This is a genomic window from Pseudomonas sp. GL93, from assembly GCF_003408955.1.
GTDB classification, from domain to species: domain Bacteria; phylum Pseudomonadota; class Gammaproteobacteria; order Pseudomonadales; family Pseudomonadaceae; genus Aquipseudomonas; species Aquipseudomonas paracarnis.
On sequence record NZ_NKRF01000099.1, the window covers coordinates 1 to 56936 of the forward strand.

The 56936-nt window shown below is 60.1% G+C and carries 54 protein-coding genes and 1 pseudogene; 32 read left to right on the top strand and 23 right to left on the bottom strand.

The genetic code is table 11. The annotated features are described in order from the left end of the window. Positions 1-278: 278 nt before the first annotated feature. Together CER19_RS22990 and CER19_RS22995 are read right to left on the bottom strand one after the other, a co-directional pair. Complete coding sequence (locus CER19_RS22990) at positions 279-1499, bottom strand: CaiB/BaiF CoA-transferase family protein (protein WP_116668108.1); 1221 nt, start codon at positions 1497-1499, stop codon at positions 279-281. Between the two features lie 13 nt (positions 1500-1512). Next, the gene (locus CER19_RS22995; RefSeq protein WP_003187423.1) at positions 1513-2694 is read right to left on the bottom strand and encodes an acyl-CoA dehydrogenase; all 1182 of its coding nucleotides are present in this window, start codon (positions 2692-2694) and stop codon (positions 1513-1515) included. 157 nt (positions 2695-2851) lie between these two features. On the opposite strand from CER19_RS22995, the gene CER19_RS23000 reads away from it, so the two are divergent. The 19 genes from CER19_RS23000 to lptE all read left to right on the top strand — a co-directional run bounded on the left by CER19_RS23000 (position 2852) and on the right by lptE (position 23280). Next, positions 2852-3751: a LysR family transcriptional regulator gene (locus tag CER19_RS23000; RefSeq protein WP_165861665.1), complete on the top strand. Its 900-nt coding sequence runs from the start codon at positions 2852-2854 to the stop codon at positions 3749-3751. Between the two features lie 452 nt (positions 3752-4203). Then, positions 4204-5325 carry a Re/Si-specific NAD(P)(+) transhydrogenase subunit alpha gene (locus CER19_RS23005; RefSeq protein WP_116668110.1) on the top strand — a complete coding sequence of 374 codons (1122 nt, stop codon included), beginning with the start codon at positions 4204-4206 and terminating at the stop codon, positions 5323-5325. A gap of 15 nt (positions 5326-5340) precedes the next feature. Next, the gene (locus tag CER19_RS23010) at positions 5341-5661 is read left to right on the top strand and encodes an NAD(P) transhydrogenase subunit alpha (protein WP_003187417.1); all 321 of its coding nucleotides are present in this window, start codon (positions 5341-5343) and stop codon (positions 5659-5661) included. Next, positions 5661-7097: an NAD(P)(+) transhydrogenase (Re/Si-specific) subunit beta gene (locus tag CER19_RS23015; RefSeq protein ID WP_116668111.1), complete on the top strand. Its 1437-nt coding sequence runs from the start codon at positions 5661-5663 to the stop codon at positions 7095-7097. Before CER19_RS23010 ends, CER19_RS23015 begins: the two co-directional genes overlap by 1 nt. Before the next feature lie 236 nt (positions 7098-7333). Continuing rightward, positions 7334-8827, top strand: coding sequence for an acetyl-CoA hydrolase/transferase family protein (locus CER19_RS23020; protein WP_116668112.1), 1494 nt, complete (start codon positions 7334-7336; stop codon positions 8825-8827). Positions 8828-9145: 318 nt separating this feature from the next. After that, entirely contained in the window at positions 9146-9361 is a 216-nt protein-coding gene (locus tag CER19_RS23025) for a DUF1127 domain-containing protein (RefSeq protein ID WP_116668113.1), read from the top strand. Between the two features lie 331 nt (positions 9362-9692). Continuing rightward, positions 9693-10013, top strand: coding sequence for a DUF2388 domain-containing protein (locus tag CER19_RS23030; protein ID WP_034136006.1), 321 nt, complete (start codon positions 9693-9695; stop codon positions 10011-10013). 106 nt (positions 10014-10119) lie between these two features. Next, positions 10120-10428 carry a DUF2388 domain-containing protein gene (locus CER19_RS23035; protein WP_116668114.1) on the top strand — a complete coding sequence of 103 codons (309 nt, stop codon included), beginning with the start codon at positions 10120-10122 and terminating at the stop codon, positions 10426-10428. Positions 10429-10467: 39 nt separating this feature from the next. After that, positions 10468-10788 carry a DUF2388 domain-containing protein gene (locus CER19_RS23040; protein ID WP_116668115.1) on the top strand — a complete coding sequence of 107 codons (321 nt, stop codon included), beginning with the start codon at positions 10468-10470 and terminating at the stop codon, positions 10786-10788. Continuing rightward, positions 10785-12746, top strand: coding sequence for a DUF4105 domain-containing protein (locus CER19_RS23045; RefSeq protein ID WP_116668116.1), 1962 nt, complete (start codon positions 10785-10787; stop codon positions 12744-12746). The genes CER19_RS23040 and CER19_RS23045 overlap by 4 nt, the downstream gene beginning before the upstream one ends. A 368-nt stretch (positions 12747-13114) precedes the next feature. Then, positions 13115-14422, top strand: coding sequence for a CitMHS family transporter (locus tag CER19_RS23055; RefSeq protein ID WP_003187405.1), 1308 nt, complete (start codon positions 13115-13117; stop codon positions 14420-14422). 67 nt (positions 14423-14489) lie between these two features. Continuing rightward, positions 14490-15257, top strand: a complete 768-nt coding sequence (locus tag CER19_RS23060; protein ID WP_003187403.1) for a TerC family protein — start codon at positions 14490-14492, stop codon at positions 15255-15257. A gap of 272 nt (positions 15258-15529) precedes the next feature. Next, the gene (locus tag CER19_RS23070; RefSeq protein ID WP_116668117.1) at positions 15530-17188 is read left to right on the top strand and encodes a Na/Pi cotransporter family protein; all 1659 of its coding nucleotides are present in this window, start codon (positions 15530-15532) and stop codon (positions 17186-17188) included. Positions 17189-17246: 58 nt separating this feature from the next. After that, on the top strand, positions 17247-18629 hold the full coding sequence (locus tag CER19_RS23075) for a pitrilysin family protein (protein ID WP_116668118.1): 1383 nt from the start codon (positions 17247-17249) through the stop codon (positions 18627-18629). 68 nt (positions 18630-18697) lie between these two features. After that, positions 18698-19729 carry a DUF5924 family protein gene (locus CER19_RS23080; RefSeq protein WP_003187399.1) on the top strand — a complete coding sequence of 344 codons (1032 nt, stop codon included), beginning with the start codon at positions 18698-18700 and terminating at the stop codon, positions 19727-19729. 54 nt (positions 19730-19783) lie between these two features. Continuing rightward, complete coding sequence (locus tag CER19_RS23085) at positions 19784-20932, top strand: ABC transporter permease (RefSeq protein ID WP_116668119.1); 1149 nt, start codon at positions 19784-19786, stop codon at positions 20930-20932. After that, on the top strand, positions 20929-21732 hold the full coding sequence (locus CER19_RS23090) for an ABC transporter ATP-binding protein (protein ID WP_116668120.1): 804 nt from the start codon (positions 20929-20931) through the stop codon (positions 21730-21732). The genes CER19_RS23085 and CER19_RS23090 overlap by 4 nt, the downstream gene beginning before the upstream one ends. Before the next feature lies 1 nt (position 21733). Then, positions 21734-22672, top strand: a complete 939-nt coding sequence (locus tag CER19_RS23095; RefSeq protein WP_003187394.1) for an MlaD family protein — start codon at positions 21734-21736, stop codon at positions 22670-22672. Then, positions 22669-23280 (top strand): LPS assembly lipoprotein LptE, encoded by a 612-nt coding sequence (lptE, locus tag CER19_RS23100; protein ID WP_116668121.1) that lies wholly within the window; start codon positions 22669-22671, stop codon positions 23278-23280. The genes CER19_RS23095 and lptE overlap by 4 nt, the downstream gene beginning before the upstream one ends. A 126-nt stretch (positions 23281-23406) precedes the next feature. Here lptE and CER19_RS23110 read toward each other — a convergent pair whose 3' ends face one another. The 5 genes from CER19_RS23110 to CER19_RS23130 all read right to left on the bottom strand — a co-directional run bounded on the left by CER19_RS23110 (position 23407) and on the right by CER19_RS23130 (position 27774). Further along, on the bottom strand, positions 23407-24636 hold the full coding sequence (locus CER19_RS23110; RefSeq protein ID WP_116668122.1) for a nucleoside recognition domain-containing protein: 1230 nt from the start codon (positions 24634-24636) through the stop codon (positions 23407-23409). Positions 24637-24733: 97 nt separating this feature from the next. Then, positions 24734-26065 carry a glutamate/aspartate:proton symporter GltP gene (gene gltP, locus CER19_RS23115; protein WP_116668123.1) on the bottom strand — a complete coding sequence of 444 codons (1332 nt, stop codon included), beginning with the start codon at positions 26063-26065 and terminating at the stop codon, positions 24734-24736. Positions 26066-26777: 712 nt separating this feature from the next. Continuing rightward, the gene (locus CER19_RS23120; RefSeq protein ID WP_116668124.1) at positions 26778-27245 is read right to left on the bottom strand and encodes an inhibitor of vertebrate lysozyme family protein; all 468 of its coding nucleotides are present in this window, start codon (positions 27243-27245) and stop codon (positions 26778-26780) included. A gap of 2 nt (positions 27246-27247) precedes the next feature. Then, on the bottom strand, positions 27248-27412 hold the full coding sequence (locus tag CER19_RS23125) for a DUF1328 domain-containing protein (protein WP_003187386.1): 165 nt from the start codon (positions 27410-27412) through the stop codon (positions 27248-27250). A 77-nt stretch (positions 27413-27489) separates the two neighbouring features. Continuing rightward, on the bottom strand, positions 27490-27774 hold the full coding sequence (locus CER19_RS23130) for a hypothetical protein (RefSeq protein WP_020301400.1): 285 nt from the start codon (positions 27772-27774) through the stop codon (positions 27490-27492). Between the two features lie 389 nt (positions 27775-28163). Between CER19_RS23130 and algB the strand changes: the two genes are divergently transcribed. Further along, positions 28164-29510: a sigma-54-dependent response regulator transcription factor AlgB gene (algB, locus tag CER19_RS23135; RefSeq protein ID WP_014716346.1), complete on the top strand. Its 1347-nt coding sequence runs from the start codon at positions 28164-28166 to the stop codon at positions 29508-29510. Between the two features lie 10 nt (positions 29511-29520). Beyond that, the gene (locus tag CER19_RS23140) at positions 29521-31308 is read left to right on the top strand and encodes a KinB sensor domain-containing domain (RefSeq protein WP_116668125.1); all 1788 of its coding nucleotides are present in this window, start codon (positions 29521-29523) and stop codon (positions 31306-31308) included. A 137-nt stretch (positions 31309-31445) separates the two neighbouring features. Here the strand turns inward: CER19_RS23140 and CER19_RS23145 are convergent, their stop codons facing one another. The 6 genes and pseudogenes from CER19_RS23145 to CER19_RS29215 all read right to left on the bottom strand — a co-directional run bounded on the left by CER19_RS23145 (position 31446) and on the right by CER19_RS29215 (position 36928). Next, positions 31446-32222: an N-acetylmuramoyl-L-alanine amidase gene (locus CER19_RS23145; protein ID WP_116668126.1), complete on the bottom strand. Its 777-nt coding sequence runs from the start codon at positions 32220-32222 to the stop codon at positions 31446-31448. Positions 32223-32311: 89 nt separating this feature from the next. Next, positions 32312-34372 (bottom strand): diguanylate cyclase, encoded by a 2061-nt coding sequence (locus tag CER19_RS23150; RefSeq protein ID WP_116668127.1) that lies wholly within the window; start codon positions 34370-34372, stop codon positions 32312-32314. Then, positions 34369-35247 (bottom strand): endonuclease/exonuclease/phosphatase family protein, encoded by an 879-nt coding sequence (locus CER19_RS23155; RefSeq protein WP_003187377.1) that lies wholly within the window; start codon positions 35245-35247, stop codon positions 34369-34371. The genes CER19_RS23150 and CER19_RS23155 overlap by 4 nt, the downstream gene beginning before the upstream one ends. A gap of 10 nt (positions 35248-35257) precedes the next feature. Further along, positions 35258-35893: a thiol:disulfide interchange protein DsbA gene (gene dsbA, locus CER19_RS23160; RefSeq protein ID WP_003187375.1), complete on the bottom strand. Its 636-nt coding sequence runs from the start codon at positions 35891-35893 to the stop codon at positions 35258-35260. Positions 35894-36060: 167 nt separating this feature from the next. Beyond that, positions 36061-36687, bottom strand: a complete 627-nt coding sequence (locus CER19_RS23165) for a cytochrome c4 (RefSeq protein WP_014716340.1) — start codon at positions 36685-36687, stop codon at positions 36061-36063. A 33-nt stretch (positions 36688-36720) separates the two neighbouring features. Continuing rightward, a pseudogene (locus CER19_RS29215) lies at positions 36721-36928 on the bottom strand (cytochrome). A gap of 192 nt (positions 36929-37120) precedes the next feature. Here CER19_RS29215 and yihA point away from each other — a divergent pair. Next, positions 37121-37762, top strand: a complete 642-nt coding sequence (gene yihA, locus CER19_RS23175; protein WP_116668128.1) for a ribosome biogenesis GTP-binding protein YihA/YsxC — start codon at positions 37121-37123, stop codon at positions 37760-37762. 271 nt (positions 37763-38033) lie between these two features. On the opposite strand, the gene polA is transcribed toward yihA, so the two are convergent. Then, positions 38034-40829, bottom strand: a complete 2796-nt coding sequence (gene polA, locus CER19_RS23180; RefSeq protein ID WP_116668129.1) for a DNA polymerase I — start codon at positions 40827-40829, stop codon at positions 38034-38036. A 74-nt stretch (positions 40830-40903) separates the two neighbouring features. On the opposite strand from polA, the gene CER19_RS23185 reads away from it, so the two are divergent. Together CER19_RS23185 and CER19_RS23190 are read left to right on the top strand one after the other, a co-directional pair. After that, complete coding sequence (locus tag CER19_RS23185; RefSeq protein ID WP_003187366.1) at positions 40904-41194, top strand: DUF2782 domain-containing protein; 291 nt, start codon at positions 40904-40906, stop codon at positions 41192-41194. Between the two features lie 56 nt (positions 41195-41250). Continuing rightward, a complete protein-coding gene (locus CER19_RS23190) occupies positions 41251-42204 on the top strand; it encodes a homoserine kinase (protein ID WP_116668130.1) in 954 nt (317 codons plus the stop codon). A 107-nt stretch (positions 42205-42311) separates the two neighbouring features. Here the strand turns inward: CER19_RS23190 and CER19_RS23195 are convergent, their stop codons facing one another. After that, the gene (locus tag CER19_RS23195) at positions 42312-43241 is read right to left on the bottom strand and encodes a zinc ABC transporter substrate-binding protein ZnuA (protein ID WP_116668131.1); all 930 of its coding nucleotides are present in this window, start codon (positions 43239-43241) and stop codon (positions 42312-42314) included. A 58-nt stretch (positions 43242-43299) separates the two neighbouring features. Between CER19_RS23195 and zur the strand changes: the two genes are divergently transcribed. The 4 genes from zur to CER19_RS23215 are packed head-to-tail and all read left to right on the top strand — an operon-like array spanning position 43300 to position 46090. Then, the gene (zur, locus tag CER19_RS23200; protein WP_014716336.1) at positions 43300-43782 is read left to right on the top strand and encodes a zinc uptake transcriptional repressor Zur; all 483 of its coding nucleotides are present in this window, start codon (positions 43300-43302) and stop codon (positions 43780-43782) included. Next, positions 43782-44552: a zinc ABC transporter ATP-binding protein ZnuC gene (gene znuC / locus CER19_RS23205; RefSeq protein WP_003187361.1), complete on the top strand. Its 771-nt coding sequence runs from the start codon at positions 43782-43784 to the stop codon at positions 44550-44552. The genes zur and znuC overlap by 1 nt, the downstream gene beginning before the upstream one ends. Continuing rightward, complete coding sequence (gene znuB, locus CER19_RS23210; RefSeq protein WP_003187359.1) at positions 44545-45333, top strand: zinc ABC transporter permease subunit ZnuB; 789 nt, start codon at positions 44545-44547, stop codon at positions 45331-45333. The genes znuC and znuB overlap by 8 nt, the downstream gene beginning before the upstream one ends. A gap of 37 nt (positions 45334-45370) precedes the next feature. Next, positions 45371-46090: a PA5502 family lipoprotein gene (locus CER19_RS23215; protein WP_014716334.1), complete on the top strand. Its 720-nt coding sequence runs from the start codon at positions 45371-45373 to the stop codon at positions 46088-46090. A gap of 86 nt (positions 46091-46176) precedes the next feature. On the opposite strand, the gene katE is transcribed toward CER19_RS23215, so the two are convergent. After that, complete coding sequence (gene katE / locus CER19_RS23220) at positions 46177-48318, bottom strand: catalase HPII (RefSeq protein ID WP_116668132.1); 2142 nt, start codon at positions 48316-48318, stop codon at positions 46177-46179. Positions 48319-48583: 265 nt separating this feature from the next. Here katE and CER19_RS23225 point away from each other — a divergent pair, with 265 nt between their 5' ends. Genes CER19_RS23225 through CER19_RS23235 form a run of 3 tightly spaced genes read left to right on the top strand, consistent with a single transcriptional unit; the run spans position 48584 to position 51087 of the window. Then, positions 48584-49591, top strand: a complete 1008-nt coding sequence (locus CER19_RS23225) for a methionine ABC transporter ATP-binding protein (RefSeq protein WP_116668133.1) — start codon at positions 48584-48586, stop codon at positions 49589-49591. Then, the gene (locus tag CER19_RS23230) at positions 49591-50265 is read left to right on the top strand and encodes a methionine ABC transporter permease (protein WP_003187354.1); all 675 of its coding nucleotides are present in this window, start codon (positions 49591-49593) and stop codon (positions 50263-50265) included. The genes CER19_RS23225 and CER19_RS23230 overlap by 1 nt, the downstream gene beginning before the upstream one ends. 51 nt (positions 50266-50316) lie before the next feature. Continuing rightward, positions 50317-51087 carry a MetQ/NlpA family ABC transporter substrate-binding protein gene (locus CER19_RS23235; protein WP_003187353.1) on the top strand — a complete coding sequence of 257 codons (771 nt, stop codon included), beginning with the start codon at positions 50317-50319 and terminating at the stop codon, positions 51085-51087. Positions 51088-51239: 152 nt separating this feature from the next. Here the strand turns inward: CER19_RS23235 and CER19_RS23240 are convergent, their stop codons facing one another. The 5 genes from CER19_RS23240 to CER19_RS23260 are packed head-to-tail and all read right to left on the bottom strand — an operon-like array spanning position 51240 to position 55163. Beyond that, a complete protein-coding gene (locus CER19_RS23240) occupies positions 51240-51875 on the bottom strand; it encodes an SCO family protein (protein ID WP_116668134.1) in 636 nt (211 codons plus the stop codon). After that, on the bottom strand, positions 51872-52771 hold the full coding sequence (cyoE, locus tag CER19_RS23245) for a heme o synthase (protein WP_116668135.1): 900 nt from the start codon (positions 52769-52771) through the stop codon (positions 51872-51874). Before cyoE ends, CER19_RS23240 begins: the two co-directional genes overlap by 4 nt. Next, positions 52759-53838: a heme A synthase gene (locus CER19_RS23250; protein WP_096142994.1), complete on the bottom strand. Its 1080-nt coding sequence runs from the start codon at positions 53836-53838 to the stop codon at positions 52759-52761. The genes cyoE and CER19_RS23250 overlap by 13 nt, the downstream gene beginning before the upstream one ends. A 10-nt stretch (positions 53839-53848) precedes the next feature. Next, positions 53849-54433, bottom strand: a complete 585-nt coding sequence (locus tag CER19_RS23255) for a hypothetical protein (RefSeq protein ID WP_116668136.1) — start codon at positions 54431-54433, stop codon at positions 53849-53851. Further along, positions 54399-55163, bottom strand: coding sequence for an SURF1 family protein (locus CER19_RS23260; protein WP_116668137.1), 765 nt, complete (start codon positions 55161-55163; stop codon positions 54399-54401). Before CER19_RS23260 ends, CER19_RS23255 begins: the two co-directional genes overlap by 35 nt. A 32-nt stretch (positions 55164-55195) precedes the next feature. Here CER19_RS23260 and CER19_RS23265 point away from each other — a divergent pair, with 32 nt between their 5' ends. Then, the gene (locus CER19_RS23265) at positions 55196-55399 is read left to right on the top strand and encodes a twin transmembrane helix small protein (RefSeq protein ID WP_032878566.1); all 204 of its coding nucleotides are present in this window, start codon (positions 55196-55198) and stop codon (positions 55397-55399) included. Positions 55400-55405: 6 nt separating this feature from the next. Here the strand turns inward: CER19_RS23265 and CER19_RS23270 are convergent, their stop codons facing one another. Further along, positions 55406-56293 carry a cytochrome c oxidase subunit 3 gene (locus CER19_RS23270; RefSeq protein ID WP_116668138.1) on the bottom strand — a complete coding sequence of 296 codons (888 nt, stop codon included), beginning with the start codon at positions 56291-56293 and terminating at the stop codon, positions 55406-55408. A 35-nt stretch (positions 56294-56328) separates the two neighbouring features. Continuing rightward, positions 56329-56880, bottom strand: a complete 552-nt coding sequence (locus CER19_RS23275; protein WP_003187340.1) for a cytochrome c oxidase assembly protein — start codon at positions 56878-56880, stop codon at positions 56329-56331. Positions 56881-56936 lie beyond the last annotated feature (56 nt).

Sequence of the window (56936 nt, forward strand, 5' to 3'; positions counted from 1 at the left end):
CTCGTAAGCGGGAGGCGAATTCTACAGCGTTACACGCTGCTGTCAACACCTCTTTTTCAACTTCCTTTTGGCTTCGATGAACTGAAGCAACTTGCTGCCAGAAACTTCGCAACTCATTGTTTACCAAGGAGTTTTCCGTTTCGACTGCGCCGGAAGTGGGGCGAATTATAGACAGATATAATTCGCCGTCAACTCTTAATTTTGCTTTTCTATCAATAAGTTAGCTTCGGTTAAAAAACAACCAACTCCCCACTGCGCCTCTATATAGAAGGAAAAGCTCAAATAACACCCGCCTCCTTCAACGCAGCCACATGAGCAGCTCCCAGCCCCAGAACCCCCTGCAGCACCTCAAGCGTATGCTCCCCCAATAGAGGAGGCGCACTCCGGTACTCCACAGGCGTCTTGGATAGGCGTATCGGGCTCGCAACCTGAGGCACCACGCCCGCCAATGCGTGAGGTAACTCAACCGCCAAGCCACGCGCAATGACCTGAGGATCAGAAAACACCTGCGCCAGATCATTGATCGGCCCACACGGCACGCCCACTCGCTCCAGCTGCGACACCCACTCAGCGGTCGTCTTGAAGACCGTCGCCTGGCGAATCAAGGGAATCAGCTCCGCGCGATTAGCCACCCGCGCGCGATTGGTGGCGAAACGCACGTCATCCGCCCATTGTGGCTGCCCAGCGACTTCAGCGAATTTACGGAACTGCCCGTCATTGCCTACGGTGAGAATGAAATCTCCATCGGCAGTGGGGAAATCCTGATAGGGCACAATATTAGGGTGAGCGTTCCCCAAGCGCTTCGGCGGCGTCCCGGTGGTCAGGTAATTCATCGCCTGATTCGCCAGGCAAGCCACCTGCACATCCAGCAACGCCATGTCGATATGTTGCCCACCGCCATCGTGATCGCGATGCGCTAGCGCAGCCAGGATCGCCACGGTCGAATAAAGCCCGGTCAAGATATCGGTCAAGGCTACGCCAACCTTTACCGGCCCAGCGCCGTCATCCCCTTCAGGCCGCCCGGTCAGGCTCATGAGCCCGCCCAACCCCTGGATCATGAAATCGTACCCCGCGCGCATCGCATAGGGGCCCGTCTGACCAAACCCCGTGATGGAGCAGTAAATCAGCTCGGGGTTAACCTCTTTGAGGGATTCATAGTCCAGCCCATACGCCGCAAGACCACCCACCTTGAAGTTTTCTATGAGGATGTCCGACTTGGCAGCCAGGTCGCGCACCAGCTTCTGGCCTTCTGGTCGCGTAAAGTCGATGGTCACCGACTCTTTATTACGGTTGGCCGACAGATAATATGCTGCCTCACTGGTGTTCTCGCCATCCGCATCCTTAAGGAAGGGTGGCCCCCAAGCGCGCGTGTCATCGCCGCTGCCCGGCCTTTCGACCTTGATCACCTCGGCCCCAAGGTCTGCAAGAATCTGCCCGGACCAAGGGCCCGCGAGTACTCGCGACAAATCCAGCACTCGCAGATGCGAAAGCGCGCCCATGCCCATGCTCCTATTAATAGAACGCTTGAAGACCGGTTTGCGCGCGCCCCAGGATCAAGGCATGCACGTCATGGGTCCCTTCATAGGTGTTGACCACTTCCAGGTTCACCAGGTGGCGCGCCACCCCGAATTCGTCGGAGATGCCGTTGCCGCCGAGCATGTCTCGGGCCATGCGCGCGATGTCCAATGACTTGCCACACGAGTTACGCTTCATGATCGAAGTGATCTCAACCGCCGCCGTACCCTCATCCTTCATCCGCCCCAGGCGCAGGCAACCTTGCAGGGCCAAGGTAATCTCGGTCTGCATGTCGGCCAGCTTCTTCTGGATCAGTTGAGTAGCAGCCAACGGGCGACCAAACTGCTGGCGATCGAGCGTGTACTGGCGCGCGGTATGCCAGCAAAACTCAGCAGCCCCCAGCGCCCCCCAGGAAATCCCGTACCGTGCCGAGTTGAGGCAGGTAAACGGACCTTTCAAGCCACGGACATCCGGGAAGATATTTTCTTCCGGCACAAATACGTTATCCATAACGATTTCACCGGTGATGGAGGCCCGCAGACCCACCTTGCCGTGGATAGCCGGAGCGCTCAGACCTTTCCAGCCTTTTTCCAGGACAAAGCCACGGATGTCCCCAGCATCGTCTTTGCCCCACACCACAAACACATCCGCAATCGGACTGTTGGTAATCCACATCTTCGCGCCGGTCAGGCTGTAGCCGCCATCCACTTTGCGTGCACGAGTAATCATCGCACCTGGGTCGGAACCATGGTTGGGCTCGGTCAGCCCGAAGCAACCGATCCATTCACCAGAGGCCAGTTTGGGCAAGTACTTCTGTTTTTGCGCCTCGGTACCAAACTCATTGATCGGCACCATGACGAGGGAAGACTGCACACTCATCATCGAGCGATAGCCGGAGTCGACACGCTCGACCTCCCGAGCAATCAAACCGTAGCTGACGTAGTTCAAGCCACTACCACCGTACTGCTCGGGGATCATCGCCCCCAGCAAACCGGTCTCGCCCATCTCGCGGAAAATAGCAGGGTCTGTCTTTTCGTGGCGAAAGGCTTCGAGCACGCGGGGAGCCAGCTTGTCCTGAGCAAATTGCTCGGCGCTGTCACGCACCATGCGCTCTTCTTCGGTGAGCTGTTGATCCAGCAGCAGTGGATCGATCCAGTTGAAGCTTGCCTTGCCAGCCATGAATAAGTCCTCGCGGAAAAAATCAGAAGTCGTGGACCCAGACTAGGCGCGGTCAGCGCAGAGGGCAAACGAGGAATTCGCATAGGCTTGTGCTAATTTCTCACTTCGTAACACTCAAAAAGCCCATAAATGCGCTTTATCTGTGAGGACAACGTACATGCGCAGAAAAATTCCCAGTACCACCGCCCTTATCAGCTTTGAGGCAGCAGCCCGCCACGAGAGCTTCACCAAGGCAGCACTGGAGCTTTCCATCACCCAAGGCGCGATTTGCCGACAGATCGCCAGCCTGGAAGAGTTTTTGAGTGTCGAGCTGTTTCGCCGCTCACGCCGCGGAGTGAAGCTGTCGGAGGCGGGGCTGTCTTATAGCCGTAGGGTTGCAATGCAGCTGGACGCCGTGGAGCGCGACACCTTGTCGGTGATGGGCCAGCAAGGCGCCAATGTGATCGAACTGGCGGTGGTGCCCACCTTCGGCACGCAGTGGCTGATCCCACGCCTGAAAGACTTTCAACATCAGCACCCGGAAGTCACGGTGAACCTGACGAACCGCACACGCCCCTTCCTGTTCGCCGATACCGAGTTCGATGCGGCTATCTACTTCGGAGATGCCGATTGGTCGGGTACGCAATCCCACAGGTTAATGGGCGAAAACCCAGTACCGGTATGCAGCCCGCGCTTACTCGGCGACCGCACGCACTTCACCCCTCAACAGATCGCCGAGCTGCCCCTGCTGCAGCAGACCACACGCCCCTACGCCTGGCGCCAATGGTTCAACGCCCAACAACTGAACATCCCTCGCGACATGACAGGCCCTCGATACGAGCTATTCTCGATGCTGTCCCAGGCGGCCATGCATGACATGGGCATCGCACTGATTCCTCCCTTCCTCATACAGCGGGAGCTGAAGGAGCAACAACTGGTAATCGCCAGCACCGAAGCACTGACTAGCGAAAAGGCTTATTACCTGATGATTCCTGACAAAAAGGTCGAATCCGCCTCTCTGCATGCATTCAGGGACTGGCTGCTCGATCAGTCAAGACGCTACGACCCATGTAAATAAAGGACAAAGCGAAATTACTGACTTTGTAGTCAGATAAATCCAGAGCCTACAGATGTACGTATATGTCGCATTTAAACAGACTGTACTTATCAGCCAAAAATAAGGCTAAAAGCCATGTATCTCATGGCTCGCAGCGACTCTTACCGGCCAATGCACGACTATTCACACTGGCAATGGAAAAACGGACCGAAAACGCCTGAACGCCTTTAAAGACCTGTATTTAAAGAGGTTATTTCAGCTTGTTGCGACAATCAGTCACAGGGTGACTTGTAGTTAATTTTTCGTCACCCGTCATAATCCCTTGATGGCCGTAAAGTTCGCCTGCAAAATGCCGCGCCCCGCTGTCATTTCAGCGGGATCGTGCTGATCGGCCGCCCCAGTTGCGCCACTCGCGGTGCACTGGCCTTTTTACAAAAAGATCAAAAGCAAAAAGATCATGCAGGAGATTTGACGTGCACATTGGTGTTCCTCTCGAAACCCAGACCGGTGAAACGCGGGTGGCTGCCACCCCGGAAACCATCAAGAAGCTGATCGGCCAGGGCCATAAGGTCACTGTACAAAGCGGCGCAGGCATCAATGCCAGCATCGTCGACAGTGCCTATGAAACGGCAGGCGCCACCATTGGCAGTGCCAACGACGCGTTTGGCGCCGAGCTGATTCTCAAAGTGGTTGCCCCCAGCGACAGCGAACTTGCGCTGATCAAAAGTGGCACCGTGTTGGTGGGCATGCTCAATCCGTTCAGCAACGAAACCATCGCCAAGCTCGCCGAGCGCGGCATCACCGCCTTCGCCCTGGAAGCCGCGCCGCGCACTTCACGCGCTCAAAGCCTTGATGTGCTGTCTTCGCAAGCCAACATCGCCGGTTACAAGGCCGTGTTGCTGGCCGCTCATCACTACCCGCGCTTCATGCCGATGCTGATGACTGCTGCCGGCACTGTAAAAGCCGCGCGCGTGCTGGTCCTCGGCGCCGGTGTGGCAGGCCTGCAAGCCATCGCCACGGCCAAGCGCCTGGGCGCGGTGATCGAAGCGTCCGACGTACGCCCGGCGGTAAAGGAGCAGATCGAATCCCTGGGCGCCAAGTTTGTCGACGTCCCCTACGAAACCGATGAAGAGCGTGAATGCGCCGTCGGTGTCGGTGGCTACGCACGCCCGATGCCCACCAGTTGGATGCAACGCCAGGCCCTGGCCGTGCACGAACGCGCCAAACAGGCCGATATCGTCATCACCACCGCCCTGATCCCGGGCCGCAAGGCTCCGACCCTGCTCAGCGCCGATACCGTGGCGCAGATGAAACCCGGCTCGGTGGTCATCGACCTCGCTGCAGCCCAAGGTGGCAACTGCCCGCTGACCGTGGCCGACCAGGTAGTGGTGGAAAACGGCGTGATCATCTGCGGCCCGACCAACCTGGCGGGTGCTGTCGCCGCCGACGCCTCGGCCTTGTATGCGCGCAACCTGCTGGACTTCCTGAAGCTGGTCTTCACCAAGGAAGGGCAGTTTGAAATCAACCTCGAAGACGACATCGTCGCCGCGTGCCTGGTGTGCCGCGACGGCCAAGTCATCCGCAAAAACGCCTAAGCAGGGATTCAGACGATGGAAGAGCTTATCTCCCCCGGTATCTACAACCTGATCATCTTTGTGCTGGCGATTTATGTCGGTTATCACGTGGTCTGGAACGTAACACCCGCATTGCACACGCCGCTGATGGCCGTGACCAACGCCATCTCCGCGATTGTCATCGTCGGCGCCATGCTAGCTGCCGCGCTGACCGTTACCCCGCTGGGCAAGACTATGGGCACACTGGCCGTGGCCCTGGCGGCGGTGAATGTCTTCGGCGGCTTCCTGGTCACCCGCAGGATGCTTGAGATGTTCAAGAAGAAAGCCCCGAAAGTAAAAGAAGAGGCGCCCAAGTAATGAGCATGAATCTCGTGACGACGCTCTACCTGATCGCGTCGATCTGTTTCATCCAGGCCCTCAAAGGCCTCTCGCACCCGACCACTTCGCGGCGCGGCAACCTGTTCGGCATGCTCGGCATGGCGCTGGCGGTACTCACCACCGTCGGCCTCATCTATAAGCTGGGGGCTGAACTGGCGACTGCCGGTATCGGCTACGTCATCGTTGGCCTACTGGTTGGCGGTACCGCCGGCTCGATCATGGCCAAGCGTGTTGAAATGACCAAGATGCCAGAGCTGGTCGCGTTCATGCACAGCATGATCGGCCTGGCAGCGGTGTTCATCGCCATTGCCGCCGTGGTCGAGCCGCAGTCCCTGGGCATCGTCAAGCACTTGGGCGATTCGATACCGGCCGGTAATCGCCTGGAACTGTTCCTCGGTGCCGCTATCGGTGCAATCACCTTCTCCGGCTCGGTGATCGCATTCGGCAAGCTGTCGGGCAAGTACAAGTTCCGCCTGTTCCAGGGCGCACCGGTACAGTTCGGCGGCCAACACAAACTGAATCTGGTGCTCGGCCTCGCAACCCTGGGCCTGGGCCTGGCGTTCATGTTTACCGGCAACCTCACTGCGTTCGCGCTGATGCTGGCCTTGGCCTTTGTACTGGGTGTGCTGATCATCATCCCGATTGGCGGCGCCGACATGCCCGTGGTGGTGTCGATGCTCAACAGCTATTCCGGCTGGGCAGCGGCGGGCATCGGTTTCTCGCTGAACAACTCGATGCTGATCATCGCTGGTTCCCTGGTGGGCTCCAGCGGCGCGATCCTGTCGTACATCATGTGCAAGGCGATGAACCGCTCCTTCTTTAATGTGCTGTTGGGCGGTTTCGGCAATGCGCCGGATGCTGGCGCCGCGGCGGGCTCCAAAGAAGCACGCCCGGTGAAGTCCGGCTCCGCGGATGACGCCACCTTCCTACTGACCAACGCGGATACCGTGATTATCGTCCCAGGCTACGGCCTTGCGGTCGCGCGGGCACAACACGCGCTCAAGGAGCTGACCGAGAAGCTGACCCACCGCGGCGTCACCGTGAAGTACGCGATCCACCCGGTGGCGGGCCGTATGCCGGGGCACATGAACGTATTGCTGGCCGAGGCCGAAGGGCCCTACGACCGGGGGTTCGGGATGGAAGACATCAACTCCGAGTTCGGCCAGGCCGACGTGGTGCTGGTGCTGGGCGCGAACGACGTGGTCAACCCGGCCGCCAAGAACGACCCGAACTCCCCCATCGCCGGCATGCCGATTCTCGAGGCGTTCAAGGCCAAGACCATCATCGTCAACAAGCGCTCGATGGCCAGCGGCTACGCCGGCCTGGATAACGAGTTGTTCTACCTGGACAAGACCATGATGGTCTTCGGTGATGCCAAAAAGGTCATCGAAGACATGGTCAAAGCCGTCGAATAACACTGCGCCAGCGCAATACCCGAAACCCTGGCCTCACGTAGGCTGGGGTTTTTTTATGGTTCCCGCGCTCTGCGTGGGAACGCATCCAGGGATGCTCTGCGTCCCGCTTTACACACACATGAAACCCGACCAAAGGCTCTAAATCGCGACCTGGCATTCGACCATGGTAGCGGGCCGAAACTTTTTGAAATCACTACACTGCCCACCTTGCTTTCCGTAGCCAGAGATAACAATTCATGTACCGTGATCGTATCCGCTTGCCTTCGTTGTTGAACAAGGTCATGAGCGCGGCAGACGCCGCTGCACTGATCGAGGACGGCATGACCGTCGGCATGAGCGGCTTCACCCGTGCCGGTGAAGCCAAGGCCGTCCCCCACGCCCTGGCCGAACGCGCCAAGACTTCGCCGCTCAAAATCACGCTGATGACCGGCGCGAGCCTGGGCAATGACCTGGACAAGCAGTTGACCGAAGCCGGCGTACTGTCACGACGCATGCCCTTTCAAGTCGACAGCACCCTGCGCAAGGCGATCAATGCCGGCGAGGTGATGTTTATCGACCAGCACCTGTCGGAAACCGTCGAGCAACTGCGCAACAATCAGCTCAAATTGCCCGACATCGCCGTGATCGAAGCCGTCGCGATCACTGAGCAAGGGCATATCGTGCCCACCACCTCCGTAGGCAACTCGGCCAGCTTCGCGATTTTTGCCAAACAGGTGATCGTCGAGATCAACCTGGCGCACAACCCGAACCTGGAAGGGCTGCACGACATCTACATCCCGACCTACCGGCCGACGCGCACGCCGATCCCGCTGGTGAAAGTCGACGACCGCATTGGCAGCACCGCGATTCCGATCCCACCCGAGAAAATCGTCGCCATCGTCATCACCAACCAGGCGGACTCCGCCTCCACGGTAACGCCGCCTGACAGCGACACCCAAGGCATCGCCAATCACCTGATCAACTTCCTCAAGCAAGAAGTCGATGCCGGGCGCATGACCAACAAGCTCGGCCCGCTGCAAGCCGGCATCGGTAATATTGCCAACGCGGTGATGTGCGGGCTGATCGAATCGCCGTTCGAAGACCTGACCATGTACTCGGAAGTGTTGCAGGATTCGACCTTTGACCTGATCGATGCCGGCAAGCTGAGCTTTGCCTCCGGCAGTTCGATTACCTTGTCGGAGCGGCGTAATGCCGATGTGTTCGGCAACCTGGAGCACTACAAAGACAAATTGGTGCTGCGCCCGCAGGAAATTTCCAACCACCCTGAAGTGGTACGTCGCCTGGGCATCATCGGTATCAATACCGCGCTGGAATTCGATATCTACGGCAACGTCAACTCCACCCACGTCTGCGGTACGCGGATGATGAACGGCATCGGTGGCTCCGGCGATTTTGCACGCAATGCGCACCTGGCGATCTTCGTTACCAAGTCCATTGCCAAGGGCGGCGCAATTTCCAGCGTGGTACCGATGGTCAGCCATGTGGACCACACCGAACATGACGTGGACATTCTCGTCACCGAAGTAGGCCTTGCCGATCTGCGGGGCCTGGCGCCACGGGAGCGCGCCCGGGTCATCATCGATAACTGCGTGCACCCAGCCTATCGCGATGCGCTCAACACGTACTTCGATGCTGCCTGCGCCATCGGCGGGCATACCCCGCACATCCTGCGCGAAGCACTGAGTTGGCACATCAACCTGGAAGAAACCGGGCACATGCTCAACGCTTGATGGATACAGATCCGGGCTGATGCAAATACAGTTTCATCAGCTCGGTGAACTCACCCGCACTTCTGGAAAAAACTGTACTGCTGTACCGGTCATTTCCTACCGAAATATCCCACGCCTCAGCTTAAAAACGCCTATTTCGCACCTTTTAAGTGCGCACAGGTACAGTTGCCCCAATTTCGTACCGTACAGCCCTCTTAAACAGTTAACTGGCCTCTCACAATACAGGTGAACTGTATCTAGAGAGTCTTGCGCTGGAGGAGGATCATTGGCATCAGTTAAACCACTACCTAATCCCGCCACAAGCGGAAGGATGTCATCATGGAACGTACACTCAGTTCCGAACTGTTCTTCGAAGAAAAAGCTGTAAACCCCCCGGCTTCCCTGCCTTTGCGCGTTCTCGCCAACCTGATGTTGTGGCAGCGCCGCATCTCCAGCCGCCACCAACTGGCCCGCCTGGATTCGCGTCTGCTGGCTGACGCCGGTATCAGCGAAGCTCACCGCTACGAAGAGCTGAGCAAGCCGTTCTGGCGCTAAGTGGCGCCCGCTGGCCCTGACCTAACGGGTCCACTGCCAGCACCCTGATTTGTCAAAGCAAAGCCCGCCCCGGGTAACCGGAGGCGGGCTTTGTTGTATCTGTGATTGCGCATTGAAATGCGCTCAATCCAAGCACACAGGCACAGTTTAAAATTATTAAAATATGACAGGTACAGTTTAATTGCAGGCTTCCGAATAGCCCGGCACACGCCTAATATCCGTTCACCATGTGGCGAACCCTGTAGAGCGTGCGTCTGATGCTCGACAGTCCCAGTCCGTTTCATTGTGGCCGTTTCGCGCCACCTTATTATTCGTCTACAGGAGTTACCCCATGTCCCGTCTTCGCCTGCTGTGCACTGCCGCTGTGCTGACCCTGGCTGCCAATGCCAACGCGAGCAGCTTGATCATGACGACCGACTCGATCGTCGGCGCTCTGAAGGCAACTTCCGATGCCACGTCTGATGCCACCTCATCCCTGCGCGACAACAAGGTCGTACAAGCGGCCCGTGACGACGCCGCCAGCTTTGTCGCCAGCGAAGGCGCCATCCGTGGCGTGAAACTGGAAAGCGCCCTGGCCCAGATCCGCCAACAAGCGCCGCAATTGAATACCGCTACCGATGCACAGCTGGCACAGGCCATCCTGGCTATCTGATCCACGGCAACCAGACGGGAGCGCCCGCCGCTCCCGCATGGCTCGACGCTGGCTCTCGCCCGGCCGTTGCGCTAGCCTTGGCGCTCGCTTTCAGTTGTCGAGTCCCATGGCTTTTTCATACCGTTTATTGAGTGTTCCTGTTCTGTGTTGCGCCTGCTGGTCACCCATGGCTTCAGCGTTGGATGTGTCCACCCAGAGCACTGTTGTCAGCGTGTATGCCACCAGCAAAGTGACCTCTGCGCCGTTCGACAATAAGTTGGTCATGGCCGCTCGGGATGATGCTGCCGCTTTCGTTGCCACTGACGGCCAATGGCGGGGCGCACGCCTGGAGTCCGCGCTGGATTATCTGCGTCGCACCCAGCCAAAACTTCATGCAAGCGACCTTGAACTGGCGCAAGCAATTCTCGTCCAATAATCATCGTTGTATTTCTATCTTTGTCATTGGAGTCACCCCATGCGTAGCCCGCTGATCGTCGCCGCCCTCGGCCTGCTGTTTTTGGCCGATGTCGCCCAGGCGCAAACCTTGAAGGCCACCAGCAACATCGTCGTGCGTGCCTCGGCGCGCACCATTGATTTCACCTCGGACACCACCACCTCCATCCGCGACTCCAAGATCGTGCGCGAAGCCCACGATGACGCCGCCAGTTTCGTCGCAACGAATGGCAAGATCCGTGGCGCCCAGCTGGAAGCCGCGTTCGATACCCTTCGCACCCGCGTGCCTGAAGCCCGTGATGCCAGCGACCAGACCCTCGCCGAAGCTATCCTCGCTCTGTGAGGCGCATCAAACCCTGGCTCCTGGCCGGGGCCGTGCTGCTGTGTGCAAGTACAGCCCAGGCCAGCCTGCAACTGCGGCTCAAGACCGAAGGTTTGAGCCCAGCCGAACAGCAGGCCAGCCAGGCATTGCTCGATGAAGCGCTGCGCTCCTTGCCACCGCGCTTTGTCGAGCAATTGGACCGACGTATCGATGTCGGCTGGACCGACAAGATGCCTGAAAACGCCTATGGCCAGGCATCCCTGGTGTCCGAGCTGGACCTCAACCAGAACCTGCTCGCCAGCCTGACTGACGGCCGCGCCGCCACCCAGAAAACCAATCGCCCCCACGGTACCGTGCGCCGGGAAATGCTCGCCACCGTGCTGCATGAACTGACCCACATCTATGACCGTGCGCGCCTGTGGTCCAAGGACGAGCGCACGCTGATCCAACGCTGCAGCCGTCAGAACAGCATCACCGGCTTGATCGGCTTGCCCGACCAGTGCCGTGGCCAGAACGACCGCCGCTTTACCCTCAGTGACGACCCGCGCCTGCTGGATCTCGCCGGCTGGCCACAATATGTCGGTCGCCGCGGCGAGCGTGAGCAGCACAACCATCAGGTGGTGCGCAGCCCGGACATCTACGAAACCACCAGCCCGCTGGAGTTCGTAGCGGTCAACATGGAGTACTTCCTCCTGGACCCCAGCTATGCCTGTCGCCGCCCCGCGCTGTTCCGTTATTACAAGGATCACTTCGGCTGGGCCCCGCCCGAGCAGGACACCTGCGCCAGTACCTATGCCTTCCTGAACGCGGGCAACGATTTCGCCAAAACGCCCCTGGGCCAGATCGATCCGGAGCGCGTGTATGAAATCGACTATCTGCTGGCCGAAGCCAACCAGAACCTGGTGAGCCGTTGGGGCCATAGCATGTTGCGCCTGGTGATTTGTGCCCCGGGCCGCCCGCGTGGCCCGGATTGCCGGCTAGATCTGGACCGGCACCTGGTCTTGTCTTACCGCGCCTTCGTCGGTGACGTACAGCTGTCGAGCTGGGATGGCCTGGTGGGCAAATACCCGTCGCGGCTGTTCGTACTGCCGCTGGCCCAGGTCATTGATGAGTACACCAAGACCGAACTGCGTGGCCTGGCATCGGTGCCGCTGAAGCTCAGCCGCCAGGAAATCAACGACACCGTCGAACATGCGGCGCAGATGCACTGGAGCTATGACGGCAACTACTTCTTTATCTCCAACAATTGTGCGGTCGAAAGCCTGAAACTGTTGCGCAGCGGCAGCGCCAACCCGCAATTGACTGGCCTGGACAACATCACCCCCAACGGTTTGCTGGAAGTGCTCAGCGCCCGCGGCCTGGCCGATACCAGCGTATTGAATGACAAGCGCGAGGCACTGCGGCTGGGGTATCACTTCGACTCGTTCCGCGAGCGCTACCAAGCCATGTTCGATGTGTTGCGCAAGCAACTGCCGATCAAGCAGACCCAGGTCGAAGACTGGTTGTCCCTGGATGCGCAAGCGCGTCGCCAATGGTTCAGCCAGGCCGACCTGCGTACCAGCGCCGCGCTGTTGCTGCTGGAGCAGGCCAGCTATCGCAAACAACTGATGCTCGCCCAGGATGAGGTCAAACAACGCTATCTCAATGCCCGCGAGCTGAAATACGGCGGCATGGAGAAAGCCAACAACACGCTGCAGCAAATTCTCGCCAACAGTGGCTTTCTGAGTCGCCCGGCCGAGTTGCTGGACAGTGGGGGTTATGGCCTGCCGCAACCTTCGGAAGCCAAGCGCCTGGAGTCGGAGAGCGCCGAACGCCAGAAGCAGTTGCAGTCGTTGACCGGCGAGCTGGATAAGGAGGTGAGGGCGCTGCTCGACCCATCCCGCGCAGCCGAGATTGCCGCCTGTGAAGCCAACCTCAAGCAGGTGGGTGAGCATTTGCGAGCCTTGCACAAAGCCGCCGGCGGCCTGGAGCTACCCTGATAGTCTGGCAGCGACCATTCCCAAATGTGGGAGCTGGCTTGCCTGCGATGACGGTGTCAAAGCCATAAGAGATGTTGGCTGACACACCGCTATCGCAGGCAAGCCAGCTCCCACAGTTTTATCTGCATAAACCCCAAGCCCGCGTGTCAGCTGTTTTCTCAGCGAAAGCTGGCTGAAAGCTTCCCCGTCTAGGATCGCCTCCACTGCCGGCAACAGACCGGCTGTTAACAACAACAATGGTGATTCCCGATGTCCGCTCGTACCCGCCTGTTCGCTCCAACTCCACCCGTACGCCTCGTGCCTTTCGTTCTGCGCTGACCGCCACTCGGTCCGCCATTCCCTAGCCGCGCTACGCCTGGAGTATTCCTATGCTGACTTTCCTTGGCTTTGCCATGGTCATCACGTTCATGTTCCTGATCATGACCAAGCGCCTGTCCGCGCTGATCGCCTTGATCATCGTGCCGATCCTGTTCGCGCTGTTCGGCGGTTTTGCACCGAAGATCGGCCCGATGATGCTCGAAGGCATCACCAAGCTTGCGCCGACCGGCGTGATGCTGATGTTCGCCATCCTCTATTTTGCTTTGATGATCGACTCCGGCCTGTTCGACCCGGCCGTGCGCAAGATCCTCAAGATGGTCAAGGGCGACCCGCTCAAGGTGTCGGTCGGCACCGCCGTACTGGCCCTGGTGGTATCTCTGGACGGTGACGGTGCCACCACCTACATGATCTGCGTCGCGGCCATGCTGCCGCTGTACCAGCGCATCGGCATGAGCCCAAGGATCATGGCCGGCCTGATCATTCTCGCCGGTGGCGTCATGAACATGACCCCCTGGGGCGGCCCGACGGCGCGCGCCGCCAGTGCGCTGCATGTAGACCCGTCGGACATCTTCGTACCGATGATCCCGGCCATGGCCGCCGGTGTCGTGGCGATCCTGGTGATTGCCTACATGTACGGCAAGCGCGAGCGTGCACGCCTGGGTGAATTGCACCTGCAAGGCGATGAGATCGACCACAGCGAAATCAGCGTGTCGCAATTCCCCGACGCCCGCCGGCCGAAATTGATCTGGTTCAACGGCGCCCTGACCCTGGCCTTGATGTGCACCCTGATTGCCGGCCTGTTGCCGCTGCCGGTGCTGTTCATGGTGGCGTTCAGTATCGCCATGATCGTCAACTACCCGTGCCTGCAGCAGCAGAAAGACCGCGTCGCTGCTCACGCCGGTAGCGTATTGGCCGTGGTGGGCTTGATCTTCGCCGCCGGTATCTTCACAGGCATTCTGTCGGGCACTGGCATGGTCGACGCCATGTCCAAAAGCCTGTTGGCGGTCATCCCCGAAGCGATGGGCCCTTACCTGGCGGTGATTACCGCGCTGGTGAGCATGCCGTTTACCTTCTTCATGTCCAACGACGCGTTCTACTACGGCGTACTGCCGGTACTGGCCGAAGCTGCCAGCCATTACGGCATCACCGCGGTGGAAATGGCGCGGGCGTCGATCGTCGGGCAACCCGTGCATTTGCTCAGCCCACTGGTACCCTCGACGTACTTGCTGGTTGCTCTGGCGGGGATCGAATTCGGCGATCACCAGCGTTTCACACTCAAGTGGGCAGTGTTGGTGTGCCTGTGCATAATGTTCGCCGCATTGCTGATGGGGATTTTTCCGCTGTTCAGCACTCTATAATCGTACCGACTCACTCACCGCGCGGCGCTACAGCTTGCGCGGTTAACACTTGCTCAAAGGAAGACACATGGAATGGCTGACCAATCCGGAAATCTGGATTGCCTTCTTCACCCTGACGGCCCTTGAGATCGTCCTGGGCATCGATAACATCATCATGATTTCGATCCTGGTCAGCCGCATGCCCAAGCATATGCAGGCGCGCACTCGGATCTTCGGCCTGGCGTTGGCCATGGTCACGCGCATCCTGTTGCTGCTGTCGATCACCTGGGTCATGCAACTGACCGCCGACCTGTTCGTGGTGTTTGGCCAGGGCATCTCCGGTCGCGACCTGATCCTGTTCTTCGGTGGCCTGTTCCTGCTGTGGAAAAGCTCCCAGGAGATGTACCACGCCCTGGAAGGTGAAGATGAAACCCAAGATGAACCCAAAGGCGCCGGCGGTAAGTTCATCTACACCATTATCCAGATCGCCATCATCGACATCGTGTTCTCCCTGGACTCGGTGATTACCGCTGTCGGCATGGTTTCCCACGTGCCGGTGATGGTTGCCGCCATTGTCGTTGCGGTATTGGTGATGATGCTGGCTGCCGGCACTATCAGCGAGTTCATCGACAAGCACCCGTCGCTGAAAATGCTGGCGCTGTCGTTCCTGCTGGTCGTGGGTACCGTGCTGATCGCTGAATCCTTCGACGTACACGTGCCAAAAGGCTACGTCTACTTCGCCATGGCGTTCTCGCTGGCGGTGGAAGCGGTGAACATCAAGATGCGTACCGCCATCGCGAAAAAGAAGAAACAGCAGGACCCGGTGAAACTGCGCAAGGACATTCCGGGTCAGTAAATTTGACCCGCGAGTGATCGTTCCCACGCTCCGCGTGGGAATGCCCTCTCGGACGCTCCGCGTCCGCAAAGTGACGCAGAGCGTCACAGGATGCGTTCCCACGCCGAGCGTGGGGAACGATCTTCATGACAGTTTTGTTTCAATCCCGAGTTTAGCTATGCGATGCTGGCGCAGAGCCCATTCGCCAACTACAGCTTAGGTACAAGACGTAGAGCGGCACGCGGTAACTTTCCTTCGCTCCTGCTGGAGCGCACCCACACGGGGGGCCGAGCATGCTGACCTTGCTCAATCTGCTTTCCGCCGTGACCCTGCTTATCTGGGGCACGCATATCGTCCGAACCGGTATCCTGCGGGTCTACGGTTCCAATTTGCGCCAAGTCATCGGGCAGAATATGTCCAAGCGCTGGCTGGCATTTGTCGCCGGTATCCTGGTGACGGCCATGGTGCAAAGCAGTAACGCCACCGCGATGCTGGTGACTTCGTTCGTCGGCCAAGGGCTGATGAGCCTCACGCCGGCCTTGGCCACCATGCTTGGCGCCGACGTCGGTACGGCCTTGATGGCGCGGGTGCTGACGTTCGATTTGTCCTGGCTGTCGCCGCTGCTGATCTTCCTCGGGGTGATTTTCTTCCTGTCGCGCAAGCAGACGCGGGCAGGGCAGTTGGGCCGGGTAGGGATCGGCCTGGGCCTGATCATCCTCGCGCTGCAATTGATCGTCGAAGCCGCCGGCCCCATCACTCATGCCCAAGGCGTCAAAGTCATCTTCGCTTCGCTGACCGGCGATATCTTGCTGGACGCCCTGGTCGGCGCGCTGTTCGCCATGATTTCCTACTCCAGCCTCGCTGCGGTGTTGCTCACGGCCACCCTGGCCGGTGCCGGCGTGATCGGCTTGCACGTGGCCATCGGCCTGGTGATCGGCGCCAACATCGGCAGCGGCGTGCTGGCCTTTCTCAGCACCAGCATGCAAAACACTGCCGGTCGCCAAGTGGCCCTGGGCAGCCTGCTGTACAAATTGATCGGTCTGTTGCTGATCATTCCGGTGCTCGACCCGCTCGTAGGCTGGATGGACGGCCTGGACTACAGCGTCCAGGGCATGGTCATCACCTTCCACCTGCTCTACAACGTCAGCCGTTGCCTGATCCTGTTGCCCACCATCGGGCCCATGGCCCGCCTGTGCGAATGGCTGCTGCCGGAACGCCCCGAAACCAATGGCAAGGCCAAGCCACGCCATCTGGACCTGGCCTCATTGAATACCCCAAGCCTGGCCCTGGCGAACGCCGCCCGCGAAACCCTGCGCCTGGGCGACTTGATCGACAATATGCTCACTTCGATGCAGGAAGTGCTGCGCGGCAACCAAACCGCAATCACCCAGCAAATGCGCAGCCTCAGCGATGACGTCGAGGCGCTCAACAGCGCGATCAAACTCTACCTGGCGCAAATGCCCCGTGAGGACCTCAGCGAACAGGACAACCGCCGCTGGGCAGAGATCATCGAGCTGTCGATCAACTTGAAATTGGCGGGCGACCTGATCGAACGCATGCTGCGTAAGGTCCAGCAACAGAAGACCTCGCAACGCCGGCAATTTTCCGAAGTAGGCCTGGAGGAACTCAGTGGCCTGCACAGCCAGTTGATCGCCAACCTGCGCCTGGGCCTGTCGGTGTTTCTCAGCGGCGACCCGGAAAGCGCCCGCCAATTACTGCGTGAAAAGCGCCGCTTCCGCGCCCAGGAACGCCGCCTGGCCCACGCCCATGTCAGCCGCCTGCAGCGCAAGATCGTGCAGAGCCTGGAAACCAGTTCCCTGCACTTGGAACTGATTGCCGACATGAAACGCTTGAACTCGTTGTTTTGCAGCAGTGCTTATGTAGTGTTGGAAACGTCCGACACTGACGCGCTCTCGGCTGAAAGTATTGCCGACATTACCCATTCGCCCTGAACGTACGCCCGCGAGCGAAGTCAGTTAACAATGGACCTCATTCGCCAGGAAGCTTGTTATGCGTCGCCTGTTACTCGCCTGCCTGCTCTTGGGCTCGGCACACGCCTTTGCCTTTGACCGTCTGCAAGTCGAGGGCTACACCTTGCCCAACGGCCTGCAACTGCTGCTCAAACCGGGCACCGAGCGTGGGCATGTCGCTATTCGCCTGGTGGTTGGTGTGGGCCTGGACGACTTCGGTTGCGAAGAAAAAGAACTGCCGCACTTGTTCGAGCACTTGCTGTTCAGCGGCATCGACGGCGGCGGCGAGGGCGACCTCGAAGACCGCATGCAAGCCCTGGGCGGCGAGTGGAACGCCTACACCAGCAACGCCGATACCACCTTCGTGATCGAGGCGCCCGCGCAGAACCAACGCAAGGTGCTGGACCTGCTGCTGGCAATCCTCACGCGCACGCAACTGACCGACGCCCATATCAATGCCGCCAAGCAAGTGGTGGAGCGCGAAGACGGCGGCCATTATTCACACTTGCAACGCCTGCTGGATCGCCAGGACCTCGGTCACAGCGCCAGCAACCAATTGGCTGTGGAGTTGGGCCTCAAGTGCGCCGAACGCGCCGAGGTCAGCCACCTGACCCGCGACCAGTTGGAGAAGCTGCGCAACGAATGGTACGCGCCGAACAATATGACCCTGATTGTCGTCGGCGATCTCGACAAACTGCTGCCCGCCTACCTGGAACGCACCTATGGTGAACTCGACCCAGTGGAGCCGAGCGAACATCGCCCCCTCCCGGAAATCCAGCACACCGCCGCCAGCCACCGTGACCTGATCCGCGGCTGGGTGGGCGATGGCGCCAAGCTGCACTGGCTGTTCCCCGAGCCTGTGCTGGACGACCAGCATGATGAAACCTACAACCTGCTCAAGGACTACCTCGACTGGGCGCTGTACCGGCAACTGCGCCTCAAGCACGGTTTGTCCTACGGCCCGTGGGTGGAACGCGAAGTACTCGGCGGCGTCGGGTTCCTCAGCCTGAATGCCGACCTTGAGCGGGAAAACCTCCCTGAAGCCGAGCAGGTCTTGCAAGACCTCAAGGCCCAGCTGCTCAAGAACGGCCTCGACCCAACAGTATTCACACGCCTGCAACAAGCCGCCATCGCCCGCCAAGCCTGGGCAGTGCAGGGCAACAGCGCACTGGCCGACTATTACTGGAGTGCGGCTGGCGACTACTCCAATGGACGTTTCAGCGACCCGGTTAAACGCATCAAGGCCGTGAGCCTGGCGCAAACCAACCAGGCTATGCGCGAAGCGTTCCAGCAGCCGGGCTACTGGCGCATCGAAAAACCGCTGTTGAGTTATGACGCCTTGACCTGGATCGGCGCGGGCGTGCTGGGCCTGATCATCCTTGGTTTGATCGGCCTGAGGCTTTATCGCAAACCTGTTGAGTAATGAGGCACAGAATACCGGGCTAAGGCGTTATTCTGTCTGAGATTTTTCCCACAACCAGTGAACCGCCCATGCCGAACTTGCCGCCCCTCATCCAGCGCGTTATAGAACTGATCAAGCGCTACCCAGGGGTGATTGCACTCGGCGGTTTCATCTCGGGCGTGGGCAGCTTCATCCTGGTAGACCGTCAGCAGGGCATGGCCAGTTGGATCGCGGTGATCATGCTGGTGAGCTGGTTGTGGCTGATGCTGGAGAACAGCTTTACGCAACTGTTCACCAAAGTCTTCAATCGCGAGATCCCTGAACCGCTGCTGCGATACGCCACCCAGATGATCCACCAGGAAAGTCTGTTTTTCGTCCTGCCCTTCTTTTTCGTCACCACCGCCTGGAACAGCGGCCAATCGCTGTTCACCGGCCTGCTGGGCGCGGCGGCGCTGGTGTCGATCATCGACCCGCTGTATTACAAATGGCTGGCGCCCAAACGCTCGCTGTTCCTGGCCCTGCACACCCTGACCCTATTCGCCGCGTTGCTGACCGCGCTGCCGATCATCATGCACCTGACCACCGCCCAGAGTTACAAACTGGCGTTGGGTGTAGCCATGGTCTTGTCGATCCCGAGCCTGGCCGTCAGCCTGCCGCTGCGTAGCCTCAAGGGCTGGGCGATGCTGCTGGGGGTAACGGCCGCTATCGGCTGCGCCGGCTGGTTCCTGCGCAGCTGGGTACCGCCCGCCACCCTGTGGATGACCGAAGTCGCCATCAGCACCCAATTGCAAGACCGCACGCCGGGCGACGACCTCAAGCAAGTCACCGCCGCCCAATTGCGCAGTGGTGGGCTGTATGCGTACACCGCGATCAACGCGCCACGCGGGCTGGATGAGCGCATCTACCATGTGTGGAAATTCAACGGCCAGGAAGTCGACCGCATTGCCCTGGACATCCATGGTGGGCGCAAGGAAGGCTATCGCGCCTGGACCCACAAGCAGAACTTCCCGGGTGACGCCGTAGGGCGCTGGCAGGTGCAGGTGCTCACCGAAGACGGCCAAGTCATCGGCGTTCTGCGCTTCAAGGTGATAGACACAGCACAAGCGGACAACCCAAAGTAAGCCGGATCGTGCTATTACGTAGCAATTGTGGATAGCCAAACAAGCTCGGAGCTTATGACCACTAGCACGACGGCCGGCGCGGCCCATCTAGATACGTCCAGCACCCCGCCTTCGCTACGGATTACCGGCGACTGGACGCTGGCCCACTACGCTCACCTGAAGAAGCTGTCGGCCGCACTCGACGGCCAATACGACGCCGGCGCCCGCATTGACCTCAACGGTCTCGGTGCGCTGGATACCGCCGGCGCCTCGCTGCTGGTGGAGCTGCTGGGCCCTGCGCGCATCGAACATTCTGCCGAACAGACTGATTGCACCCTGGCAGCCGCCGACCGTGCACTGCTCAAGACCGTCTACCGCTCCCTGAATGACTTTTGCGTACCGATCAAAGAGCCGGAAGAGGCCGCCGGCATTCAAGTCTTGGCCCGCATCGGCCGCGCAGTAGACACGGTCTGGCAAGACGCAATGAAGCTGTTGGGCTTTATCGGCCTCATCCTCGAAACCTTCGCTCGCGGCATTTGGCGGCCCAAGCGCTGGCGCCTGACACCCATGGTCGCCCACATCGAACAGACGGGCCTGGATGCGGCGCCTATCGTCGCGCTGCTGACCTTTCTGGTGGGCGCCGTCGTGGCCTTCCTCGGCGCCACCGTGCTCAAGAGCTTCGGCGCGACGATCTTTACCGTAGATCTGGTGGCCTTCTCCTTCCTGCGCGAATTCGGCGTGTTGCTCACCGCAATCCTCATCGCCGGCCGTACCGCCAGTGCATTCACCGCGCAAATCGGCTCCATGAAAGCCAACGAAGAAATCGACGCCATCCGCACACTGGGCCTGGACCCTATGGAACTGTTGGTATTGCCCCGCGTGTTGGCGCTGCTGGTGGCGTTGCCGATGCTGACCTTTCTGGCGATGCTCTCGGGGATCGTCGGCGGTGGCGTGGTGTGTGCGGTGGCCCTGGATATTTCGCCGGCGATGTTTCTTTCGCTGCTGCAATCGGACATTGGCGTACAGCACTTTCTGGTGGGCATGGTGAAGGCGCCGATCTTTGCGTTTTTGATCGCGGCCATTGGCTGCCTGGAAGGTTTCAAAGTCAGCGGCAGTGCCGAGTCAGTCGGCGCGCACACCACGTCGAGCGTGGTGCAATCGATCTTTGTGGTGATCGTGCTGGATGCGGTCGCGGCGATGTTTTTCATGGAGATGGGCTGGTGAGTCGTCTACACCGTGCGCCCACTGAGGCGGTGATTGAAGTGCGTGGCCTGTGCAATCGCTTTGGCAGCCAAAGCGTGCATGAGAACCTCGACCTGGATTTGTACAAGGGCGAGATCCTGGCGGTGGTGGGGGGCTCTGGCAGCGGTAAATCCGTGTTATTGCGCAGCATCGTTGGCCTGCGACGCCCCAGCGAAGGCGAAGTGCGGGTGTTCGGCAAAAACCTGCCGAGCCTGCCTGAACATGAACGCTCACTGGTAGAACGCCGTTTTGGCGTACTGTTCCAGAAGGGCGCGCTGTTTTCCTCGCTGACGGTGACCGAGAACGTTGCCCTGCCATTGATCGAGCACGCCGGCCTCAGCCGCGCCGATGCCGAGCACTTGGCGGCGGTCAAGCTGGCCCTGGCGGGGTTGCCGCTGTCGGCGGCCGATAAATACCCGGCCTCGTTATCCGGCGGCATGATCAAGCGCGCGGCTCTGGCCCGCGCACTGGCCTTGGACCCGGACATCCTGTTCCTGGACGACCCCCCCGCCGGTCTCGACCCCATTGGCGCGGCGCAATTCGACCAACTGATCCTCACCCTGCGCGATGCGTTGGGCTTGAGTGTGTTCCTGGTCACCCACGACCTCGACACGCTGTACACCATCACTGACCGTGTGGCAGTGCTGGCGCAGAAGAAAGTGCTGGTGGCCGACGCCATCGATGTCGTTTCGGAAACGGACGACGCCTGGATTCACGAATATTTCCACGGCCCCCGGGGCCGCGCGGCATTGGATGCCGCTCAATCGCTCAACGAGGTATGACATGGAAACCCGAGCCCATCATGTGATGATCGGACTGTTCAGCGTAATTGTGGTGGTCGGCGCGATGCTGTTTGGCCTGTGGCTGGCCAAGTCCAGCGTCGATACCGCCTTCCAGGATTACGAAGTGATCTTCAACGAAGCGGTCAGCGGCCTGTCCCAGGGCAGTGCGGTGCAGTACAGCGGCATCAAGGTGGGCGATGTCATCAGCCTGCGCCTGGACCCCAAAGACCCGCGCCGCGTCCTGGCTCGCATCCGCCTGGCCGGGCAAACGCCAATCAAGGAAGACACCCAGGCCAAGCTGGCCCTGACCGGCATCACCGGCACCTCGATCATCCAGCTCAGTGGCGGCACCCCACAGAGCCCGGAACTCAAGGGCAAGGACGGCAACCTGCCGGAAATCATCGCGTCGCCATCGCCTATCGCACGCCTGCTCAATAACAGCAACGACTTGATGACCAGCGTCAACCTGCTGCTGCACAACGCCAACCACCTGTTCTCGCGGGAAAACGTCGAACGCCTGAGCAACACCTTGGATAACCTGCAACAAACCACCGGCGCCATTGCCGAGCAACGCGGCGACATCAAGGTGGTGATGCAGCAATTGATGCAGGTGAGCAAACAGGCGGGCGCGGCGCTTGAGCAAACCACCGTACTGATGCGCAGCGCCAATGGCTTGCTCAGCGAGCAAGGCAAGCAAGCCTTCGGCAGCGCCGAGCAGGCGATGAAATCCCTGGAGCAAAGCACCGCCACCATCAATACCTTGCTGACCAATAACCAGGACTCGGTGAACAGCGGCATGCAGGGCCTCAACGAACTGGCGCCAGCCGTGCGCGAGCTGCGTGAAACCCTCGGCTCACTGCGCGCCATCTCTCGCCGCCTGGAAGCCAACCCCAGTGGTTACCTGCTGGGCAGCGACAAGAACAAGGAGTTCACGCCATGAAGCGCGCGTATCACATGATCGTCCCTATGGCCCTGGCACTGGTCAGCGCATGCTCGATCCTGCCCAAGCCTGACCCGTCGGACGTGTACCGCCTGGCGTCCGCCCAACCGGCCAGCCAAGGCACGCCAGTGAGTTGGTCGCTGCGCGTGACCAAGCCGCAGACCAGCGAGTTTCTCGACAGCCCGCGCATCGCCGTGGTGCCAGATGGCAACTTGATCAGCAACTACGCGAACTCACGCTGGAGCGACCCGGCGCCGGTGCTGCTGCGTAATCGCCTGCTGGATGGCTTCCAGCGCGACGGGCGCGTGACATTACTGAGTACCGATGAGACCAACCTGCAAGCCGACTATGAGCTGGGCGGGCAGTTGCAGGCGTTTCAGAGTGAGTATCGAGGCAAAGCGGTGGAGGTGGTGATTCGCCTCGACGCGCGATTGGTGCGTGGGCGTGATCAGCGAATTATTGCCAGCCGTCGGTTTGAAGTGAGGCAGCCGGTGAGTGACACCAAGGTGCCAGCGGTGGTGGCTGCTTTTGGCCAGGCCGGGGATCAGTTGAATAAGCAGGTGGTGGATTGGGTGGTGCAACAGGGTAATACTGCGCCGAAACGATGATTCCACCGCCCTGTAGGAGCGAGCTTGCTCGCGAAAAACCTGAGAACGCCTCGGGGAATCTGATGCCCCGCGTTATCGTTAACGTTTTTCGCGAGCAAGCTCGCTCCTACAGGGTGCGGCTCATGCTCAACCGAAGAACCAGTAGCACACCGAGATAGCCGCCACTACGCCGGCAAACTCCGCCAGCAACGCACAACCGACGGCATGCCGAGCCCGCTGGATCCCCACCGAACCAAAGTACACCGCCAACACATAGAAAGTGGTTTCCGTACTGCCCTGAATCGTCGCCGCCACCAACGCCGGGAAGCTGTCCACACCCTGGGTCTGCATGGTCTCGATCAGCATCGCCCGCGCCGCGCTGCCGGAAAACGGCTTGACCATCGCCGTCGGCAGCGCGTCGACGAAGCGCGTATCAAGGCCCGTCCAGGCCACCACATGGCGAATCCCTTCCAGGCCGAACTCCAAGGCGCCTGAGGCACGCAACACGCCAACCGCGCACAGCATCGCCACCAGATAGGGCAACAGGTTCTTGGCCACGTCGAAGCCTTCCTTGGCGCCTTCGACAAAGGCCTCGTACACCTTGACCTTGCGTAAGGCACCGATCACCAGGAACAGCATGATCAAGCCAAACAGCGTGAGGTTGCCCAGGATCGACGACAAACCGGCCAGCGCTGTGGCAGACAGGGTCGCCAGCAGCGCCATGAAGCCACCCAGTATCAACGCGCCGGGGACCAGATAGGCCAGCACCACAGGGTCCCACAGCCGCAGACGCTGCATCACCGCCACCGACAGCAGGCCCACCAGCGTCGACGCACTGGTGGCCAGCAGGATCGGCAGGAACACCAGCGTCGGGTCCGCAGCGCCTTGCTGGGCGCGGTACATGAAAATGGTCACCGGCAACAGCGTCAGCGAGGACGCGTTAAGCACCAGGAACAGGATCTGAGCGTTAGTCGCCGTGTTGGGGATGGGGTTGAGCTCTTGCAGCGCCTTCATGGCTTTCAGGCCGATGGGTGTGGCGGCGTTGTCCAGGCCCAGGCCGTTGGCGGCAAAGTTGAGGGTGATCAAACCGATCGCGGGGTGCCCGGCGGGCACTTCCGGCATCAGGCGGCGAAACAGCGGGCCGAGGGCCTTGGCCAGCCAATCGACGATCCCGGCTTTTTCGGCGATCCGCAGAAAGCCCAGCCATAACGTCAGGGTGCCGAACAGCAGCACCATGACTTCCACCGACAATTTGGCCATGGCGAAAATGCTTTCGACCATCGCCGCGAAGATCCCGGCGTTACCGCCCACCAGCCATTGCGCCAGCGCTGACACCATTGCCACGACAAAGAAGCCAAGCCACAGGCCATTGAGCATCAGATAAATCCCCCGAAAGATGGGGCGAATGATAACGGGGCTGGCAGAAACGACAAACCCCGGAATTCTCCGGGGTTTGTTTTCGATCAATCTGCAATCAGCTACGGGTGGCTTGTGCTGTAGGCAGGGCTTCCTTGCTGCGCCAGTGCGGCAGGGAATTCCAATAGCGCTCGCCCTTGGCGTCGTCGTACATGCCTTCCCAACGGGAGATAACCAGTACGGCCAAGGCGTTACCAATCACGTTCAGGGCGGTACGCGCCATGTCCATCACACGGTCGACACCGGCGATAAACGCCAAGCCTTCCAGCGGGATGCCCACGCTGCCCAGCGTCGCCAGCAACACCACGAAGGACACGCCCGGCACGCCGGCGATACCTTTGGAGGTCACCATCAGAGTCAGTACCAACATCAGTTGCTGGCCGATCGACAGGTCGATGCCATACAGCTGGGCAATGAAGATCGCCGCGATGCTCTGGTACAGGGTCGAACCGTCGAGGTTGAACGAATAACCGGTTGGCACCACGAAGCTGCAGATCGCTTTCGGCGCGCCGTAGGCTTCCATCTTTTCGATCACACGCGGCAGCACGGTTTCGGAGCTGGCGGTGGAGTAAGCCAATACCAACTCATCTTTGAAGATGCGAATCAGCCTGAGGATCGAGAAGCCAAACAGGCGTGCGATCAAACCCAGGACCGCGAAGGCGAAGAACAGGATCGCGACGTAAACCAGAATCACCAGCTTGGCCAGCGGCAGCAGTGAGGCGAAGCCGAAGTTGGCGACCGTCACCGCGATCAGCGCAAATACACCGATAGGGGCGTACTTCATGATCATGTGAGTGACTTTGAACATGCTCTCGGACACGCCCTGGAACATGGTCACCAGCGGCTCGCGCAGCTCAGGCTTGAGGCTCGACAGCCCCAGGCCGAACAGCACCGAGAAGAAGATGATCGGCAGCATCTCGCCACGGGCAACAGCGGCGAAGATGTTCGAGGGGATCAGGTTGAGGATGGTTTCGATGAACGCATGTTCATGCTGCACTTCGGCGGCAGTCGCCTGGTACTTGGAAATATCGACGGTACCCAGGGTACTCATGTCGATGCCAGCGCCCGGGTGGAACAGGTTGGCGAGCAACAGGCCCACCACGATGGCGATGGTGGTGACGATTTCGAAGTAGAGGATGGTTTTGACGCCGATACGACCGAGCTTTTTCGCGTCGCCGACACCGGCAATACCGACGATCAGCGAAGAAATCACAATCGGGATCACGATCATCTTGATCAGGCGGATAAAGATATCGCCCGCCGGCTGCAACACATTGCTGATCCACCAGGCCTTTTCAGCACTGAAATGGTTGAGCACTGCACCGATTGCAATGCCCAGTACCAAACCGATGAGGATCTGCCAGGCGAGGCTTAGCTTTGCCTTCTTCATGTCATTACCCTTGCTTCAAGTGGACTTACGGCAAATGCGCCAGCTGCAACGCTCGAAAGCGAAAAAGTGTGTGCATCTGCCTCCATGGAAGGTCACCGCAGCGTGGCCGAAATGGCTTACTGGCAGGCGAAAAAAGGCGCAACTATTCCCATGCAAGGGAGCGACGTCTAATGCCGTAAACGCCTACCCTATGCCGAATCGGCATGGCTTTTTTTGAAAATATTTGTCCAAACGGTCAGTTCGTATCCGCCATTCGAGCGGGTGAATATGCCGTTAAGCGGCCAAATCAGGCTCGCTCAGAGATACTGGACGACTTCGATTGATTGGCAGAAATGTCTGAGAAATCCATCACCTAGCGCCAGAAAGATCCTATAGCGCGGATGAAAAATTCTCGATAGATGGTCACGCCGACATACCCGGTAATGGTTGGCCAGAGGCAAAAAGCAAAACTGCGGCTATGGGCGGCATGAAACGCGAGCATGAGAGCGATAAGCCCGCCGCAAGTTCAGCAAGCTTGAGGTCTTGTGAACTTGCGTCGCAGCTTTTCGCCTGACCCGGCCCTTGCGCAGGTACTCCCTGTACCCGTAGGTCACGCCGATCCTGATCGATCAGAGCAACCCGGCCCCCTGGTCATGCATCACTCAAGGAGCGATGCAAACAGAAAGAAGCACCAGAGCTTCTTTCTATGGACGCCGGCTCCGTCAGACGGAACCTAGTACCAATTCGGGTCTTTCTTGAGCTGCTCCATCAGCAGCTCTTGCATACCCTCGTCCGGCTTACCGAGAAAACGGTAATCGGCGTGCCGTGTCGGGGACTTGTCCGCTGGCAAACCAGCCGGGACTTCCACCAACATGGCGTAGGCATCTTCCTTGTCGAGGCTGAAGGCCACGATCAGGCGCTTGTTCAGGCAGGTGTCTGCGGTTTCGCAAAGCGGCCCGACCAAGTACTTGTCGCCATCTTCCTCAACGGCATTCATTTGCTCGGCCGTGCCCGACAGGTTCATCACCCATTCGGGCAGGCGCTCTTCTTTCTTCACCACGTCTTGCCAGGTTTCGCGGTACTGCGGATCCGCGCTGAGCAATTCGTTAGCCCGGGATTGGCCGTCGTTGGCGGCCATGGCCAGGCCGCTGCCGCCCAACAGCAGGGCGGCAGCAAGGGCTTTAAAAGGCAGGCTGACCATATTCAACCTCGGCCTTTGCGACCAAAGAAGAACGAAGCGATAAACATCACCAGGAAGACCACAAACAGGATCTTGGCGATGCCGGTGGCGGTGCCAGCGATACCACCGAAGCCCAGGACTGCGGCCACAATGGCGATGATCAGAAATGTGATTGCCCAACTCAACATGGTGATTCTCCTTATGCTTCTATAGGGGTAACAGCGGTGATGCCGTGCAGCCGCTCAACACGAGCGACGTTTTTTGCCTAGAACACCCAACGGTCATGGGCCGGCAGTTCGTCCAGGGTGGAACCCTGGTCTACCAGGCTCAATTGCGGGGCAGTCACATCGGCGCTGGCGCTGCCAATGGAACGGAAATGGGTCTGGGTCATGACGGGACGCTCAAATTGCGGGGCCGGCTGCGCGCGCTCCTGCCAATGCTGCAACTGCTGGCCGGCAATCAACGTGACCATCAAGGCCAAGCTGGCAAACAGGCCCTGCTGCAGGCGCAGCGGCGATACACGCAATTGGCTGAGGCTTTGGCGAGTCATACTGCATTGCTCCCGCATTCTGATTATTCGTTCATGACGCTCTTGGGAGAGATATTGCAGAGTGCATGCCAGCTTTATTTCAAAATAAAACACAACAAAATCAAAGAGTTAGACTTGGTAGATAGATTCATCGCCTAGCATCCTGCACGATGCCTCGTTGCAGGCCGTGCGAAATGCACGATGGAAAGTGGTCGGAACCAGACACCTGGCGCGCACATCGAAGGATCGAAGAGCAACAAATCCTGAAAATGCCCGCAAACCACGTCTGTAGGAAGGCGCGCAGATAGCTGCACGAAGAAGCCTTTTATGAATCAGAATAAACCATGCAACTTGCCCGATTATTCCGGGACTAAACACCATCACATTTATAGTTAAGGAGTGCGGGACAGATGGATTCAGCCAAGGAACTTCAAGGCCGCATTCTTTTAGTGGATGACGAATCCGCGATCCTGCGCACCTTCCGCTATTGCCTGGAAGATGAGGGCTATACCGTCGCCACCGCGAACAGCGCCGCCCAGGCCGATGCCCTGATGCAGCGTCAGGTGTTCGACCTGTGCTTCCTCGACCTGCGCCTGGGCGAGGACAATGGCCTGGACGTGCTGGCCCAGATGCGCGTGCAGGCTCCGTGGATGCGCGTGGTGATTGTGACCGCCCATTCGGCCGTGGATACCGCCGTGGACGCCATCCAGGCTGGCGCCGCCGACTACCTGGTCAAACCTTGCAGCCCCGACCAACTGCGCCTGGCCACGGCCAAGCAACTGGAGGTGCGTCAGCTCTCTGCGCGGCTGGAAGCGCTGGAAGGCGAGGTGCGCCAGCCCAAAGACGGCCTGGACTCCCATAGCCCGGCAATGATGGTGGTGTTGGAAACCGCGCGGCAGGTGGCCGGGACGGACGCCAATATCTTGATTCTCGGCGAGTCCGGCACCGGTAAAGGTGAGTTGGCCCGGGCGATACACGGCTGGAGCAAACGCTCGAAGAAGTCCTGCGTGACCATCAACTGCCCCTCACTGACCGCCGAACTAATGGAAAGCGAACTGTTCGGCCACAGCCGCGGCGCGTTCACCGGCGCCAGTGAAAGCACCTTGGGCCGCGTGAACCAGGCGGACGGCGGTACGCTGTTTCTCGACGAGATCGGCGATTTCCCCCTCACGTTGCAACCCAAGTTGCTGCGGTTTATCCAAGACAAAGAGTATGAGCGCGTGGGCGACCCGGTCACCCGTCGCGCCGACGTGCGCATCCTCGCAGCCACCAACCTGAACCTGGAAGACATGGTGCGCGATGGCCGGTTCCGTGAAGACTTGCTCTACCGCCTGAATGTCATCACCTTGCACTTGCCGCCGCTGCGCGAACGCAGTGAAGACATCCTGACCCTGGCTGACCGCTTCCTTGCCCGCTTCGTCAAGGAATACGCACGACCGGCGCGCGGCTTCAGTGATAATGCCCGCGAAGCGCTACTCAACTATCGCTGGCCCGGCAACATCCGCGAACTGCGTAACGTGGTGGAACGCGCCAGCATCATCTGCCCGCAGGAAAAGGTGGAGATCAGTCACCTGGGGATGGCCGAGCAACCGGCCAACAATGCACCGCGTATCGGAGCGGCTTTGAGCCTGGACGAGCTGGAGAAAGCCCATATCGGCGCCGTACTTGCGACCAGCGACACGCTGGACCAAGCGGCCCGCACACTCGGCATCGATGCGTCGACGCTGTACCGCAAACGCAAGCAGTACAACCTTTGAACAGGACTTTATGAAGCTCGCGATGAAACTGCGCACCCGGTTATTCCTGAGCATCTCAGCGTTGATTACCGTGGCTTTGCTGGGGTTGGTCCTGGGCTTGGTCAGCGTCATGCAAATGGCTAAGACCCAGGAATCGTTGATCCGCAGTAATTTCATCACCCTGGACCTGGGGCTCAAATTGCGTCAGAGCCTGGGCGACCAGTTGATCATGATGCTGGAGAAGCGTCCCGACCCAGACGCCCTGCAAGCTTCCAAGCAGCATTATTTCGATCTGTTGGACCAGGGCATCGCCCATGAGCAGGTCGACGGCAAAAACCATGGTTTCAGCCAGGCACGCTCGGATTACCAGAATCTGCTCAAGGCGTTTGACCAATCCCAACAGGCATCACCGCCTGCGGGCAGCAAGGAAAAGCTCACCGAAACCTTCAACATACTGCGCAACGGCTTGATCGCCGAACACAAGCAGGCCCTGGAAAATATCAGTACCAGTGAACATAAATCCCGTGAGCGCGCCTTGTTGATAGCGGGCCTGCTCGGGCTGGTGGGGCTCGCGGTGCTGATCATCGGGTTCGTCACGGCCCATGGCATCGCCCGGCGTTTCGGTGGCCCCATCGAGGCCCTGGCCAAGGCCGCCGACAAAATCGGACAGGGCGATTTCGAAGTCACCCTGCCGATCTCCTCCGCAGCGGAAATGAACCTGCTGACCCGCCGTTTCGGCATCATGGCTGAAGCGTTGCGCCAACATCAGGCCACTAACATCGATGAGCTGCTGGCCGGCCAACAGCGCCTGCAAGCGGTGCTCGACAGTATCGATGACGGCCTGTTGATGATTGATCGCCAAGGCTGCCTGGAGCACCTCAACCCTGTGGCGCAGCGCCAATTGGGCTGGGATGAGGAACGGCTGGGTCAAGGGCTTGGCGAAGCCATGGGTCGCGCGGAAATGGATGAACAGCTGCAGCTGGTGCTGCGCGGCGGCAATCTGGAGCGGGCCCCGGATGATCTGGAGGTGGAAGTCGAGGGTGAGTTGCGCCTGCTGACCTACAGCCTGACCCCGGTCAGCCATACACAGGGGCACATTCTCGGGGCCGTGATGGTGCTGCATGATGTGACGGAACAGCGCGCCTTCGAACGGGTGCGCAGCGAGTTCGTATTGCGCGCCTCCCATGAGCTGCGCACGCCGGTTACCGGCATGCATATGGCCTTCGGCTTGTTCCGTGAGCGGGCCAAGTTCCCACCTGACTCCCGCGAGGCAGACCTGCTGGATACGGTCAATGAAGAAATGCAGCGCCTGATGCAGTTGATCAACGACCTGCTCAACTTCTCGCGCTATCAGAACGGCCTGCAAAAACTCACCCTGGGTACGTGCGATGTCACCGACTTGCTGGAGCACGCACGGGCCCGATTTGCTGAGCCTGCGAACGCCCAGCACATTGAGTTGCTGGTAGAAGCTCAACCTGAATTGCCACGGCTGTATGCCGACCAAGTGCAACTGGAGCGGGTACTCGACAACCTGCTGGGCAATGCCCTGCGCCACACCGCCGAAGGCGGGCAGATTCGTCTGCAGGCACGACGGCATGGCGAGCGGGTGATTATCAGCGTTGAGGATAACGGCGAAGGCATTGCCTACGGCCAGCAAGGGCGGATCTTCGAACCCTTTGTACAGGTGGGCCGCAAGAAAGGCGGTGCGGGCCTGGGGTTGGCACTGTGCAAGGAGATCGTGCAATTGCACGGCGGCCGCATGGGTGTGTACTCACGGCCGGGGCAGGGTACGCAGTTCTATATGGCATTGCCCCTGTAGGAGCGAGAACCCTGTGGCGAGCAAGCTTGCTTGCGCTGGGGTGCGAAGCGCCCCTCAAAAAAGCCGGCTCCAGCTTCGCTGTCGAACGGGAGCAAGCTCCCTCGCCACAGCAAGCTCGCTTCTACAGTTTTACACCATCAGCGGTGATTCAAAGCCCGCAGGATCGCGGCACTTTCAGCATCCGGGGTGCCATCAAACAGTGACGGGCGAAAGCGCATCTGGAACGCGGCGATAACGTGCCGCGTGGCCACATCCAGCTCACCGGTCTGCGGCGTCTGGTAGCCCAGGCGCGCCAGCTCTTCCTGGAACCAGGTAATGCTCGGCAACTGCGCGGCGTACTGCACCTGGAACCGGGCCACTGCCTGGGCATCCGGCCACACGGCCAGACCTTCTGCCGCCAAGCGTTTCCAAGGGAACAACGGGCCTGGGTCCAGCTTGCGCAGTGGGGCGATGTCGCTGTGCCCGATGATGTTCTTGGGGTCGATGCCATTGCGCTTGCTGATGTCCTTGAGCAGCACGATCAGTGACTGCACCTGCGCTTCGGAATACGGGTACCACACACGCCCTGTCGGCGTATCACTGAACCCTGGGTTGACGATCTCGATGCCGATGGAGCTGGAGTTGAGCCAGGTGCGCCCCATCCACTCGCTTTCCCCCGCGTGCCAGGCGCGCTGGCTTTCATCCACCAGCTTGTAGATGGTGCCGGAGGCGTCGTCGCCGATCAGGTAATGGCTGCTGACCTGGCCATGGGTCAACAGCGCCAGGGAACGTTCAAGGTTGGTCGAGGTGTAATGCACCACAACGAACTGCACGCGGTTGTCGTGGTTGACCGAAGGATGGCTGGTGTTCAGGCGCGGGCCGCTGGCGCAGCCGGCAAGCAAGAGAAATGCAAAGGCGATATACAAGGATTTCATGGCGAGAGGCATTACACTAAAAGACGATAATGCAACAGTGTAACGTAAGGTTCATGGCCAGGCGGTCAAATTACAAAATGGAACATCTTTTATGCCGCCTGCACCTGATTACGTCCCGCAGCTTTTGCCTTGTAGAGCGCTTCATCGGCACGCTTGAGCGCCAGGTCACTGCGCTCGCCGGGTTGAAACTGCGCCACGCCCATGGACACCGTGATGATTACCGGCTCACCCTTGAAGTGGAACGGGCACGCTGCAATAGCCTCACGCAATACTTCACCTACGGCCAAGGCATCCGCCAAGGCCGAGTCGGGCATTAGCAGCACAAACTCTTCACCCCCAAAACGCGCGATGAAGTCCGTCGGTCGCAGGCGCTTGCTCAGCACATTGGCGATGATCTTCAAGACTTTGTCCCCCGCCAGGTGCCCGTAACCGTCGTTGATGCGCTTGAAGTGGTCCAGGTCAAGCATGGCCAGCGACAGGCTGTTACCCCGCTGATGCCAGGCGTTGACCTCGTAATCGAGGCGTTCGCTCCACGCCGCACGGTTGGGCAACCCGGTGAGTGGATCGATCAAGGCCTTCTGGCGCTGTACCTCCAGGTGCTCGCGGTAGCCCTGGGCCTCCTGCTCCATATGGGCCACGCGTTCAGCCAGACCTTTGAGGCGTGCGGCCACTTCCTGTTCGCGCAGGTCACGCTGTTGCTGGTGTTCATCCATGGTGCCGAGCAAGCCTTCAAGATGGCTTTCGAGCACTTGCTTGAGGCTGTCCAGGTCGGCGGCGTCCTGCACGCTGCTTTGCAGGCCGTCGACCTGCTCGCGAATCTGCGTGTCCAGCTCCCGCGCGGCCAGGCTGCTGTCGGCGTGACCCTCGCTGGCGACCTGCAAATGCCCCTGGAATGCCTCGAGACGCTCGTTGAGCTGCTTGAGATAAGCCTCGAACTCATGCTGGCCACTGTCGGTGACCGCCAGCATCAGCACGGCCAGGTCATCCAGGATCGGCAGCAGTTCGTACCAATTCAAACCATGGGCGAGACGCTCACGCATTGCCTCGGCCTGGGGCTGGTGACGTTCGGGCAGGGAAAGATCTTCCAGCAGGCCGAGCAAAGTGCCTTCAATGTGCTTGGCCACCGAACTGTAGGACGGTTCAGGCGAATCAGGCAGGGCGTAGGTGCCGTCCGGTTGCAGTTCGTCGGGCTCGGGGCTTTCCAGCACAGGGGGCAGCGACAGGCTGCCGATGGTGGTCTCATCCGGCGTTTCGACTGGAGCCGGCGGCGGTTCGATAAAGGCGGCGAGTGCGCTTTCGTGAGCAGGCTCCGCAACCGGTGGCGCCTGCACGTCGGGTTCAGATAATTGCGCAGGCGCCGCAATCGACGGCAGCTCTGGAGCGTCGAATACCGGCGTTTCGCTGGCGATCTCTTGCCCTTCGGCCGCTGCAACAGGCGCAGGCTTCAAGGCCACGGGTGCGGGTGCGGGTGACAGCGGTGCAAAGGCACGCAAGGCTTGGGTCAATTCTTCCGATTGCGCAGGTTCTTCCGGTTCGGGCGCGGGTTTGGGCGCTGCAGGCTTTGGCGGTGCCAATTGCACTGCCGGCACAGCGTCAACCGGGAGCGCTTCACTGGCGGCCTCTTTACTACCGAACAGGCGTTGCAACAGGCCCGGGCCTGGGCGTGCGGGTTCGCCTTCAGGCTCCAGATTATTCAGCGCCTGCCCCTGCAGGCTGCTCAGCTCACTGAGCAGCAGCGGTATCTCCCGCGCTTGTGCCACGCGACCATCGAGTTGCTTGGCGAAGGTTTTCAGCGGGCGAGCCACCTCGCGGGGCAGCGGCAGCTTTTGCAACTGGGTGACCAAGGCGGTGAGCGCGGTGCTGATCTGGTCGACGCGGGTTTCGCGGCGCTGCTCCGAATCCAGCACGGCCTTTTCCAGGCGCGGCAGTAAAGCGGCGAGGGCAGCATCCATGTCGTCCGTGCGCACGACATCGCGCATTTCCTTCATGCATTGATCGACGGCGCGGTCGGTGCCTTCGGCGGCCAGCGTGCTGCGCACCAGCCCGCGGCGCAGCAAATCGAGGCGGGCAGCCCAGCGGCGTTCGAGTTTGTCTTGTTGCTCGATGCTCTGGAGGTATTTCTCTTTCCAGCGCTGGGCGTCGTCGCTCATGCAAGGGGTCCGCGAGGGCCTGGGCTCAACGCGGGTAATGCATCAGCCGTGAGCGAACCCGGCAGACGAATCTCTACCGCGACCGGCAGGTGATCGGAAATGGGCTGCGCTAGCACCTGCACACTTTCCAGTGTGAGGCTTGGGCTGAGCAGGATATGGTCAAGACAGCGCTGCGGGCGCCAGCTGGGAAACGTGGCTTCGACTTGCGGCGCCAGTAACCCAAGGTCGCGCAGCGGAGAATTCTGCAGCAGGTCGTTGGCATGGGTGTTCATGTCACCCATGAGCACCTGATGCTTATAGTTGCCAATCAATTCACGCACGTAGGCCAGTTGCAGGTTGCGCGTACGCCCCCCAAGAGCCAGGTGCATCATCACTACCACCAAGGCTTCCGGGCCTTCGCCAAAACGCACAAGAATCGCCCCGCGCCCTTTGGGGCCTGGCAAGGGGTGATCTTCAATAGCCGTGGGTTTGAGGCGGCTGAGTACGCCGTTGCTGTGCTGTGCCAGGCGCCCCAGGTTGCGGTTGAGTTGCTGATACCAGTACGGGAAGGCCCCTAGCTGAGCAAGGTGCTCCACCTGGTTGATATAGCCGGAGCGCAGGCTGCCGCCGTCGGCTTCCTGCAGGGCGACCAAGTCGAAGTCGCTGAGCAGGTCGCCGATTTTCTGCAGGTTACCGGTACGCCCCTTGTGGGGCAGCAGGTGCTGCCAGCCACGCGTGAGGTAGTGCCGATACTTCTCGGTACTGTTGCCCACCTGGATATTGAAGCTGAGTAGGCGCAAGCGGCTATCTGCCGGCAGGCCCGTGGACTCCAGATGATGCTCGTTGACCTGCGGTTCATGCAGGCCAACGACACGCTCGGTACCCCAGCGGCGCATGGCGAGCCCCTTACTTGGCAGCGCGTTCTTTGGCAATCAGTTGGTCAGCAACGTTCAGGGTCGCTTCAGGACCACCGGTGCTGCCCAGGTCGAAACGGTATTTGCCGTTGACAATCAGGGTTGGAACACCTTGCACGCCGTACTTCTGCGCGAGTTCCTTGGCCTGTTTGATCTGGCCCTGGATGGCGAAGGAGTTGAAGGTCGCCAGGAACTTGTCCTTGTCGACACCTTGAGTAGCAACGAAGTCAGCCATTTCGTCCGGCTTCGTCAGGCGCTTGCCTTGTTTCTGGATCGCTTCGAAGACGGCGTTGTGGACCTTGTGCTCAACGCCCATGGCTTCCAGGGTCAGGAACAGTTGGCCGTGGGCGTCCCATGGGCCACCGAACATGGCAGGAATGCGGCGGAAGTTAACGTCCTTGGGCAGCTTTTCAGCCCATGGGTTGATAGTCGGCTCGAACGCGTAGCAATGCGGGCAACCGTACCAGAACAGCTCCACCACCTCTATCTTTCCCGGTACCGCAACCGGAACCGGGTTAGCCAGTTCAACATAGGTTTTACCGGCTTCAAGCGGCACATCGGCAGCTTGTGCGGTCATGCCGAAGAGGCTGGCAGTGACGAGAGCGGCGCTGAGGATCAGATTACGCATGCTTTACTCCTGGACAAATAAAGTCGCCTCACGCGACCTTTGTTGTGACAGGTCTACGCGGACATGAGTTCGTTAGTGTAACGGCAGCGGCCACAAAAAAGGGCGGCCTGAGCCACCCTTTTTATGCTTGCATCGCGGGATTAATCGAGCGTTAACGCCCAGCCCCGTCAGTGCAGGCCCTGGATATAACTGGAGAGGGCTGCGATGTCTTCGTCGCTCAGCTTGCGAGCGATGGTGCGCATGGTCATGGCGTCCCCATCGTTGGCCCGGCCGGCTTCTTCTTTGCGGAAGTCGGTCAACTGCTTGGCGATGTAGGTGGCGTGCTGGCCGCTCAGGTGCGGGAAGCCTGCGGCAGCGTTGCCTGCGCCATTGGGCGAGTGGCAACCGGTGCAGGCAGGCAAGCCTTTTTCCAGGTTACCGCCACGAAACAACTGCTCTCCGCGGGCGACCAATTTAGGATCGGCAGCTCCCACGCTACCCTTCTGGCTGGCAAAATATGCCGCGAGGTCCGCCAGGTCCTGATCGTTGAGATTGGTCAGCAGGCCGGTCATTTCCAGCACCGTGCGCTTGCCGTCCTTGATGTCGTGCATCTGCTTGCTCAGGTAACGTTCACCCTGGCCGGCCAGTTTGGGGAAGTTCGGCGCCGGGCTGTTACCATCCGGCCCGTGGCAGGCACCACACACGGCGGCCTTCGCTTGACCGGCAGTGGCATCACCTTTGACGGGGCCCTCTGCAGCGACGGCAGCGCCTGTGATGCCCAAGGTCAACAGCAGACTCACGATCAGTTTGTTCATCAGCTAATCCAACTACGGCTAAGGGTTTAAGAGTTATCTACCGGGTTTACTCACCATCAAATCAATGACGGCCTGGTAATCCTCAGTACTGCAGTCCATGCACAAACCACGCGGCGGCATTGCCTTGAAACCCTGGGTCACGCACTGCGTCAGCCTGACCATGCAAACTCGGTTGATCCTGTGTAGCCTGAGCGCCGTAAAGCGGAATCAGGGCAGCAGAAGCGAGCAACCGTCGGTCCATACATCGACCTATTCAGGGTTTGAGAGCGTTTTGCGTTCTAATGCGCAATAAAGGTCTTTCGCTCCCGTGAACCTCATCCTTCGCTGGGACAAAGCACACACAAAATCTGCGGCATTATATACTGGCGCTACTGAAACGGAAACGACACCGCTTGCCGCACCCTTTCTCGGCACCGCCCACATCGGAAATCTCATGCAACTCAAGAACCCCATCCTCGGCCTGTGCCAACAGTCCACCTTCATGCTCAGCGCCGCCAAAGTGGACCAATGCCCCGATGACGAGGGCTTTGAAGTCGCCTTTGCCGGCCGTTCCAACGCCGGTAAATCCAGCGCACTGAACACCCTGACTCACGCCAGCCTGGCGCGCACCTCGAAAACCCCGGGCCGCACGCAACTACTCAACTTCTTCAAGCTAGACGATGATCGGCGTCTGGTCGACCTGCCGGGCTACGGTTATGCAAAAGTACCTATCCCGCTGAAGCTGCACTGGCAGCGTCACCTTGAGGCTTACCTGGGTGGCCGCGAGAGTTTGAAGGGTTTGATCTTGATGATGGATATCCGTCATCCAATGACCGACTTCGACTTGCTGATGCTCGACTGGGCTGTCGCCAGCGGCATGCCAATGCACATTTTGCTGACCAAGGCCGACAAGCTCACCTACGGAGCAGCCAAGAACACCCTGCTCAAAGTGCAGTCCGACATCCGTAAGGGCTGGGGCGATACCATCACGATTCAGCTGTTCTCCGCCCCCAAGCGCATGGGCCTGGAAGAAGCCTACACCGTACTGGCCGGCTGGATGGAATTGGCGGACAAGGGCGCAGAAATCGTCGAGTAACTTTTCTGCGGGCAAAAAAAACCCCGGACTTCTTTTGGGGAGGGGAAGTTCGGGGTTCAAGTTCCGGACCGCTAGGGCGGGGTCCAGAATTATCTGCCAACACTTAACACAACATAGGAGCATTGAAGGGCTTCACCACCCATTCAGTAACTCTGAGTGGCAGTTCACAGGTTAAGTTCCGACAGGCTCAAAAAACTATTGGAAATAACTGACCGCGGTTTGCGCTCTAAACCGCTTCGCCACCACTCGCGATGATGGCGAAGCCGCAGAATCAGTGCGCCTCGTCCCAGTTATCGCCTACGCCTACGTCCACCACCAAAGGCACGTCCAACTGAGCCGCTGCGCTCATATGCTCGCGAATCTTCTCGCTGACCTGCGCGACCAGGTCTTCACGCACCTCCAGCACCAATTCGTCGTGCACCTGAAGGATGACCTTGGCATCCAGGCCCGACTCGGTCAGCCAGTTATCCACCTGCACCATGGCCTTCTTGATGATGTCCGCCGCCGTGCCTTGCATCGGCGCGTTGATCGCTGTGCGTTCGGCCGCCGCGCGCTCCTGGGGCTTGTTGGAGTTGATGTCCGGCAAGTACAGGCGTCGCCCGAAGAAGGTTTCGACATAGCCCTGATCCGCCGCCTGGGCGCGGGTGCGCTCCATGTATTCGCGCACCCCTGGATAGCGGGCAAAGTACACATCGATGTAAGCCTTGGCGGTCTTGGTATCGACGCCGATGTCCTTACCCAGCTTCTGGGCACCCATGCCGTAAATCAGGCCGAAGTTAATCGCCTTGGCGCTGCGGCGCTGGTTGGACGTGACCTCATTCAACTCAACCTTGAACACTTCGGCCGCCGTGGCCGTGTGCACGTCCAGGTCATTGCGGAAGGCGTTCATCAAGCCCTCGTCCTTGGACAAATGCGCCATGATCCGCAGCTCGATCTGCGAATAGTCCGCCGCCAGCAGCTTGTAGCCCTTGGGCGCGACAAACGCCTGGCGAATGCGCCGCCCCTCGGCGGTGCGCACCGGGATGTTCTGCAAGTTCGGATCGCTGGAGGACAAGCGCCCGGTCGCCGCGACGGCCTGATGGTAAGACGTATGAATACGCCCGGTACGCGGGTTTATCTGTTCCGGCAGGCGGTCGGTATAAGTACTTTTGAGCTTGCTCATGCTGCGGTACTGCATCAGCACCTTGGGCAGCGGAAAATCATCTTCGGCCAGTTTGGCCAGCACTTCCTCAGCCGTGGATGCCTGGCCCTTGCCAGTTTTTTTCAGCACCGGCATGCCGAGCTTCTCGTACAGGATCGCTCCAAGCTGCTTGGGTGAACCCAGGTTGAATTCTTCACCGGCGATCTCGTACGCCTGGCGCTCCAGTTCAACCATCTTGTTACCCAGCTCGATGCTCTGGATGCCGAGCAGGTCCTTGTCCACCAGTGCGCCCTGGCGCTCGATGCGTGCCAGCACCGGCACGAGCGGGATCTCAATGTCCGTCAGCACACTGGCCAGGTTCGGAATCGCCGTCAGCTGCGCGTACAAGTGCTGGTGCAGGCGCAAGGTCACATCGGCATCTTCGGCCGCGTAGGGGCCGGCTTGCTCAAGGGCGATCTGGTCGAACGTGAGTTGCTTGGCACCTTTGCCGGCGATGTCCTGGAAACTGACCGTGTCGTGGTCCAGGTATTTCTTCGCCAGGCTGTCCATATCGTGCCGTGTCGCGGTGGAATTGAGCACGTAGGATTCGAGCATGGTGTCGAAGGCGATGCCGCGCACGGTAATGCCCTGGGCAGGGTCGCCACCAATGGCGCAGTTGGCCAGGATGTTCATGTCGAACTTGGCGTGCTGGCCCACCTTGAGCTTAGTCGGATCTTCCAGCAGCGGCTTCAAGGCCAGCAGCACGGTGTCGCGGTCCAATTGATCCGGCGCGCCGATATAGGAATGGGTCAGCGGGATGTAGGCGGCTTCATGGGGCTGCACAGCAAACGAGACCCCAACCAATTGCGCCTGCTGGGCGTCGATGCCGGTGGTTTCGGTGTCGAAAGCAAACAACGGCGCATCGTGGAGTTTTTTCAGCCACACGTCGAAGGTGGCCTGGTCCAGAATGGTGGTGTAAACCGCCTCTACCGGTACCGATATAACAGCCTCGACCGGCATTTCGGCGGCCGGCGCAACCTCGCTCGCCGATTTGAGCTCGACACGCTTGGCATCGCGCTGGATCTCGTCGTACCAGCTCTTGAACTCAAGCAGCGTGTACAGTTCCAGCAGCTTTTCGCGATCCGGTTCGATCAGGTGCAAATCATCCAACCCAATATCCAGCGGCACATCGATCTTGATCGTCGCCAACTGGTAGGACAGGAATGCCATCTCCTTATGCTCTTCCAGCTTGGCCGGCAGGGTCTTGGCCCCACGGATAGGCAGGGTCGGCACAATATCCAGCTGCTCATAAAGCTCTTTGAGGCCGCCATTGACCCCTACCAGCAAGCCGGAGGCGGTCTTGGGACCAATGCCCGGAACGCCGGGAATGTTGTCGGACGAATCCCCCATCAACGCCAGATAGTCGATGATCTGCTCCGGAGCGACGCCGAATTTCTCCTTAACGCCCTCGATGTCCATCGAGCTACCGGTCATGGTGTTGACCAAGGTAATGTGGCCGTCCACCAGTTGCGCCATGTCTTTGTCACCGGTCGAGATCACCACCGGGCGGCTGGCGGCCGCGCTGCTGCGGGCCAGGGTGCCGATCACGTCATCGGCCTCCACGCCCTCGACGCACAGCAACGGGAAGCCAAGAGCGATCACGCTTTGATGCAGCGGCTCGATCTGCAGGCGCATGTCATCAGGCATGCTCGGGCGGTTGGCTTTGTATTCGGCGTACATCTCATCGCGAAACGTCCCACCCTTGGCGTCGAAAACCACCGCAAATGGGCTGCCCGGGTACTGCTTGCGCAGGCTTTTGAGCATGTTCAACACGCCCTTGACCGCACCGGTGGGCAGGCCTTTGGAGGTGGTCAGCGGTGGCAGCGCGTGGAAGGCGCGGTACAGATAAGAAGAACCGTCCACCAGGACGAGGGGCGCTTGGCTCATGAGCAGGATCAACCTTTTCGGCGGGTCAGGCGCTAGAATAGCCGGACCAATGAAAACAAAGGGACAAGGTTATCATGCGTACATTCAATCGCCTGCTGTTGACCGGTTTGATTGCACTCGCTCCGATGGCTGCCATGGCGGCAGACGATGCCCCTTCGGCAGACCCGGAAGTTACCATTCGCACGGAAGGCGACAAAACCATCCAGGAATACCGCCAAAACGGCTTCCTGTACGCGATCAAGGTCACCCCGAAGGGCGCACCACCGTACTTTCTGGTACGTGCGGACGGCACCGACGCGAACTTCATCCGCTCTGACCAGCCGGATATGCTGATCCCGTCATGGAAGATCTTCGAATGGAAATGATTTCTTAATTTTAACCGGCGCTGCCCACCGCAGCGCCCGTAACGGCAGTTTTAACCATGTCTGTGTTTACCCCCCTGGCTCGGCCCGAGCTGGAAACCTTTCTCGCCCCTTATGGGCTCGGCCGCCTGCTTGATTTCCAGGGGATTGCCGCCGGCAGCGAAAACACCAATTTCTTTATCAGCCTGGAACAGGGCGAATTCGTCCTGACCCTGGTTGAGCGTGGCCCGGTGGCAGAAATGCCGTTCTTTATCGAACTGCTCGATGTGCTCCACGACGCCGACCTGCCTGTGCCTTACGCCCTGCGTACCACCGACGGCATCGCTTTGCGCGAACTCAAGGGCAAACCGGCCTTGCTGCAACCGCGCTTGGCGGGCAAGCACATCAAGGAGGCCAATGCGCAGCATTGCGCCCAGGTTGGCGAACTGCTCGGCCACCTGCACTTGGCTACCCAAGGCGAAAAGGTACTTGAACGCAAGACCGACCGCGGCCTGGAGTGGATGCTCAGCGAGGGCGCGCAACTTATTTCGCACCTCAACGAGGCCCAGCAACGCCTGTTGCGCGATGCGCTGGCCGAGATCGACGCCCACAAGGCCGAAATCCTCGGCCTGCCACGGGCGAATGTGCACGCCGATCTGTTTCGCGATAACGCGATGTTTGAAGGCACGCACCTGACGGGCCTGATCGACTTCTACAATGCCTGTTCGGGGCCGATGCTCTACGACGTGGCAATCGCCTTGAATGACTGGTGCTCGGATGCCGAGGGCGTGATTGACGGTCACCGTGCCCGGGCGCTGCTGGGCGCTTACGCGGGGCTACGGGCGTTTACCGCGAAGGAAGCCGAGCTATGGCCGACCATGCTGCGGGTGGCGTGCGTGCGGTTCTGGCTGTCCCGGCTGATCGCGGCTGAGTCATTTGCCGGGCAGGATGTGTTGATTCATGACCCGGCTGAGTTCGAGCACCGCTTGGCGCAGCGTCAACAGGTCACGGTCCACCTGCCGTTCGCACTTTAAAACACCGACTCGGCCAATGTGGGAGCTGGCTTGCCTGCGATAGCGGTATCGACTGAGCCAACGCTATCGCGGGCAAGCCCGCTCCCAAAGAGGTTATGTGTTGCCTGTTAGAGCGACTCCAGGCAACCGGCCAGGTCATTGCCGAGCTTTTCCAGCACCTGCTCATAACCCTGCGCGGTAGCCGGCGTATAGCCACCCAACGCATCCAATTCCGCCAACTTCACCGGCAACCCGGCCACCAGGGTTTCGGCCAAGCGAGGTCGCAACGGCGGCTCGCTGAACACGCAAGTTTTGCCCACTTCCTGCAAACGCTTACGCATCGCCGCTACGTGTTGGGCGCCCGGCTGCACTTCGGCGGCCACGCTGAACACGCCGGCATGCTTCAAGCCGTACGCCTCTTCGAAGTAATCAAAGGCTTCGTGGAACACGAAGTAAGGTTTGCCATCAACGCCCGCCAAACGCTGCTTCAGGCGCGCATCCAGCGCGTTCAGGCGTTCTTCGAAGGCCTTCGCATTGCTCTGATAACGCTCGGCATTGGCCGGGTCGGCGGCGCTGAGGTCGGCCGCCATCCGCGCGGCGATCACGCGCGCATTGACCGTCGACAGCCACAGGTGCGCATCGACACTACCTGGGCGGTGATCGTGATCATGTTCGTCGGCTTCATCGGCATGAGAGTGGCTATCTTCGCCGAAGATGCGCAGTTTCATGCCTGGCAGGTCCTGCACGGCCACCGTTGCCGCCGTACGGCCTTTGAGCACACGCGGCAAAAACGTTTCCATGTCCGGCCCGATCCAGTACAGCAGGTCCACCGACTGCACACGCCGTACGTCGGATGGGCGCAAAGCGAAGTTGTGCGGCGACGCCCCCGGCGGCAGCAACACCTCTGGAACGGCCACGCCGTCCTGCACGGCAGCGGCAATCAGCTGCAACGGCTTGATGCTCGTCAGCACCTTGACCTCGGCCTGAGCGGCACCCGCAACGAACAAACTGGTGACAAATACGACAAAAACGGGAAAAAGTCGGGACACGATGACCACTCGATGGCGTAGGAACGGGTAACATAATAACGTCTCTATCAAATATCTGTCGCCGCTCATGCCTAAAACACCGCTTGCCAGCCGTCCCCACGACCACTCTCACTGCGTGCACACCGCATTGTCAGAGGCCGACACCCTGTGCGCGAAGAAAGGCTTGCGCCTGACCGCCTTGCGTCGCCGGGTGCTGGAGCTGGTGTGGCAGAGCCACAAGCCTTTGGGCGCGTACGACATTCTTGGCGTCCTCAGCGAGCAGGACGGCCGCCGCGCCGCGCCGCCCACCGTTTACCGTGCGTTGGATTTCCTGCTGGAAAACGGCCTGGTGCACCGTATTGCGTCGCTCAATGCCTTTGTCGGTTGCAACCACCCGGAGCACGCGCATCAGGGCCAGTTCCTGATCTGCCGCGAGTGCCATGCCGCCATCGAGCTTGAACAAAAAAGCATCAGCGACGCCATTATCAAAAGCTCTGCCGACGTCGGCTTCAAAGTCGAGGGGCAAACGGTCGAAGTGGTCGGCCTGTGCGCAGGCTGCCAGGGGGTTTGATGAGCAATGCGTTAATCCGCCTGGAGCAGGTCGGGGTCACGTTCGCCGGGCAAAATGTGCTGGAAAACATCGCACTGAGCGTGGAGCCGGGGCAAATCGTCACCTTGATCGGCCCTAACGGCGCCGGCAAGACCACCCTGGTGCGCGCCGTACTCGGGCTGCTCAAGCCCCACAGCGGTACGGTTTGGCGCAAGCCCAAGCTGCGCGTGGGCTATATGCCGCAAAAGCTGCATGTGGACCCGACATTGCCGCTCTCCGTATTGCGCTTCCTGCGCCTGGTGCCCGGCGTAGACCGCGCCCGCGCCCAGGCTGCGCTTAAGGAAGTCGGCGCCGAACACGTCATCGACAACCCGGTGCAAAGCATCTCCGGCGGCGAAATGCAGCGCGTGCTGCTGGCCCGCGCCTTGCTGCGCGAGCCCGAGTTGCTGGTACTCGATGAGCCCGTGCAAGGCGTCGATGTCGCCGGCCAGGCCGAGCTGTACAGCCTGATCACCCGCCTGCGCGACCGCCATGGTTGCGGCGTGCTGATGGTCTCCCACGACTTGCACCTGGTCATGAGCACCACCGACCAAGTGGTCTGCCTCAACCGCCACGTGTGCTGCTCGGGCCACCCGGAACAGGTCAGTGGCGACCCGGCGTTTGTGGAGCTGTTCGGCAAGAACGCCCAGAGCCTGGCGATCTACCATCACCACCATGACCACGCCCATGACCTGCATGGCGCCGTCGTCGATACCCCCCACGTTCATGGAGATAGCTGCAAGCATGGCTGATTTTCTGCTCTACGCCCTGCTGGCAGGCTTGGCTTTGGCACTGGTGGCGGGCCCATTGGGCTCGTTCGTGGTCTGGCGACGCATGGCCTATTTCGGCGACACCTTGTCCCATGCCGCATTGCTAGGCGTGGCCATGGGCTTTCTGCTGGATGTAAGCCCGGCCATCGCCGTGACCGTCGGCTGCCTGCTGCTGGCGGTGCTGCTGGTGACTCTGCAGCAACGCCAGCCACTGGCCTCCGACACACTGCTGGGCATCCTCGCGCCCAGCACCTTGTCCCTGGGCCTGGTGGTACTGAGCTTCATGCATGAAGTGCGCATCGACCTGATGGCCTATCTGTTCGGCGACCTGCTGGCGATCAGCCCGACCGACCTGGCGTGGATCCTCGGCGGCAGCGCTGCGGTGCTGGTGTTGCTGGTCACCCTGTGGCGCCCGTTGCTGGCGATCACCGTGCATGAAGAACTGGCCAAGGTAGAAGGCTTGCCCGTCGCAGGCCTGCGTATGGCCCTGATGTTGCTCATCGCCGTGGTGATTGCTGTCGCGATGAAGATTGTCGGCGTATTGTTGATCACGTCGCTGCTGATCATTCCAGCCGCCGCCGCCCAGCGCCACGCTCGTTCTCCGGAGCAGATGGCGATTGGCGCCAGCCTCCTGGGGATGCTTGCAGTGTGTGGTGGCCTGGCGCTGTCCTGGTTCAAGGACACACCGGCCGGGCCGTCGATTGTGGTTACGGCGGCCGCCCTGTTTCTGCTGAGTTTTGTCCTGCCCCGTCGAGGGGTGTAGACTTGCTCGCTTTTTGCGCAAATAGAGAGTCGCAGGAATGAAGCCGTTCACCTCCCGTTATCTGCTCCTTGCCGCATTTTCACTGCTGCTGGGCGCCTGCCAAAGTACGCCGCCCGCTGCCCCCCAGGCTCCGGATCCGCGGGCTGCGGCCATCGCGCAGCTGGAACAAAACCTGGCCAGCAGCGAATTGGCCACCGCCGAAGACCAACTGGCCGCACTGCAGGCCCAATCGCCCAACGACCCGGCACTTGAGGCCTACCAGCGTCAATTGGCCGAAGCCTACCTGCAGCGCAGCCAGATCGTGCTGCAAAAAGGCGACGTCAACGCGGCCGCCACGGCCCTGAGCCGTGCCCGCGCCTTGATGCCCAAGGCCCCTGCGCTGACCGGTGGCGTCAACAGCGCCATCAGCCATGCACGCAAAGCCGAATTGGACCAGGCAGAAGCTGCATTGAAAGCCGCTGAAGCCAAGCCCGCCGCCAAGGTCATCGACCCCGCAGCGCCAAGCACCACCGTGGCTCTGAACCTCGCGGATGTTGAAGACATGCGCCATCAGTTGGACGCAATCGCCACCGATGTGGTGAATTACCAGTGCGATGTCAGCATCCAGGTGCCACGCACCCAGGATTACCCGTGGCTGGCCACGTTACTGACCAAGCGGGTGAAGCGGATTGATTCGGGATATGACCTGAAGATTCACCGGCAAATCCTGAAACACATTCCGGCGCAGGTTGTGCTGATTCCGCGCAAGGCGGACTAAAAGCATCGCAGGCAAGCCAGCTCCCACATTTGAACGGTGTGGGAGCTGGCTTGCCTGCGATGACGATCTAACAAACAACCGATAAGTTAAGCCGGAATCGCCTTGGATTTCGGCTCACGCTCCCACACCCGATGCTGGGCAATCGCCGCAAAAAACGCTTTGAACGCCTTGGCATCCGCGCCCACGATCAACCCCGCATCCGCTTCCAGCTTCAGCAGGTCCAGCAACGGCTTCACATCACTGGCTACCGCAATCGCCTTCAGGTGTTTGTAGGCTTCCAGTACGTAATGCAACGCCACACCATCACCGCTCAGCGCCTTCACCGACTCTTTGCCACCCGGGATAAACACTGCGTCGAAGGCAATGGACGGCATGCCTTCCATCGAGGCGTCGACCGGCAGCGTCTTGCCCTGCGCGGTGGTCACAGGCGCCGAAGTAGGCCCCAGCAACTTGGCATGGGCGCCTTCAGCTTCCAGCGCTGCTTTTAGCGCGTCAATGGCCGCACCATCAACGCCGTTGGCTGCCAGAATCGCCACTTTGCGCGTTTTGATATCGCCCGACAGCAAATTCACCTGGCTCAAGGCTGGCGATTCTTTCAACGACGTTTCACGGGCAGGCACCGTGCCCTTGGTCGGCGCCGGCAAGCCCAGGTTCTGCGCAACGCGCTTGGCCAGCTCCAGGTCGATATTGGCCAGGATCTCGTTGACCTGGCGCGCACGGATGAACTCGCGCTCCACCTTGCCCAGCTCAAAGCTGTAGGCCGCGATAATGTGCTCTTTCTCGTGGTGGCTCATGCTGTTGTAGAACAGCGTCGCCTGGGAGAAATGGTCACCGAAGGATTCGCTGCGCTCGCGCACTTTGTTGGCATCGACGCGCTCGTAGTAGGACTCAAAGCCACCATCGGTAGGACCAGCAGGGGTTTCTTTCGGCCAACCACCATCAATGGAGTTTGGCTCGTAGGACGCACGCCCCTTATCAATCACAGTGCGATGCTGAGCGTCGCGCTGGCCGTTATGGAAAGGCACGACAGGCCGGTTGATTGGAATCTCATGAAAGTTCGGCCCGCCCAGTCGGCTGATCTGGGTATCGGTGTAGGAAAACAGACGGCCCTGCAGCAATGGGTCGTTGGTGAAGTCGATGCCCGGCACGATGTGACCTGGGCAGAACGCAACCTGCTCGACTTCAGCGAAGAAGTTGTCGGGGTTACGGTTGAGCACCATTTTGCCCAGTGGCGTGATCGGTACCAGCTCTTCGGGAATGATCTTGGTCGGGTCGAGCAAATCAAAGTCAAACGCGTGCTCGTCTTCTTCGGCCACGATCTGTACGCCCAGCTCCCACTCGGGGTAGTCGCCGCTTTCAATCGCTTCCCACAGGTCACGACGGTGGTAGTCCGTATCTTTACCGGCCAGCTTTTGCGCCTCATCCCAAACCAGGGAGCAGGTGCCGACTTTTGGACGCCAGTGGAATTTCACGAAGCTGGACTTACCTTCGGTATTGATCAACCGGAAGGTGTGCACCCCAAAGCCCTGCATGGCGCGCAGGCTTTTTGGAATGGCGCGGTCGGACATGGCCCAGATCACCATGTGCGCGGATTCCGGTTGCAGCGAGACAAAATCCCAGAACGTATCGTGGGCCGAACCGCCGGTAGGAATCTCGTTATGAGGCTCGGGTTTCACCGCGTGGACGAAGTCAGGAAATTTGATCGCATCCTGGATGAAGAACACCGGCATGTTGTTGCCCACCAGGTCGAAGTTGCCTTCGTCGGTGAAGAACTTCACGGCAAAACCGCGAACGTCACGCACGGTGTCGCCGGAACCACGCGGGCCCTGCACCGTGGAAAAACGCGCGAACACCGGGGTTTTATGCTCAGGCGTGCGCAGGAAACCTGCCTTGGTCAGTGCCGAGTGATCACCATAACTCTGGAAATAACCATGGGCGCCCGTACCACGGGCATGCACGATGCGCTCCGGGATACGCTCATGGTCGAAGTGCGTGATCTTTTCACGCATGCTGAAGTCTTCCAGCAGCGAAGGGCCGCGGGCGCCGACTTTCAGGCTGTTCTGGTTATCGGAAATCTTCACGCCCTGGTTGGTGCGCAGGGCCTGGCCGGTCGCGTCAGAACGGAATTCTTCCAGGGCCTGCAACTTGGCGTTGGTGTTGCCACGGTCCAGGGTATCGGTACCCGCAAGTTCACTCTTGGGCGGGGTGGCTGGCTTCTTGGTACTCATCAGTCAAAACTCCTTATTCAAAGTGGCCAGAGCGGTCCCCGGCTCGTTTGAGCAAAACCCCAGGCACGGCACCTGGGAAATCGAGTTGCTTAAGTAGTGACTGACTCGGTTTTGCACCGTTCCTTTTTTATGACCTTTGATCGCGTTATTGCCAAATGACTGGATGAATACGAAATAAATGCTAAGAAACGCTATACGGACAGGCTAAAATGCGCGCCCGGCTAACCGCTGATCCCTTTTCAATGCGCCCCACAAGGTTCGCTACGTGATCGAGTTTCAAAACGTCCATAAAACCTACCGCGTCGCCGGTAAGGATATCCCCGCCCTGCACCCCACCAGCCTGCGCGTCGAGAACGGCCAGGTGTTTGGCCTGATTGGCCACTCGGGTGCCGGTAAAAGCACCCTGTTGCGCCTGATCAACCGCCTGGAAGAGCCCAGTGGTGGCCAGATCAAGGTGGATGGCGAAGAAGTCACTGCGCTGGACGCCAACGGCCTGCGGCGCTTTCGCCAGCAGGTCGGGATGATCTTCCAGCACTTCAACCTGCTGGCGTCCAAGACCGTGGCAGACAACGTCGCTCTGCCGCTGACGCTTGCCGGCGAACTGTCGCGCAAGGAAATCGACCAGCGTGTGGCTGAGCTGCTCGCCCGCGTCGGCTTGTCGGACCACGCCAAGAAGTACCCGGCGCAGTTGTCCGGTGGCCAGAAACAGCGCGTCGGCATCGCCCGAGCCCTGGCGACCAAGCCAAAAATCCTGCTGTGCGACGAAGCCACCAGCGCCCTCGACCCGCAAACCACGGCGTCGGTCCTGCAACTGCTGGCCGAGATCAACCGCGAGTTGAACCTGACCATCGTGTTGATCACCCATGAAATGGACGTGATCCGCCGCGTATGCGACCAGGTCGCCGTGATGGACGCCGGCGTGATCGTCGAGCAAGGCTCGGTGGCCGACGTGTTCCTGCACCCCAAGCATCCGACCACCAAGCGTTTCGTGCAGGAAGCCGAGCAGGTTGACGAAAGCGAGCAGCGCGACGACTTTGCCCATGTGCCAGGCCGTATCGTGCGCCTGACGTTCCAAGGGGACGCGACCTACGCGCCACTGCTGGGTACCGTCGCACGGGAAACCGGAGTGGACTACAGCATCCTTGCCGGTCGTATCGACCGCATCAAAGACATCCCTTACGGGCAACTGACCCTCGCCGTCACCGGCGGTGACATGGAAGCTGCGTTTGCACGCTTCACCGCCGCAGACGTTCACATGGAGGTCCTGCGCTGATGGACGTTTTCCTGAGTTTCTTCGCCAATATCGACTGGTCTGAAATCTGGCTCGCCACCGGCGACACCATGACCATGCTGTTCGGCTCGCTGTTCTTCACTGTGCTGCTCGGCCTGCCCCTGGGCGTGCTGTTGTTCCTGACCAGCCCGCGCCAACTGTTCGAACAAAAAGGCCTGTACGCGCTGCTGTCGCTGATCGTGAATATCTTGCGCTCGCTGCCGTTCATCATTCTGTTGATCGTGATGATTCCGTTCACGGTACTGATCACCGGCACGTCGCTGGGTGTCGCCGGTGCGATCCCACCGCTGGTCGTCGGCGCTACGCCATTCTTTGCGCGCCTGGTGGAAACCGCCCTGCGCGAAGTGGACCGTGGCATCATCGAAGCCACCCAGGCCATGGGCGCGACCACCCGCCAGATCATCACCAATGCCCTGTTGCCCGAAGCCCGCCCTGGCATCTTCGCGGCGATTACGGTGACGGCGATTACATTGGTTTCCTACACCGCAATGGCCGGTGTGGTCGGTGCTGGCGGCCTGGGCGACCTGGCAATCCGTTTTGGCTACCAACGCTTCCAGACCGATGTGATGGTGGTCACTGTGGTGATGCTGTTGATTCTGGTGCAAATTCTGCAAACCGTCGGCGACCGGCTGGTGGTGCATTTTTCTCGTAAATAACGGCCATTGCCGGCGCATAGCCGGCAGATGCCCGAACAAGGAGCTTGCTGGATGAAAAAACTACTGGTTGCTTTCGCCGCCGTGGCTGCGTTTTCCGCCCACGCCGAGACCATTACGGTCGCTGCTTCGCCGGTGCCTCACGCCGAAATCCTCGAATTCGTGAAGCCTGCCCTGGCCAAAGAAGGCGTGGATCTGAAGGTCAAAGTCTTCACCGACTACGTGCAGCCGAACGTACAGGTGGCTGAAAAGCGCCTGGATGCCAACTTCTTCCAGCACCAGCCGTACCTGGATGAATTCAACAAGGCCAAAGGCACTCACCTGGTGAGCGTCGGCGCGGTGCACCTGGAGCCTCTGGGCGCTTACTCCAGCAAGTACAAAAAATTGGCCGACCTGCCTGACGGCGCCAACGTGGTGATTCCGAACGACGCCACCAACGGTGGTCGTGCGCTGTTACTGCTGGCCAAGAACGGCCTGATCACCCTGAAGGACCCGACCAACATCCTGTCGACCATCAAGGACATCACCGGCAACGATAAAAACCTGAAGTTCCGCGAACTGGAAGCCGCCACCCTGCCGCGCGTGCTGACCCAGGTCGACCTGGCGCTGATCAACACCAACTACGCTCTGGAAGCCAAGCTGGACCCATCCAAGGATGCCCTGGTGATCGAAGGCAGCGACTCGCCTTACGTGAACATCCTGGTGACCCGCGAAGACAACAAGGATGCGGACGCGGTGAAGAAGCTGGTTGCAGCCTTGCACACGCCTGAAGTGAAGAAGTTCATCGAAGAGAAGTACAAAGGCGCGATCAAGCCGGCGTTCTGATTTCGGCCCGCAAGACCGATCTCCTGCTTAATGGAGATCAATAAATGTGGGAGCGGGCTTGCTCGCGAATGCGGTAGTTCAGTCGATATTTTCGGCGACTGACACCCAGTTTTCGCGAGCAAGCCCGCTCCCACACTTGTTTAGCCTCGACTCTATTTGCGCTGTAGCAACCCCGGCAACTGCGCCACCAGCTTCTGGTTGTTCAACGGCGCACGAATAAACCCACGCTGAGTACCATCCGGGCCGATCAGTGCCAGGTTGCCGCTGTGGTCGACGGTGTAGTTCGGCTTGCTGGTATCCGCCGGAATAAAGGGAATGCTCACCGCATTCGAAACCTTCTGCACATCCTCCACATTCGCGCCAGTCAGGCCTTGGAACTGTGGGTCGAAGTAACCCAGGTACTGCTTGAGCTGCGCCGGGGTATCGCGGTGCGGATCGACGCTCACCAAGATCACCTGCAACTTATCCACAGCCTCTTTGGGCAGCTCGCTCTTGATCTGGCGCAGCTGGGCGAGGGTGGTCGGGCAGATGTCCGGGCAGAAGGTGTAGCCGAAGAACAACAGGCTCCACTTGCCTTTCAATTCATTGGCCAGCACCGGCTGACCGTCCTGGTTGGTCATGCTCACTGCGGGCAACTGGCGGCTTTGCGGCAGCAGAATGATGCCGGCGTCGATCAGCGCAGTGGGATCGCCCTGGCCTTTGCCCGAGAGCACTTTGTTGACGGTCAGGCCCATGATCAACGCCACCAGGGCCACGAGGATGAAGACGGTTTTTTGAGTTCGAGTCATAGGTTCAACAATAAGTAGTGGTCTACGAGCAGGGCGATAAACAGCAGCAGCAAGTACCAGATAGAGTACTTGAACGTGTTGATCGCCGCGTGCGGCTGGCTGCCACGGTACAACACCCAGGCCCATTGCAGAAAGCGCGCACCCAATACCAGCGCACAGCCCAGGTAGAGCAGCCCGCTCATGTGGATAACGTAGGGCATCAGGCTCACCGCCAGAAGGGCGAAGGTGTACAGCAGGATATGCACCTTGGTGTAGTGCTCGCCATGGGTGACCGGCAGCATCGGGATGTCGGCCTTGGCGTATTCCTCTTTGCGGTGAATGGCCAGGGCCCAGAAGTGTGGCGGGGTCCAGGCGAAGATGATCAGCACCAGCAGCAAGGGTTCGGCACTCACATGCCCAGTGACAGCCACCCAGCCCAGCAGCGGCGGCGCCGCACCGGCCAGACCGCCGATGACGATATTCTGCGGCGTCGCTCGCTTGAGAAAACCGGTGTAGATCACCGCATAACCCAGCAGCGAAGCCAAGGTCAGCCAGGCCGCCAGCGGGTTGGTGAACGCCAGCAGCAGGGCCAATCCTGCAATAGCCAGGAACAACGCAAACGCTAACGCCGCTATCGGCGAGACACGCCCCTCAGCCATCGGCCGCTTGTGAGTGCGCGCCATCACGGCATCAATCCGTCGATCGACCACATGGTTGACCGCCGCCGCGCCGCCTGCACACAGGGCAATGCCGAGGTTGCCGAACACCAGCACTGCCCAGGGCACCCCGGCGCGGGTGGCGAGAAACATCCCCACCAGCGAGGTGATCAGCATCAGCACCACCACTTTGGGCTTGGTCAACTCCAAATAGTCACGCCAGATCGCCCGGTCGCGACGTGCGCCGATCACGGTCGCCATGGCAGTTCTCCTTTAAGGGTAATCAGGCCCGACACCTGTTTGCGCGGGATAAAACGCCAGCCGAACAGGCGGGGGTGACGCACCCGAACCAGGCTGGTGCGCGCGTGATAATTGACCAGCACCAGCGTCATCAACAACGTTGCCCCGCCAGCGTTGTGCGCGACCGCCACCGGCAGCGGCAGGCCGAACGCCACATTGCTCACCCCCAGGCAGATCTGCGCAGCCAGAGCGATCAACAGCAGGCCGGCCAGGCGCGTCATCCCCACTGCTCGCAGTTGCCAGGCCAAACCGAGCAGCACCAGCGTGACCAGCACAGCGCCGATGCGATGCGTCAGGTGGATGGCGGTGCGCGCTTCGCTGTCGAGCTGGCCCCCCAGGTAATTGGGGCCTATGTGCTGGGTCAGGTGAAAACCATTGGCGAAGTCCGCTGCCGGCCACCATTGGCCATGGCAGGTGGGCAAATCGACACAGGCCACCGCCGCGTAGTTGGAACTGACCCAGCCGCCCAGGGCGATCTGCCCGATCACCAGCACCAGGCCTGCCGTTGCCCAATATTGCAGGCGCTTGGGCACGACCAGCGCCGGTAGTACGCCGGACAGCCGCAGGGTCAGCAGAAACAGCAGGCTCAAGGTCGCAAAGCCGCCCAAAAGATGCCCTGTGACCACTTGCGGCCAGAGCTTCAAGGTCACGGTCCACATGCCAAACGCCGCTTGGGCGAACACCACCGCCAGCAGGAACAGCGGCAGCTTCACCGGCTGGCCCGGATCACGCCGATGACGCCACGAACGCGCCGCCAGCAGCGCGATCAAGAGGCCCAGGCTGCCCGCGAAGTAGCGATGGGTCATCTCGGCCCAGCCTTTGTCGGCCTCCACCGGCGTGTCGGGAAAGTGCAACTCGGCATGAGCCAGCTGGGCTTCGCTTTGCGGCACGCTGATAAAGCCATAGCAGCCCGGCCAGTCCGGGCAGCCGAGGCCGGCGTGGGTCAGGCGGGTATAGGCGCCGAGCAGCACGACAAACAACGCCAGTAACGTGGCAAACAGCGCGAGGCGAAATCCAGGCTTGGCCATGACGGTGCCCTTATCCGATGTTCGACAGTTTCAGCAGCAGGCGCAGATCGTTGAGCAAGTCCTTGCCCTTGACCTTGGCGTCGTAGCGCAGCACCAGATTGCCGTGGGGGTCGACGATCCATAGTTGCGCATCGCCGGGCGCGGCAGCGTTCCTGGTAAAGGTCGACACCTCCAGCGGGTAGCGCTGCAGCTGTGGATATTCGGCCTTGAGCTTGGCCTCGTATTCGCTGCTCAACGGTTGCGCGCCAGCCAGGGCATGGCTGGCACGGGATGCATCACGGCCAAGGCTGATCTGCAGCTGGCGCGCCAGGTACACCAGTTGCTGGCAATCGGCAGCACAGGCGGTGGGGGCGGTGACCAGCAGTTGCCAGCGCTGTTCATCGGCCTGCACGCCGATGTCGGCGCGGGTCTGGCCGTTGCCGATCAGCTCGCCGTGATAGCTGCGGCTGTCCGGCACCCAGAACTGCAATTTGTACATGAAGGTAGCCAGCACCATCGGGCCGATCACCATCATCAGGATCAAAATCAGCTGCCAGCGACCCTTGCGCCGATCAGGTGTGTCAGATGTGCTGGGTGGATTCATGGCCGCTCCCATGGGGCTTCTCCTTTTTGTTATGCCATCCGAGGTATAGGTAAAGCGCCAGCAACGCCATGGCCATGGCGAACCATTGCACAGCGTAGGCCAGGTGTTTTTCCGGGCCCATGGCGACGACGGGCCAGCTGGTTTCGTAGGTACCGGGGCCCGCCTCAGCACGCAATTGATAGGCAAAACCACTGCGCCCCAGTTCGCCCCACAGCGCCGCGGGGTGCAGCGCGGTAAGCAGGCGCGGCCATTGCGTGCTGGCCGGGTCGGCATGCAGTTGGAAGGTCTCGCCGGGGGCGACGTACACCCAGGCGTCGAGGTTCAGCGTCTGTTCAGGGGTAGTAAAGGAGGGCGCGATACGCCGGTCTGGCCAAGGCAGCCAGCCACGATTGAGCAACAGCCATAGGCCGCTGGCCTGATCATGAAAAGGTTGCAGCAGCTCGACACCGGCCTTGCCGTCACGCATGCGGTTATCCAGCAATACGCTGTGTTCACCGTCCAGTTGCCCGCGAAGGTGAACGCGACGGAAGGCTGGATCAACCATGTCATTGAGCTGCGCACTGCTGACCGGCTCGGCGGCGCGGCGCTCGGCATAACGGTCTACCAACAGTTGCTTTTCGTGCCCACGGGACAATTGCCAGAACCCCAGGCTCACCATGAGCGGCAGCAACACCAGCACCACCAGCGTCGGCGCGATACCTGGACGAAAGCGCTGCATGGCACTGGCTATACTGGATCTCATCGCCCCTCCCTCTGTAGCCCTGGAGCCAGACCATGCTCAAAGCAGCCATTGCCCTGATGCTGATCGCGACTGTCGTGAGCCTGTTCAGTGGCCTGTTCTTCCTGGTCAAGGACGAGGGCAACTCCAACCGCCTCGTCACTGCCTTGACCGTGCGTGTGGTACTGGCCGTGATCACCGTAGGCTTGATCGCCTGGGGCTTTTTCAGCGGCCAACTGGTCTCTCATGCGCCTTGGTAAGCCGCCTCACAGCACATAAACAAAGAAAAACAACCCGATCCACACCACGTCCACAAAGTGCCAATACCAACTGGCCGCCTCAAAACCGAACTGGTGCTCGGCATTGAAATGCCCGCGCAGGATACGCATCAGAATCACAAACAGAATGATGGTGCCGATGGTCACGTGGGCGCCGTGAAAGCCCGTCAGCATGAAGAACGTGGCGCCGTATACGCCTGAGCCAAGTGTCAGGCCCAGCTCCTTATAGGCGTGGATGTATTCCTCGGCCTGGAACCCAAGAAACGCCAGGCCCAGCAGCACGGTGATCGCCAGCCAGATCTTCAGCGCACCGCGATGACCTTTGCGCAGTGCATGGTGAGCGATGGTAATGGTCACGCTGGAACTCACCAGCAGGATGGTATTGACCAACGGCAGGCCCCACGGGCTGATGGTGCCTTCAGGCGCAGGATAGAGCTTGGGGTCAGGGTTATTGAGCAAGGGCCAGGCGAACTCGAAGTTCGGCCACAGCATATGCGCAACGCCTTTGGAGCCCTCACCTGCCAGCCATGGCGCCGACATGTGCCGCACATAAAACAACGCACCGAAGAACGCGATAAAGAACATCACCTCGGAAAAAATGAACCAGGTCATGCCCCAGCGGAACGAGCGGTCCATCTGCGCGCTGTACAGCCCGGCACGACTTTCCTTGATCACCGCGCCAAACCAGCCAAACAGCATGTAGGCCAGCAACAAACCGCCAACGAAAAAGATCCACGGCCCATGAGATTCGGGGCGCGCGGCCTTCAAGTCGTTGAACCACACGGCCAGGCCATACACCGTGACCAGCAGGCCAATCGTGGCAATTATCGGCCATTTGCTTTGCGCCGGTACGTAGTACGTATCATGAGTCGACATGTATTCGCTCTCCTGATTGAGGGGGCAAACAGTAGCTAGCCCCCGGTCCTGACGGCCACGGGCGGCTGGCGCGCAGTGATATCGAACAGCGTGTACGCCAGGGTCAAATGCTTCACATCCTTGGGCATCGCGCGATCGACGATGAAACGTACGGGCATCTCAATGCGCTCACCGGGCTGCAACACTTGCTGGGTGAAGCAAAAGCATTCGGTCTTGTGGAAGTACATCGCCGCCTCGGCCGGGGAGATGCTGGGTATCGCCTGGGCGGTCATCGGCTTATCGGTGGGGTTGTAGGCCACGAACAGCATCTCGTTGACTGCTCCGGGGTTGACCACAATCTCGTCGGCCTTGGAATGAAACTCCCAGACCATGTCGATGGCGTTGGTGGACAGGAACTGCACGCGCACTTGGCGCGAGGGGTCGACCATTTGCTCACCCTCGTACTGCCCGGCGGTCTTGCCGTTGATGCCGAACGCCTTGCACATCACGTCGTAGATCGGCACCAGGGCGAAGCCAAAGGCGAACATCGCCAGCACCAGGATCAGCAGGCGGGTGACCAGGCGCTTGAGCGGTACGGAGTCAGCCATGGCGCCCACCCGAGCCGAACTCGGTCAATGTGGGAGCGGGCTTGCTCGCGAAAGCG

Coding starts and splice junctions, on each gene's coding strand:
- CER19_RS23070 (WP_116668117.1), top strand. CDS start 15,530: ATGCTGACCTTGCTCAATCTGCTTTCCGCCGTGACCCTGCTTATCTGG.
- cyoE (WP_116668135.1), bottom strand. CDS start 52,771: ATGGCGACCGTGATCGGCGCACGTCGCGACCGGGCGATCTGGCGTGAC.
- CER19_RS23130 (WP_020301400.1), bottom strand. CDS start 27,774: ATGACTCGCCAAAGCCTCAGCCAATTGCGTGTATCGCCGCTGCGCCTG.
- CER19_RS23235 (WP_003187353.1), top strand. CDS start 50,317: ATGAAAAAACTACTGGTTGCTTTCGCCGCCGTGGCTGCGTTTTCCGCC.
- CER19_RS23255 (WP_116668136.1), bottom strand. CDS start 54,433: ATGGGAGCGGCCATGAATCCACCCAGCACATCTGACACACCTGATCGG.
- CER19_RS23165 (WP_014716340.1), bottom strand. CDS start 36,687: ATGAACAAACTGATCGTGAGTCTGCTGTTGACCTTGGGCATCACAGGC.
- znuB (WP_003187359.1), top strand. CDS start 44,545: ATGGCTGATTTTCTGCTCTACGCCCTGCTGGCAGGCTTGGCTTTGGCA.
- CER19_RS23260 (WP_116668137.1), bottom strand. CDS start 55,163: ATGAGATCCAGTATAGCCAGTGCCATGCAGCGCTTTCGTCCAGGTATC.
- CER19_RS23265 (WP_032878566.1), top strand. CDS start 55,196: ATGCTCAAAGCAGCCATTGCCCTGATGCTGATCGCGACTGTCGTGAGC.
- CER19_RS23120 (WP_116668124.1), bottom strand. CDS start 27,245: ATGGTCAGCCTGCCTTTTAAAGCCCTTGCTGCCGCCCTGCTGTTGGGC.
- znuC (WP_003187361.1), top strand. CDS start 43,782: ATGAGCAATGCGTTAATCCGCCTGGAGCAGGTCGGGGTCACGTTCGCC.
- CER19_RS23080 (WP_003187399.1), top strand. CDS start 18,698: ATGCCGAACTTGCCGCCCCTCATCCAGCGCGTTATAGAACTGATCAAG.
- CER19_RS23035 (WP_116668114.1), top strand. CDS start 10,120: ATGGCTTTTTCATACCGTTTATTGAGTGTTCCTGTTCTGTGTTGCGCC.
- CER19_RS23185 (WP_003187366.1), top strand. CDS start 40,904: ATGCGTACATTCAATCGCCTGCTGTTGACCGGTTTGATTGCACTCGCT.
- yihA (WP_116668128.1), top strand. CDS start 37,121: ATGCAACTCAAGAACCCCATCCTCGGCCTGTGCCAACAGTCCACCTTC.
- dsbA (WP_003187375.1), bottom strand. CDS start 35,893: ATGCGTAATCTGATCCTCAGCGCCGCTCTCGTCACTGCCAGCCTCTTC.
- CER19_RS23025 (WP_116668113.1), top strand. CDS start 9,146: ATGGAACGTACACTCAGTTCCGAACTGTTCTTCGAAGAAAAAGCTGTA.
- CER19_RS23215 (WP_014716334.1), top strand. CDS start 45,371: ATGAAGCCGTTCACCTCCCGTTATCTGCTCCTTGCCGCATTTTCACTG.
- CER19_RS23060 (WP_003187403.1), top strand. CDS start 14,490: ATGGAATGGCTGACCAATCCGGAAATCTGGATTGCCTTCTTCACCCTG.
- CER19_RS23240 (WP_116668134.1), bottom strand. CDS start 51,875: ATGACTCGAACTCAAAAAACCGTCTTCATCCTCGTGGCCCTGGTGGCG.
- CER19_RS23010 (WP_003187417.1), top strand. CDS start 5,341: ATGGAAGAGCTTATCTCCCCCGGTATCTACAACCTGATCATCTTTGTG.
- CER19_RS22995 (WP_003187423.1), bottom strand. CDS start 2,694: ATGGCTGGCAAGGCAAGCTTCAACTGGATCGATCCACTGCTGCTGGAT.
- CER19_RS23270 (WP_116668138.1), bottom strand. CDS start 56,293: ATGTCGACTCATGATACGTACTACGTACCGGCGCAAAGCAAATGGCCG.
- CER19_RS23110 (WP_116668122.1), bottom strand. CDS start 24,636: ATGCTCAATGGCCTGTGGCTTGGCTTCTTTGTCGTGGCAATGGTGTCA.
- CER19_RS23075 (WP_116668118.1), top strand. CDS start 17,247: ATGCGTCGCCTGTTACTCGCCTGCCTGCTCTTGGGCTCGGCACACGCC.
- CER19_RS23190 (WP_116668130.1), top strand. CDS start 41,251: ATGTCTGTGTTTACCCCCCTGGCTCGGCCCGAGCTGGAAACCTTTCTC.
- CER19_RS23140 (WP_116668125.1), top strand. CDS start 29,521: ATGAAGCTCGCGATGAAACTGCGCACCCGGTTATTCCTGAGCATCTCA.
- CER19_RS23030 (WP_034136006.1), top strand. CDS start 9,693: ATGTCCCGTCTTCGCCTGCTGTGCACTGCCGCTGTGCTGACCCTGGCT.
- CER19_RS22990 (WP_116668108.1), bottom strand. CDS start 1,499: ATGGGCGCGCTTTCGCATCTGCGAGTGCTGGATTTGTCGCGAGTACTC.
- CER19_RS23145 (WP_116668126.1), bottom strand. CDS start 32,222: ATGAAATCCTTGTATATCGCCTTTGCATTTCTCTTGCTTGCCGGCTGC.
- CER19_RS23125 (WP_003187386.1), bottom strand. CDS start 27,412: ATGTTGAGTTGGGCAATCACATTTCTGATCATCGCCATTGTGGCCGCA.
- CER19_RS23275 (WP_003187340.1), bottom strand. CDS start 56,880: ATGGCTGACTCCGTACCGCTCAAGCGCCTGGTCACCCGCCTGCTGATC.
- CER19_RS23250 (WP_096142994.1), bottom strand. CDS start 53,838: ATGGCCAAGCCTGGATTTCGCCTCGCGCTGTTTGCCACGTTACTGGCG.
- CER19_RS23095 (WP_003187394.1), top strand. CDS start 21,734: ATGGAAACCCGAGCCCATCATGTGATGATCGGACTGTTCAGCGTAATT.
- CER19_RS23040 (WP_116668115.1), top strand. CDS start 10,468: ATGCGTAGCCCGCTGATCGTCGCCGCCCTCGGCCTGCTGTTTTTGGCC.
- CER19_RS23150 (WP_116668127.1), bottom strand. CDS start 34,372: ATGAGCGACGACGCCCAGCGCTGGAAAGAGAAATACCTCCAGAGCATC.
- CER19_RS23055 (WP_003187405.1), top strand. CDS start 13,115: ATGCTGACTTTCCTTGGCTTTGCCATGGTCATCACGTTCATGTTCCTG.
- gltP (WP_116668123.1), bottom strand. CDS start 26,065: ATGAAGAAGGCAAAGCTAAGCCTCGCCTGGCAGATCCTCATCGGTTTG.
- zur (WP_014716336.1), top strand. CDS start 43,300: ATGCCTAAAACACCGCTTGCCAGCCGTCCCCACGACCACTCTCACTGC.
- CER19_RS23000 (WP_165861665.1), top strand. CDS start 2,852: ATGCGCAGAAAAATTCCCAGTACCACCGCCCTTATCAGCTTTGAGGCA.
- CER19_RS23230 (WP_003187354.1), top strand. CDS start 49,591: ATGGACGTTTTCCTGAGTTTCTTCGCCAATATCGACTGGTCTGAAATC.
- CER19_RS23155 (WP_003187377.1), bottom strand. CDS start 35,247: ATGCGCCGCTGGGGTACCGAGCGTGTCGTTGGCCTGCATGAACCGCAG.
- lptE (WP_116668121.1), top strand. CDS start 22,669: ATGAAGCGCGCGTATCACATGATCGTCCCTATGGCCCTGGCACTGGTC.
- CER19_RS23015 (WP_116668111.1), top strand. CDS start 5,661: ATGAGCATGAATCTCGTGACGACGCTCTACCTGATCGCGTCGATCTGT.
- polA (WP_116668129.1), bottom strand. CDS start 40,829: ATGAGCCAAGCGCCCCTCGTCCTGGTGGACGGTTCTTCTTATCTGTAC.
- CER19_RS23085 (WP_116668119.1), top strand. CDS start 19,784: ATGACCACTAGCACGACGGCCGGCGCGGCCCATCTAGATACGTCCAGC.
- katE (WP_116668132.1), bottom strand. CDS start 48,318: ATGAGTACCAAGAAGCCAGCCACCCCGCCCAAGAGTGAACTTGCGGGT.
- CER19_RS23020 (WP_116668112.1), top strand. CDS start 7,334: ATGTACCGTGATCGTATCCGCTTGCCTTCGTTGTTGAACAAGGTCATG.
- algB (WP_014716346.1), top strand. CDS start 28,164: ATGGATTCAGCCAAGGAACTTCAAGGCCGCATTCTTTTAGTGGATGAC.